We start from the raw sequence: 54686 nt of genomic DNA on the forward strand, positions 1-54686 counted from the left end.
TTCAGCATCGTCGGCGGTTTCGCTGTCGTGCTGGCACTCGCGCTGTGGCTGATGCCGGCCTGGCGCGGAACACTCGCCGCCAAGTTGATGCCGGTCATTTCGGCCGCTGTGCAAGCCGGTCCCGCCCGCCTGCTGCAGGGCAACCCGCTGCCGGCGTTCGGGCCGCCCGGCGGCGCGTCCTCTGAAGACTCGCTGTCCGCGAATTCGACCAGCAACGACGCCGCTAGCGGCTCGAACAACGGCAACAATGGCGTGACCGCCAGCAACACCAGCTTCGACGGCGCTTTCGACGGTAACGGCACGGCCGGTATGGGCGTGGCGGCGCTGAACGGGCTCGACCCGCGTACCATGCACAGCGTCAGCGCGCTGGCGCGGCTGATTCCGCAGCAACGCGTCTCGGCCGACGCACGCGACGATCGCGCGCTGGTTTCGACCCGCGAGCAGGATCTGGTCTCGTCGTACTTGGCGCGGCGCTATCGCGTCGCTCAGGAACCGGTCGGCGAGCTCGTGAAAGCGGCGTTCGACACTGGCCGCGAAGTCGGTCTCGATCCGCTCCTGCTGCTCTCCGTGATGGCGATCGAATCGGGCTTCAACCCGTACGCCGAGAGCGGCGTGGGCGCGCAGGGCCTGATGCAGGTGATGTCCAAGGTGCATTCGGACAAATTCCAGTATTTCGGTGGCCAGCGTGCGGCGCTCGAACCGGTCGCGAACATCAAGGTGGGCGCGCTGGTGCTGAAGGATTGCATCGCACGCGGCGGTTCGCTGCCTGGCGGCTTGCGTCTGTACGTCGGTTCGACCTCGCCGGACGACGGCGGTTACGGCGCCAAGGTCATGGCCGAGCGTGGCCGTCTGCGCGATGTGGCGCGTGGCCGCAAAGTGCCGGTCAACGCTCCGCAGGCGCCGGCTCTGACCGCGTCGACCACGACCACGGCTACCGCAGCGGGTAACGGCAAGCGCGTGCAGGTAACGCTCGATAATAGTCATCCGTTGAGCGCGGCAGCACCGGTGAAGGCGCCAGTTCCGGAGCAGGACGACGCTAGCTCCAACGCTGCCAAGCATGTGGCGTCGGCTTCGGAGTTGGGCGCCTGAGGTTGCCGGCCCCGGTTGGCGTGGCGCGAGAGGCGGCTCCAATAAGAAAAAGGACACCCGAGATGGTGTCCTTTTTTCGTTTGGCGCTGCGCCGCGCGGCAGTCAGTCTCATCAGACCTTGCTGTGCCGTTCCATGCCTTCGATCAATGCCGCCCGAACAGCTTTGCCAATCGCTCGACCGCTTCTTCCAGCTTCGGATAGGCGGTCGCATACGAGAGCCGGATGTACTCCTTCGGCGCATGCGTGCCGAAGTCCATACCCGGGACCAGCACCACGCCCGCATCGTGCAACATTGCCTTGGTCAGCGCTGCGCTGTCGCCGGCTGCCGGATGCGCGACCGTGCCGCAATCGGCGTACACGTAGAACGCGCCGTCAGGCATGACCGGCACCGAGAAGCCCAGCGATTCCAGCGCCGGTGCAATGAAGTCACGGCGGCGTTTGAATTCGAGGCGGCGCGCTTCGTAGATCGCGATCGTTTCCGGTTCAAAGCAGGCCAGCGCCGCGTGCTGCGCGAGCGCCGACGCGCAGATGAACAGATTCTGCGCGAGCTTTTCGAATGCGCCGACCATCGCCGGCGGCACCACCAGCCAGCCCAAACGCCAGCCAGTCATGTTGAAGTACTTCGAGAAGCTGTTGACGGTGATGACGTCGTCGCCGAAGGAGAGCGCCGAGACGGGTTTTGCGTCGTAGCTCAGGCCCTGGTAGATTTCATCGACGATCGTAAAACCGCCGCGTGCGCGTACGGCCTTGACGATGCGCTCGAGTTCGGCCGGTTCGATCGACGTGCCGGTGGGGTTCGACGGCGACGCCAGTAGCACGCCGCGCGTGCGTTCGTTCCACAGACGCTCGACATCGGCGGCGGTCAGTTGGAAACGTTCGGCCGGGCCGCTCGGCACCATGACCGGCTTGCCTTCGGCGGCGATCACGAAATGCCGGTTGCACGGATAGCACGGGTCGGGCATCAGCACTTCGTCGTCGCGGTCGACCAGTGCCGCGCACGCTAACAGCAACGCAGCGGACGCGCCCGCCGTGACGACGATCCGCGCCGGATCGACGCTGACGCCGTAGGCCTCGGCGTAATGCGCCGAAATCGCCTCGCGCAGCGCGTGCAGGCCGAGTGCATTGGTGTATTGCGTGACGCCGCGGCGCAGCGCGCTGGCGGCGGCCTCGATGACCGGCTCAGGGGCGGTGAAATCGGGTTCGCCGATTCCCATGTGAATGATGTCGCGCCCATCGCGCTCCAGCAGCGCGGCTTCCTTGGCCAGTTCCATCACGTAGAAAGGCTGGATGGCGTCGACGCGGGCAGCAAGCCGCACCAAGGGTTCGGTCACGGAGTTCATACGATCCAATCCAATTCAGAAGCTAAGGCGGGACGGCGCCGCGCGCATGCGTTCATGCGCGCAGCGGCGTCCTTGCGAACGGTCGAGCGGTTCAGTTGCCGGCGGTCCGGCGTTTCCAGCGAGGCGCATGGCTCGCGGCATCACGCTCAATGCTTGCGAGCCGCCTGTGTTTCAGCGGCGCGCAGTTGCGCCGACAGCTTGTCCAGTACGCCGTTCACGTATTTGTAGCCGTCCGCGCCGCCAAACGTCTTGGCCAGCTCGACCGCCTCGTTGATGACCACGCGATAGGGGATATCGACGTGATTCTTCAGCTCGAATGCGGCGACCAGCAGCACCGCGCGTTCGACCGGCGAGAGCTGGTCGATCGGACGGTCGAGGCACGGCGCGATAGCGGCGGAGAGCGCTTCCGAGTCACGGATCACGCCGTGCAGGATGGCGTCCAGATGTTCGTGGTCGGCCTTGTCGAAGCCCTGCGCGCCGCGCAGTTGCGCGTCGATTTCACCGCCGGGCGCGCCCGACAGCAGCCACTGGTAAAGCCCCTGCGTGGCCAGTTCGCGGGAGCGTCGGCGTGCGCTCTTCATGCCTCTTCCTCTTCTTCATCTTCTTCTTCGTCATCGCCGCCGAGTTGCTCGAGCGCGACAGCGAGATTTGCCATTTCGACGGCCACGCGCGCCGCGTCACGACCCTTTTCTGTCATGCGTGCGACAGCTTGCTCGTCGGTTTCGGTGGTCAGCACGGCGTTGGCGACCGGAATGCCAAAATCGAGGCCGATGCGCGTGATGCCCGCGCCGCTCTCGTTCGACACCAGTTCGAAGTGGTACGTCTCGCCGCGAATCACGGCGCCCAGCGCGATCAGCGCGTCGAATTGCGCGCTTTCGGCGAGCTTTTGCAGCGCCAGCGGGATTTCCAGCGCGCCCGGCACGGTGACCAGCAGCACGTCTTCGCCGGTGACGCCAAGGCGTTCGAGTTCTTCGATGCAAGAATCGGCGAGGCCGTTGCAGACGGGTTCGTTAAAGCGCGCCTGCACGATGCCGATGCGCAGTCCGTCGCCGTCGAGATTCGGTTGGTATTGTCCGATTTCCATGTGAATTCCGTAGTGTTTTGAGTGAGCGCTAAGCGCGTGAATGGTCGGATCAGCCTTGATGCGGAACCGGCGCGGTGCTGCCCGGCATTGGCACGAAGCCGGTGACTTCGAGGCCGTAGCCCGACATGCTGCCCAGCTTGCGCGGGTTTGACAGCACCTGCATCTTGCCGACCCCGAGTTCGCGCAGAATCTGCGCGCCGATACCGTAAGTCTTGAAGTCGACCGGCCGGCGTTTGAGCGCCTCGGCTTTTTCTTTCGAGTCGAACGCCTTGAAAACGTCGATCAGGTGGTCTTTCGAATCGCCGCAGTTCAGCAGCACGATCACGCCGAGGTCGCGCTGGGCGATCTCTTTCATCGCCGCATCCAGCGTCCACGAGTGGGTCGATTCGCCGACTTCGAGCAGGTCCAGCACCGACAGCGGCTCATGCACCCGCACCGGCGTGTCCTGCTCCGGGGTCGGCGTGCCGCGCACCAGTGCGATATGCGGCTGGCCGCTTGGCTGGTCGAGATACATCACCGCGCGAAACGCGCCGTGCGCGGTCTGCATGGTGCGTTCGCAAATGCGCTCGACGATCGATTCGGTGCGGCTGCGATAGTGAATCAGATCCGCGATCGTGCCGATCTTCAGATCGTGCTCTTTGGCGAATTCCATCAGGTCCGGCAGGCGCGCCATCGTGCCGTCGTCCTTGATGACTTCGCAGATTACCGCGGCCGGTGTGAGGCCTGCCAGCGCGGTGAAGTCGCAGCCGGCCTCGGTGTGGCCGGCGCGCACCAGCACGCCGCCGGGCTGCGCCATGATCGGGAACACGTGACCCGGTTGCACGATGTGCTCGGCTTTCGCGTCCGGCGCGACCGCGGTGGCGATCGTGCGGGCGCGGTCGGCCGCCGAAATGCCGGTGGTCACACCTTCGGCTGCTTCGATGCTGACGGTGAACGCAGTGCCGTACTGCGTGCCGTTGCGGTAGGTCATCAACGGCAGGTTCAGCAGCTTGCAGCGTTCCTGCGTGAGCGTGAGGCAGATCAAGCCGCGGCCGTAACGGGCCATGAAGTTGATCGCTTCCGGTGTGACGAATTCGGCGGCGATCACGAGGTCGCCCTCGTTTTCGCGGTCTTCTTCGTCGACGAGGATCACCATCCGGCCTGCTTTCAGTTCGGCAATGATCTCTGGAGTGGAGGCGAGCGTCATGTTGGCGAGATTTTCGAAGAAAGCGCGTATTTTACGCCACGCGCGCCTCCAAGTCGCCTGTGCCGGATGGCATAGGCCGTTCGGCTGACTAGCGGGCGCTTGATTCTCGATGTACGCCGCCGGCGAGGGCGCTCGCCGCGGTCGATAGGGCGGTTTAATCCAGCGCCGTTACTTACTGCGCAAGTCGACCATTACCCCGCATTCTGCAGCGTCGACAGCATGCGCTCCGCGCAATTACATTGAATCGATCGGAACGACCTTGTCCCGCAAGGCGATGGTATCAAAGAGTCGCCGGTATACCGTCAAAAATACCGTCACGCGGCGGTGTCTGTATCGAGACGTCAGTGGACGGCTGCGAGCGGGAGAAAGTCGCAGCCGCAGTGTCGTACCGACAGGCAGATGTCGACCCTCTAGAGAGGTTCGTCACCCCCTGAATGAGGATTCACACCTGTGCGAGGCCACCGTCGACGAACAGATCGATACCTGTGACGAAGCTGCTGTCCTCGGATGCAAGGAACAATACAGCGGCCGCGATTTCTTCGGGGCGACCGACGCGTCCCAACGGCGTTGCGGCGGCGAACTGGGCGCGCAACTCGTCCGCTTCGGCGGCGGTGGAAACCTGACTTTCGATAATCGGCGTGTCGATGGCGCCCGGGCTGACGGCATTGACGCGGATGCCACGGTCCTTCAATTCGATGGTCCATGTGCGAGCGAGTGAGCGAACGGCTGCTTTTGCCGCGCTGTAGGTGTCGTGGGCTGGTAGGCCTTTGACTCCTGCGATGGAACTGGTCAGGATGATGCTGCTTCCGGCGGACATCAGCGGTAACGCCTTCTGCACGGTGAAAATGAGTCCACGCACGTTGACGTTGAAGGTTGCGTCGTAGTGTTCGGGCGAGATCTCGTCAAGCGTCCGGTGTTCAATCGAACCTGAATTGGCGAAAAGCACGTCGATCTTGCCACGCTCCTGCCTGACGACGGAGAACAGGCGATCAAGGTCGTCAAGCTTGGTCACGTCGGCCTGCACGGCCGTCACATTGCGGCCGATCTGCTGCACCGCCTTGTCGAGTTCCGATTGCCGCCTGCCAACGATGAACACATAAGCGCCCTCGTCGACAAACCGTTGCGCGGTGGCAAGGCCGATGCCGCTGCTACCGCCCGTAATGACGGCCGTCTTGTTCGTGAGTCGATCCATGATGCTCTCCAACGAGTGTTTGGCAAAGAGATGAGCGTGATGTGAAAGGCCAGTCGGCCAAGACGGCGCTTGAGCCCGTTTTGGCCTGCACTTTTCGAAGCGCGGTTACGCAGCAACGACCTCGGAATGAGAGGCGTAGTCCGTATAGCCATGTGCATCGCCGCCGTAGAACGTTGAGCGATCATAGTGAGTGAGTGGCTTGCCGGCGCGCAGACGTTCGGGCAGGTCGGGGTTCGAAATAAACATGCGCCCAAACGCGACGAGGTCCGCATGGCCGTCGACAACGATCTGTTCGGCGCTTTCCCCCGTAAAGCCACCCGCGGCGATAATCGTGCCTTGGTAAATGCGGCGCATGTCCTTGGACGTCACGTCCGATGCGCTCGTCTCCTGCTCGACGATGCCGCGAATGCGTGGCTCAATCACATGCAGATACGCGAGGTCATAGCTGTTCAAATGCTCGGCCACATAACCAAACGTGGCATGCGGATCGCTGTCGGACATCGTGCCGTATGTGCCACTGGGTGACAGGCGAAGGGCGACACGACCGCGGCCCCACACTGAGACGACTGCGTCGAGCGTTTCGAACAGGAATCGCGCACGGTTTTCGATCGGACCGCCGTACGCGTCAGTGCGGTGGTTCGTTCCATCCAGCAGGAACTGTTCGAAGAGATATCCGTTTGCGCCGTGCAGCTCGACACCGTCGAAGCCCGCTTCGTTCGCAAGCACGGCACTGCGGCGGAACTGCTCGACGATGCCCGCAATTTCGTTCAGCTCGAGCGCGCGCGGCACGACCAGTTCAGCTTCGGTGACGTTGCCGTCCCCGTCGCGAATGGCTGCGTGTTCGAGCGAGCGCAACGCGGAAGGGGCAACGGGCGTCATTCCTCCCGTGTTGGCCGGGTGCGCCTGGCGTCCGGCGTGCCACATCTGAAGGAAAATGCGGGCGCCCTTCGCATGGACGGCATCGATCACGCGTTTCCAACCCTTCACCTGAGCGTCCGTGTAAATGCCGGGCGCGTCGACGTATGCAATGCCAAGCGGCGAGACGGCGGTTGCATCGGTAATCAGCAGGCCGCCTTCGGAAGCGCGCTGCGCATAGTAGTCGACCATCAGGTCGCCGGGGACATTGCCTTCCTCGGTACGCATCCGCGTGAGCGGGGCGAGCACGACGCGGTGATTGAGTTCGAATGGTCCGACATGGGTACGGCTGAAGAGCTTGTTCATTCGTTCATCCCTCTGGGGCGCGTTGACGATGAGCGAATCATGGCCGCCATAGCGGCGGTGCAGAAGAGGGCTGCCAGCGATAACTGTCATTCCGTGCGGGCATGTCGCGAACCGCGACCAGACCACCATGCCTGAGCGGAATGTCAGCTATGCCCGATACGCGTCTGTTGCAAAGCGGGATATGCAGACATGATCGGCACGTCGGGTCATCGAACGGAACAGGGGCCGGATGTCCGCAATCGACGCTGAACCTCCATCGCGTCTCGACGGCCAATCAGCAAAGGGGACGGCGACATGAAGATACTGGTGACGAGCGCCAGCGGGGCGAACGGCGATGGATACGGCCAGCTACTGGCGTTCTCGATGGATGGGACGGCGCAAGGCGCTTTCAGCAACGACTTGCGTATCGTCGATCCGCGCGGACTTCGCGTGAGCGCGAACCAGCAGTTGCTCTACGTCAACAGCGGCGACGACCGCATTCTCGCGCTCGACTCGCGGGGCGAAGTTCAATACGACACGTGCCATATCCCGGGCCTGAATGCCGGCGGCGGCAACCTCGGACCGGACGGACGCTACTACGTGGGATTGCGGACGGAAAGGACCATCGCCGCATTCCCGCCCGATCTCGATGGCATCGGCACGCCCATACTGCAGCGCGGCATCGCCCCGTTTCCGCGCGGCTTCGCGTTCGCCGATGATGGCGGGCTGTTTCTCGCGTCAGGCGTCGGACCGGATGGGCGGGGCGAAAATGCGATTCTGCAGTTCACGTTGAGCGGCGTACTCAGGAACAGCACGTTCGCAGCCGACGACACAATGAGTCCGCTGGATCTCGCTATCGCGCCCGGGGGCAATGTGCTGGTGTCGAGCGAGTTTCCGTTCGGTTCACCCGCAGCCGCGACATCGGTTAGAGAATACGACGCAAGCAGCGGGACGCTGGTGCGCGTCTTCTCTCCTCCGGACGGCGTGCCGTTTCGCCGTCCGCGCGGATTGCGGTTTGGACCGGACGGCCATCTGTACTGCACGGCGCAGGATGGCGTGATCGCATTCGACTATGAAAGCGGGCGCTGCCTCGGTGTGGTCGTCGATCATCCTCGGCTGAACGGGCAGGCGATCGAGTTTTTCGGCGACTGAATCGTCGTTGCGCATGCCGGCGACCGCGAAATGACTACCTCGAACAAAGCGGGAGACGCGCAGTATGGATCGAGTGGCTGCAATGGAAATTTTCGTCAGCGTCGCCGAGGCGGGTTCGTTTTCGGCAGCCGCGAAGCGGATGAATGTCGGGCAGCCCGCCATTTCGAAATCCGTTGCGCAGCTCGAAGAGCGCCTTGGTGCGCGGCTCATCTTGCGTTCGACGCGAGGTCTGACGCTGACGGACGCCGGTCAGCGTTTCTACGAACATGCGAAGCTCGCGATCAGGGAGGCCGACGAGGCCGAGCAGGTCGTCCCCTGTCCGGCAAGCTGCGCGTGAGCGCGGCCGAAGGAATGCGGACGGCGGTCCTCAGCGGGATGGGGCTCGCCGTTGCGTCGCGCTGGATGTTTTCTCCCGAACTGGCGTCGGGCAAGATCAAGGCTGTGTTGACCGACTGGACTTTGCCCGCGCTCGATCTGTGGGCCGTCTTTCCATCAGGGCGGTCTGGTAACGGCGAGAGCGCGCGCATTCGTCGAATTCGTCGAAGAGGCACTCGCTCGGGCGTAATAGCGAGTCGTATCGGCCGAACCCATTACTCAATGGAATAACCGGAATTCCGCGCCATCTACTACTGCCAACTCCTGTTAGAGACTAAATTTCGTTCAACCGACTGGGACGTCGGAAGGTCACTCAAATATATCGCGCGATATGCGGCGCGAAAGCTTTGAGCTGGTACAGAAATAATCGAATTGGAGAAATGGAATGGGCAAGAGCAGCAAGGTTCTGGTGGCGGGTGCGAGCGGACTCATTGGCGTAGCCGCTATCGAAGGCTTTCTCTCAGCAGGTTGGGATGTTGTCGGCATTTCCAGGCGCAAGCCGAAGCTGCCGAGCGGCCGCGACTTCGAATTTATCCCGGTGGACTTGCGCAACGAGAACGCCGCCCGTGAAGCGCTGTCTGCGCTTGACGGCATCACGCATGTTGCGTATGCAGCAATCTACGAGAACGCGGATGATCTGGTGAGCGGCTGGTCGAACGCCGATCAGATCGAGATCAACAATGCGATGCTGCGTAACGTCATCGAGCCTCTCGTCTCAGGGAAGTCGACACTTAAGCACGTGTCCATCCTGCAGGGGACGAAGGCATACGGCGTCCACCTTCACCCTATCGCTATCCCTGCACGCGAGAGCGATCCCCGCGACAATCACGCGAACTTCTTCTTCGACCAACAGGATTACGTCCACGACGCGGGTGAAAAGCACGGCTTCACCTACACCGTGCTGCGCCCGCAACTCGTCACCGGGAAGACAGCTGGCGCGCTTAACGTGCTGCCGGCCATTGGCGTCTACGCAGCTATCCGCCGCGAAAAGGGCGAAGCATTCGGCTTTCCAGGCGGCCCATCGTTCGTGTGGGAAATGGCCGACGCCGATCTCGTCGGCCAGGTGATGGTTTGGGCGGCGCAATCTCCACAAGCGGCGAACGAGATCTTCAACGTCACCAACGGCGATGTCTTCGAATGGCGGAGCGTGTGGCCGGCGATGGCGAAGACGCTGGGCGTGAACGTCGGAGCAGATGAGCCTGTCAGTATCGCGCAGTACATTCGCGACAACGCCGACGTGTGGGCGAAGATCGTCGACAAGTACGGCCTTGCGAGTGGCGATCTCCATGCGTTCGTCGGACAGGGCGATCAGCATGCGGACTTTGCGTTTGCATACGGCGCACCGGCGGGCCCGGTTGCTTTCGTCAGCACCATCAAGCTTCGCAAAGCGGGATTCAATGCGGCCGTCGACACCCGGGATGCATTTTGCGACGCGCTCCAGTCTTTCATAGACCGGAAGCTCCTGCCGCCCGCACTGTAAAGTGGAAGCCACCGATTGCCTGGCACGGATGTGCAAGTACGCGACGGCGCGCATCTTTGAGCAGTAGTTCCTCTGCGGGCTTGTCCGAGACCTGGCAACTATCCGAAATGCTCGATCAGCAGTTCAGTGAGGACTCGAACCTTTCGCGCAGGATGCGATCCTGGCGGCCAGACGACAAACATGCCGGCCGTCGGTGGAGGATAGCGTGTCATCAAAGAAACAAGGGCGCCGGACGCCAAATAGGGCTCGACGAGGCTCGCCGGAAGCCAGGCGATGCCTAGTCCCGCGACGGCGGCGGCGGCGAGAGCTATGCCGCTGTCGGCCTTGAAGCGCCCCTGCGGATGAACAGAGATCGTTTTGTCAGGTATACCGTCACCAAAGCGTAGATTCAGCTGGTTTTGGTGAAAATACGGTAGACAGTCGATTCGCCAAAAACTGGATTACTTCAACGGCTTGTAGCCGTCCTGAGACGCGCTGAGCATCCGCTCCACGTACCGCGCAATCAGATCGATCTCCAGATTTACCTGCGAACCTTCGTGCAGATTTTTCAGCGAGGTCACCTGAACCGTGTGAGGAATCAGATTGATCGAAAACTCGCAACCGTCGTCGCGATCTTTAACCGAGTTGACGGTCAGGCTCACGCCGTTGACGGTAATCGAGCCTTTGTACGCCAGATAGCGACCGATCTCACGCGGTGCCAAAACGCGCAGTTCATGCGACTCTCCGACCGGCGCGAAATGCGTGACTGTGCCGAGGCCGTCCACGTGCCCGGACACGATATGGCCACCGAGCCGGTCATGCGCGCGCAGCGCCTTCTCGAGATTCACCTCGCCGGGCTCGCCCAAGCCGACCGTGCAGTTCAGGCTTTCGCGCGAGACGTCGACTTCGAACGAATGCGCGGTTTTTGCAACGACCGTCATGCAGGCGCCCTGGATCGTGATGCTGTCGCCCAGTTGCACGTCGTCGAGATCGAGGCCGCCGGCTTCGACGTTCAGGCGCACGCCCGCGTCGCCGTCCGTCTTGCCGTCGTCAGCGAGGGGTTTGACTGATGCGATGCGGCCGACCGCCGCGACGATTCCTGTAAACATCGTGCTGGTTCCTTGATCAATTCGAAGTAGGTTGAGGTGCGGGTCCGGGCTCGGCTTCGGGGGCGGGACGAGGCACGAAGCGCGCGAGAATCCGCAGATCTTCGCCGATCCGGTCGACCGCATGGAAGTTCAGTTGCACGCGGCCCTCGAGCGTGTCGGGCGCGAGCAGATTGAACATGCTCATCGAGTCCGCGCCGAGCAGACTTGGGGCGAGATAAACCAGCAGTTCGTCGACACAGCCTTCGCGCAACAGCGAGCCGTTCAGCTTGTAGCCCGCCTCGACATGCAGTTCGTTGACGCTGCGTTCGCCGAGTACTTTCAGCATCGCGGGCAGGTCGACCTTGCCGGCCGCATTTGCCAGTTGCACGATCTCCGCGCCGCGATCGCGCAGCGCGTTAGCGCGTTCGGTATGACGCTGATCGAGATTGCCGCAGAAGATCAAGGTCGGCGCGCCCGCCAGAATCTGCGCTTCAGGCGGCACGTCGAGCTGGCTGTCGATCAGGATGCGTTGCGGCTGGCGCGGCGTGTCGACGGCGCGCACGGTCATGCGCGGATCGTCTCCCCTGACGGTGCCGATTCCGGTCAGAATCGCCGACGCACGGGCGCGCCACGCGTGACCGTCGGCGCGCGCCGCTTCGCCGGTAATCCATTGACTGGCGCCCGACGGCAAACCGGTGCGGCCGTCCAGCGACGCCGCCACTTTCATGCGTACCCACGGGCGGCCGCGCGTCATGCGCGACACGAAGCCGATGTTCAGTTCGTGCGCTTCGTTGGCGAGCAGCCCGCAACGCACTTCGATGCCGACGTCACGCAGCATGGCGAGACCGCGCCCGGAGACCTGCGGATTCGGGTCTTCCATCGCCGCGACCACGCGCTCGACCTGCGCGTCGATCAACGCATTCGCGCACGGCGGCGTGCGGCCGAAGTGGCTGCACGGCTCGAGCGTCACGTAGGCCGTCGCGCCGCGCAGGTCATGGCCGCGCGAACGCGCGTCTTTCAACGCGCGAACCTCGGCGTGGTCCTGGCCGGCCGGTTGCGTAAAGCCTTCGCCGATCACTTCGCCGTTCTTGACCAGCACGCAACCGACGCGCGGATTCGGGTCGGTCGTGTACATACCGCGCTTGGCCAACGCGAGCGCGCGTTCCATATGGACGAAATCGGTTTGCGAAAACATCGGAGTCCGGTCGGGTATGGTGGCTAGGCTGCGTCGTTGAGTGTCGGGTTCGCGTTCGTGTTGTCGCCGGTCTCAGGCCGCAAGCGCGGCGAACGCGCCACGCGCTGCGTCGATCGTGGCGTCGACGATCGCGTCGTCGTGCGCGATCGACACGAAGCCGGCTTCATATGCCGACGGCGCGAAGTACACGCCAGCGTCGAGCATCTTGTGGAAGAACGCATTGAAGCGCGGCACGTCGCTCTTCGTGACTTCGGCGAAGCTGGTCGGGATCGACTCGGTGAAGTACAGGCCGAACATGCCGCCGAGCGAATCAGCCGCGAACGGCACCTTCGCCTCGCGCGCGACATTCGCCAGACCTTGCACGAGACGCGTGGTGCGCGCGGCGAGCGTGTCATAGAAGCCCGGCGCCTGAATCAGTTGCAGCGTTTTCAGGCCCGCGGCCACCGCGATCGGATTACCCGATAGCGTGCCCGCCTGGTAGACGCCACCGAGCGGCGCAAGGTGAGCCATGATGTCGCGCCGTCCGCCGAAGGCTGCCGCCGGCATGCCGCCGCCGATTACCTTGCCGAGACACGTGAGATCAGGCGTGATGCCGTAGACCTCTTGCGCGCCACCCAGGGCGACGCGGAAACCGCACATCACTTCGTCGAAAATCAGCACCGAGCCGTACTGGGTGCACAGACGCCGCAATGCTTGCAGGAATTCGGGCGTGGCGCGCACAAGGTTCATGTTGCCCGCGACCGGTTCGACGATCACCGACGCGATCTCGTTGCCGAACGCCTTGAACGCTTCTTCGAGTTCGGCGACGTTGTTGTATTCGAGCACCGTGGTGTGCCTGGCGATATCGGCCGGCACGCCGGCTGACGTCGGATTGCCGAACGTGAGCAGGCCCGAGCCGGCTTTGACGAGCAAACTATCCGCGTGGCCGTGATAGCAGCCTTCGAACTTGACGATGCGGCTGCGGTTCGTGAAGCCGCGCGCGAGACGCAGCGCGCTCATGGTCGCTTCAGTGCCGCTCGATACCATGCGGACCTGCTCGATCGACGGCACCAGTTTGCAGATTTCTTCGGCGATTTCCACTTCCGATTCGGTCGGGGCGCCGAAGGAGAAGCCGTTCACCAGCGCACGCTGGACCGCTTCGAGTACTTCCGGGTGGACGTGGCCGAGGATCATCGGGCCCCACGAGCCGATGTAGTCGATATAGCGGGTTTTGTCGGCGTCCCAGAAGTAGGGGCCTTCGGCGCGTTCGATGAAGCGGGGGGTGCCGCCTACTGAGCGGAATGCTCTTACCGGCGAGTTCACGCCGCCTGGGATGGTGCGCTGCGCGCGGTCGAAGAGGGTCTGGTTTTTGGACATGGGTGGTGGCGATGCCTTTGGACTCGGGATAGCGCAGCGGCGCGGGAGGATGGGGCTTTTCGCTTCGCGCAGGGCTGGGGTTGGTGGGGAAATTGTACCGGAGTCAGCGTGAAGAGGTTTTGTGTTTGCCCCTCCGGGGTGGGGGGCTGTTTCCTGTGCTTTTTCTTGATTTTCTCTGCCTTCGCAGCGCTTTATCTCTGTTTGCCTGCGGCGTTGCCTTTCCTTGCTTTGATATTGGTTTATTAGTGTTGCCCCTGTGCGGGGCGGCACCTACTTTTCTTTGCCTGCCGCAAAGAAAAGTAGGCAAAAGAAAGCGGCTCAAACCGCTAATGCTAAGCGGGTTCCTCGCGCAGTCACGGTAGTGGAACATCTGGAATCCGTGCCCTCGCACACTCCGCGCTGGTGACAAGGCAGTCATACTTCCGGCGGCGCTGCGCGCGCCGCAGCGGTACTTCATAAACCATCGGTCGGCTGGCCTTGCTGCCGCTTGCCGTCGATCAGGTCTTGCGCGTTTGTTTCGTCGCCGGCGCTTTGAGCCTTGGCTCGGTGTGGCTTTTCGCCGCGGTCTTCTCGGCCGCTGCCGCGTGGGCCGTTGCCTTGCTTGAGCGCGTGGGTCCCGTCGGGGCGTCGAGCTTCGGTGGTTTGCGCTTGCCGGTTAGCTCGGCCCAGCGCTTTTCCAGCGCACCTTCAGCGATTGGCTTGATGACCGTGCCTGAGCTCTGTGCGTCCCACGTCTGTACCGAAAACGGATGCGTGCGCAACATCTCGCGCGGGATTACAACCCCCTCGTGTGCGTCGACAAGCCAGTCGTACACGAAGTCGATGCATAAGCGGTAGCCACGTCTGGTCGCCGGGTCGGGGACCTCGTACGGGGCTCGCGTCACATAGCCGGAGCCGAAGACGCCCTTGGGTTCCTGGGCGACGCGGTGCAGGAACACGCGGTCGCCAGGCAGGATGCCGCGCGCAAACCCGCAACCCCACACGTCCGCTACCGCTACGCCCGCGGCGACACGCTTCGCCACGTCAGGTAACTCGGGCCACGGCCATTTCTTGGGGCTCCAGATCAGCAGGAATGCAGTCATGACAAGGTCGGGAGAAAGCGATGAGGAAGGCGCAACGGCGCACGTTTGCATTGCGCAAGAATCGTTCAGGCGGCAGCTTAACCAATCGGCGCCGTGCTTGTCGCAGCGCTCGGACGTCCCGCTCGATGGCGCCGGGACAAGGTGAACGTTGTATCCGTCGCGTACAATTGACGCCGTCAAGCTGCTGTTTTCCCCGTTTCATCGTGTTTCGCTGCCAATGACGGCGGAGCGCTTCATCTGGATTCCCATGTCTCACGTCACCAGACGCCGGCCCGATGGCCGGCTGATTCTGTTGCTCGGCGCGCTTGCCGCGTGCGGGCCGATTTCCATCGACATGTATCTGCCCAGTCTGCCGACCATTGCACAGGCCTTCGCGGTGGGCACCGGTACCGCGCAGACGACGCTCACCAGTTTCATGTTCGGTTTTTCGATCGGCATGCTGCTGTACGGTCCGCTGTCGGATACGTACGGTCGACGCCCCGTGCTGCTCGGCGGCATCGTCATGTATGCATTGGCGAGCGTCGCGTGCGCGCTGTCGTTCTCGATCGGGTCGCTAGTGATGTTCCGTTTCGTGCAGGCGCTGGGCGCGGGCGCGGCCTCGGTGCTGGCGCGTGCGATTGCCCGCGATGCGCACGGGCCGTCCGACGCCGCGCGCGTGCTGTCGATGCTCGCCATCGTGACGTCGATCGGGCCGTTACTCGCGCCGCTGATCGGCGGGCAGTTGCTGCTGCTCGGCGGCTGGCGCGTGGTCTTTGCCGTCCTGACACTGTTCGGTGCGGTGTGCGCCGTCACCGCGTTCCTCAAGGTGCCGGAAACGTGGCCGCGCGAAAAGCGTGCACAGTCGGCGTTGCTGCAATCGTTCGGCGCCTACGGCAAGTTACTGCGCGATCCGGTCGCGTGGGGGCATATGCTGTGCGGCGGAATGGCGTTCGCATCGATGTTCGCCTACATCACGGCGACGCCGTTCGTGTACATCGAGTACTTCCATGTGTCGGCACAGCATTACGGATTTCTGTTCGCGCTGAATATCGTCGGCATCATGTTCGGCAACTTGATGAATACCCGTCTGGTCGGCCGGCTCGGCTCGCTGCCGATCATTTCGTTTGCGGCTACCGTCAGTTGCGTCGGCTCGTTGTTTGTCTGTCTCGTGTCGTTGACCGGCTGGGGCGGCTTGTGGTCGATCGTGTTCGGCCTGTTCTTTGTGGTCGGCGTGGTGGGGCTGCTGTCCGCCAATTGCACCACCGATCTGATGCATCGCTATCCGATGAATGCCGGTGCAGCGGCCGCCGTGTTCGGCGCGGTGCAGTTGGCGCTTGGCGCGCTGTCGAGTCTGGCCGTTGGGCTCTGGCAGGACGGCTCGCCCAAGGGGATGGGCATCGTGATCGGCGTCGCGGGCACGCTGTGTTACGTCGGCCGGATTCTGGTGGTCAAGTGGCACGGAAAGAAAGTGCCCGTGGTTGCTGCTTGATGGCGCCCTACTCGGCGGCGGCGATCTCGTTTGCCTGAATGGAACCGCGCAACGGCTGCTGAACCTGCACGCAGCGAGCTGCTGCCAGCCCGCCCTGCGTGTACTACGGAAAACACCAGGTGTTGCGTGCGCGCGACCGTGCGGTTCAATTTGCGTTGCTATGATGGAGACACTGTTCCTCGGAGCGGCAATCATGGCGATCAGAGATTTGATGAACGGCGAACGGCAACATGCTGCCTTCGCCGAAGCGCAGAAGCTGGCAGACAGCGGCGCATATCACGATTACACGGACATCGAATATGTCTTGCGCTTTGATTACGGTTTGTCTGATGTATCGACACTGCTCGATAGTCAATTGATGCACCGTGACCTGAATCGCCGTTGCGCGGACGCGCGCGAAAAGCTGGATCTGCTTAGCGTTTGACGCGTGCGGCGCGTGGTTTGGACGGGTTTGTTCGGTGACTCGCGCGAGGCGCTGCATTGTCCGCAGCGGTAAAGTCTCGCCTGACGCCTTCATTGCTTTTGCGAAAGATGCGCGGCCGCGTCGGTAAGTCGCGTGGAGCGACATGCGCATAGCCACGCGCTGTCACCTTTGGAGCTGTTTCATGGCTGGTACCCAGCACGGCACGCATCTGCCGCACACGGATAACCCCGCTGGTCTCGCGAAGCCGGGCGGCCACTATAGCCACGTCGCGATCGCAAATGGATTTGTGTTCGTCTCAGGACAGTTGCCGATCGACGCGCAGGGTGAGAAGCTCTCCGGTGCTACGTTCGAGGTCCAGGCCGAACAGGTGCTGGCTAATGTGCAGGCTGCGCTCGAAGGAGCGGGCAGCAGCATCGCGCAACTGGTGCAGGTGCGGGTCTATATCGTCGATGTCGAGCACTGGGCGAGCTTCAATCAGATCTACGCGCGCTGGGCAGGCGAAGCACGGCCGGCGCGTGCGGTCGTGCCGGTCCCCCAATTGCATTACGGCTTGAAGATCGAGGTCGAGGCGACTGCGCTGGCAGGAAGCCGATGAGGCGACTGCTCGCATGGTTTGCTGCCCAACGCTGGCGGCTCTCGCTGTCTCACTGCGTTGAAGGGCTGCTGATTCAAATCCCGCTCGGCCTGCTGTTCGATTTCCGCGTCGGCGCGCTGGCCGTGGTCGTTTGGTACTGGTCACGCAAGAAGTTAGAGATGGAAAGCGCGACCAAGGCGCCAGGCGCATCCGACACTACGGTCTGGGCGGTCGGATGGTTTCCGTGGCAGTGGGATAGGTATAAGGTGCTCGACGTAGTGCTGCCGGCGTTGTCCTCGAGCGCGATTGCGTACGTGGCGGTGACCTATCGTGGCATCGCAGGGCGCTGACCAGGACTGTCAACCGTGATCGTGCAACGGAGGTGCCCGCGGCAGATGCCGATGACTCGGTATTGGCGGGTTCTTTGCCGGGCACAAATGAAAAACGGGCCGAAAGGCCCGTCTTCACTGATTGTCTGGCGGAGGCGGTGAGATTCGAACTCACGGAAGGATCACTCCTTCGCCGGTTTTCAAGACCGGTGCCTTAAACCACTCGGCCACACCTCCAAGCCGGAAATTGTAACCTGAAAAATCCCCGCTGCGTCGTTTGGAAGATCCGCAATCACTGCGGATCTTTCAGAAACAACGCCTGCAGATCGTTCAGAAAGGCCTGACCGAGCGGCGTCGGTGCGATCTTTTCGTGATCGCGCGTAATCAGCTTGCGCCGTTCCGCCTCCTGCAAAGCCGGCTCGATCGACGTCATCGGCAGCCCCGTGCGCTCGATAAACCGATGCACCGGAAACCCTTCCACCAGCCGCAGCGCGTTCAGCATGAACTCGAACGGCAGATCGCGCGGCCCGACCTCGTGTTCTTCCTGCACCGCCGTGCCGGCCTTGGCCTGCTCGATGAAGGTGGTCGGATGCTTGTAGCGCGCCTGACGCAGCACGCGGTTCGGAAACGACAGTTTGGTATGCGCGCCAGCCCCAATGCCGAGATAGTCGCCGAAGCGCCAGTAGTTCAGATTGTGCCTGCTTTGCCGGTGCGGCTGCGCATACGCCGATACCTCGTAGCGGGTGTAACCGGCCGCCGTCGTACGCTCGTGAATCCAGTCCTGCATGTCGGCGGAGGCGTCGTCGTCGGGCAGCGCGGGCGGGAATTTCGCAAACAGCGTGTTCGGCTCGAGCGTCAGGTGATACAGCGACAAGTGCGGCGGCGCGAACGACAACGCCGTTTCAACGTCGGCCTGACATTCGGCAAGCGTCTGCTGCGGCAGCGCGAACATCAGGTCGAGATTGAAGTTGTCGAAAGTGGTCGCTGCCACTTCGACTGCATGGCTTGCTTGCGTCGCGTCGTGAATCCGGCCGAGCGCTTTCAGGTGCGCCTCGTTGAAACTCTGGATGCCCACCGACAATCGATTCACACCGCTCGCGCGAAACTGCGCGAACTTCGCCGCTTCGAAGGTGCCGGGATTGGCCTCGAGCGTGATTTCCGCGTCGGCATCGAGCGGCAACAGCGCGCGCACGTCGGACAGCATCCGGTCGAGCCCGGCCGCCGACAGCAAGCTGGGCGTGCCGCCGCCGATGAACACCGTATGCACCTGACGGCCCCACACGAGCGGCAAGGCCATCTCGAGATCGGCGCGCAACGCATCGAGGTATTCGGTCTCGGGAAACGTGTCGCCTTTCCACTCGTGCGAATTGAAATCGCAATACGGGCACTTGCGCACACACCACGGAAAATGCACGTACAGCGCCAATGGAGGCAGCGACGTCAGACGAATGCTGCCCGGCGACGTAAATGCCTTGATGACGCCATTGCCGATATCGGCAGGGGCCGGTTTGATCGGAATCACGCTTCCTCCGTCAAACGCGCGAGCAGATGCCGCAAAGCAATCGCGCGATGGCTGCTGGCGTTTTTCACTGAGGGTTCGAGCTCAGCGGCGCTCGCGTTCAGCGACGGCAAGAAAAAGTGCGGGTCGTAGCCGAAGCCGTTGGCGCCACGCGGCGTATCGAGAATCTCGCCTTGCCAGCGGCCTTCGGCGATCAACGGTTCGGGATCGTCCGCATGACGCACCAGCGCCAGCACGCAGTAGTAGTAGGCGCGGCGATCGGCCTCGCCTTGCAGCGCCGAGACGAGGCGCGCGTTATTCGCCGCGTCGCTTTTCTCGCCGCCGGCAAGCTGTGCGTAACGCGCCGAATAAACGCCCGGCGCGCCGCGCAGCGCGTGCACGCACAGGCCGGAATCGTCGGCAAGTGCGGGCAGGCCGGTGAGCTTCGCCGCATGACGCGCCTTGGCCAGCGCGTTTTCGACGAAGGTTGGATGCGGCTCGTCCGCCTCGGGCACGTTCAACACGCCTTGCGGAATCAGCTCGATGCTGGCCGCGCCGAGCAGCGCCGCGAACTCGCGCAGCTTGCCCGCGTTGTTCGACGCCAGCACGACTTTCCGCAACGGTGAGCCTGAAGCAACGCCGCCGTTGGTTTGATGAACCTCACTCACCCTTGTGCTCCAACGCTGCCTTCTGCTTCGCGATCAGCGTGTTGATGCCGTCGCTCGCGAGATCGAGCAGCGAATTCATTTCGTCGCGCGAGAACGGCACGCCTTCGGCGGTGCCCTGAATTTCGACAAAACCGCCGGCGCCTGTCATCACGACGTTCATGTCGGTGTCGCATTGCGAGTCTTCGTCGTAGTCGAGATCGAGCACCGGCAGACCGTCGTACACGCCGACCGAAATCGCCGCGACGTAATCGCTGATCGGCGAACTCTCGATGCGGCCGGCCGCCAGCAGTTTCGACACGGCGTCATGCGCGGCGACGAACGCGCCGGTGATGGCGGCGGTGCGTGTGCCGCCATCGGCCTGGATTACGTCGCAGTCGATATGCAGCGTGCGCGCACCGAGCTTCTCGAGATCGAACACCGAGCGCAACGCGCGGCCGATCAAGCGCTGGATTTCCTGCGTGCGACCGGTCTGTTTGCCGCGCGCCGCTTCGCGGTCGCTGCGCGTGTGAGTGGCGCGCGGCAGCATGCCGTATTCGGCGGTCAGCCAGCCCTGACCGCGATCGCGCAGGAACGACGGCACCGTTTCAGCGATGCTGGCCGTGCAGATGACCTTGGTGTCGCCGAATTCGACCAGCACCGAGCCCTCCGCATGCTTCGTGTAGTGGCGCGTGATGCGCACGTCGCGCAGCTGATCGGCCTGGCGGCCGCTGGGGCGTTGAGTGTCGTTGGTCATGTTGGGAATGGTCTGGAACAAAAGCGGGAGGGAAAACACAATTTTACCGCCGATCGCGGGGGCGGCCATCCGCCGGGCAACTGCCCGCATGTGCCGGGGCTCCCCAAGGGGTCTTACCGTCAAAAATGGGATAATGCCGATTCTCCGCCCCGCGTCTCGTACACGCCGGGCGATTCAACTCTACGGCCATCGTCAAACGCGTGGCCACAATCGCGAGAAATACGATGATATACAGCATGACTGGCTATGCGAGCGCCACGCGCGAACTCGTTGCGGCCTCAGGCACAGGTGGCGTGAGCGTATCGGTCGAACTGCGCACGGTGAACTCGCGCTTTCTCGATCTGAACTTCCGCATGCCGGAAGACGTGCGCGTCTGCGAACCGACGCTGCGCGAAATGCTGATGAACAAGCTTTCGCGCGGCAAGGTCGATATCCGTATCAACCTGCAACGCAGCGAGCAGTCGGCCAACGCCGGCTCGGTCAATCGCGATGCGCTGACGCAACTCGCGTTGCTTGAGCGCACCGTACTGTCGATGTTCCCGGAAGCAGGGCGTCTGCGCACAGGCGAAATTCTGCGCTGGCCGGGCGTGCTGGCCGAAACCGGCGTTGCGCCGGAAGTGCTGCGCGATGCGGTGCTGGCGTGCGGCAAGCAGGCGATTACCGATCTGATCGACGTGCGTGCCCGCGAAGGTGCGCAACTCGCGACGATGCTGCTCGCCAACGTCACCGAAATGGAAGCGATCGTCACGAAGATCACGCCGCTCGTGCCGGAGTTGATCGCGAGGCATCAGCAGAAGATCGTCGAACGCTTGCAGGAAGCGCTCGGTATCGCCGCGCCTGATACGGCCGCGACAACGGTCTCGCGCGAAGAAATCAACGAACGGATTCGCCAAGAAGTCACGATGTACGGCATCCGCATCGACATCGCCGAGGAACTGTCGCGCCTTACGGCTCACCTGAACGAAACGCGTCACGTGATCGAGAAGGGCGGCAAGGTCGGCAAGCGCCTGGACTTCATGATGCAGGAGCTGAATCGCGAAGCGAACACGCTCGGCTCGAAGGCGGCCGCGAAGGAACTGGCGGATTCGTCGATGACCTTGAAGCTGCTCATCGAACAGATGCGCGAGCAGGTACAAAATCTGGAGTAAGGCTGGAGCACCGACAATATGACCGACCACACACGCGAAACCAGCGCACCGCGCAATCCTTACGCCGGTGCCTATCCCGGCAACCTGTTCATGGTGGTCGCGCCTTCGGGCGCGGGCAAGTCGACGCTCGTGAACGCGCTGCTCGCCGGCGACCAGGCGATCCGTCTGTCGATCTCGTACACGACGCGCCCGCCGCGTCCGAAGGAGCAGGATGGCGAGCACTATCACTTCACGACCGTCGACGATTTTCTGACGCGTCATGCCGCCGGCGAGTTTCTGGAAAGCGCGGAAGTGCACGGCAACTACTACGCGACCTCGCGCGTGTGGATCGAAGAGCAGATGAAAAGCGGCCACGACGTGCTGCTCGAAATCGACTGGCAGGGCGCGCAGCAGGTGAAGAAGCAGTTTCACAACGCGGTCGAAATCTTCATCTTGCCGCCGTCGCTCGACGCGCTCGAAGAGCGTTTGAAAAAGCGCGGCCAGGACGAGCCGAATGTGATTACGCGGCGTCTGCTTGCCGCCGGTAGCGAGATGGCGCACGCGGCCGAAGCGGAGTATGTCGTGATCAACGACACCTTCGATCGCGCGCTCGCTGAACTGCGGTGCCTCGTGGCCGCGACGCGTTCGCGCTTCGCCTCGCAATACGCGCGCCACACGCAGCTTTTCGTGCAGCTCGGCATTCACTTGCCGCACGCGTGAGCGCGGCGGTGTACCGAGCACATAAGGTAGAATAAGCAACATACTGAGAAGGAACCCAACATGGCCCGCATTACCGTCGAAGACTGTCTCAAACAGATCCCGAATCGTTTCGAACTCGCGCTTGCCGCAACCTATCGCGCGCGTCAGCTCGCTCAAGGCCACACGCCGAAGATCGAAAGCCGCGACAAGCCCACGGTCGTCGCATTGCGTGAAATCGCAGCTGGCCAGGTCGGCGTCGAAATGCTGAAGAAGGTGCCTGTTTAAGGCGCACTGTTCCGTTTTCGATTGCCATGTAATTGCATCAACGTGCAGACCGGCGTCTAACCCTAACCGCTACGGAGGCGAAAATGAGTGCTACCCCGCCCGCCGCCACGGAAGTGGAACACGACGCCGACTCGCCCTCGTCTGCACGGAAGTACATCGAGGCGGTCCTCGAACAGTCGTTTCGCCATCTGTTCGGTCCGACCGCCACGCCGGAGCAACCGCGCCGGCATGATGTCGTTTCGATCGCCAAGCTGACCTCCGTCCTGTCCGGCTACCTCCAGCCGGAAGAGATCAAAGAGATCAAGGCGGCGTTCCATTTCAGCGACGAAGCCCACCTCGGCCAGTATCGCCAGAGCGGCGAACCCTACATCACGCATCCTGTCGCCGTCGCGGAAATTTGCGCCGGCTGGAATCTCGACGCCCAGGCGATCATGGCGGCGCTGCTGCATGACGTGATGGAAGACCAGGGCGTGACCAAAGCCGAACTCGCCGAGCGATTCGGCGCGAAGGTCGCGGAGCTGGTCGACGGGTTGTCGAAGCTGGACAAGATGGAGTTTCGTAATCGCGAAGAGGCACAGGCGGAAAATTTCCGCAAGATGCTGCTCGCGATGGCGCGCGACGTCCGCGTCATTCTGGTGAAGCTCGCCGACCGGCTGCACAACATGCGCACGCTGGGAGCGGTGCCGCATGAAAAGCGCCGCCGCGTGGCGCGCGAAACGCTGGATATCTACGCGCCGATCGCGCACCGGCTCGGCCTGAACAATACGTATCGCGAGTTGCAGGACCTGAGCTTCGCGAACTTCAACCCGCATCGCTACGCCACGCTTGAAAAAGCGGTGAAGGCGGCGCGCGGCAACCGTCGTGAAGTGGTCGGCAAGATTCTCGAGTCGGTGCAGCGCGCGATTGCCGACGCGAAGCTCGACGCCGAAGTCACCGGCCGTGAGAAAACCATCTTCAGTATCTACAAGAAGATGCGCGACAAGCAGTTGTCGTTCTCGCAGGTGCTCGACGTGTATGGCTTCCGCGTGGTGGTCGAAAGCGCGCTGGAGTGCTACACCTGCATCGGCGCGCTGCATGCGCTCTACAAGCCGGTGCCGGGCAAGTTCAAGGATTACATCGCGATCCCGAAGGTCAACGGCTATCAGTCGCTGCACACCACGCTGGTCGGCCCGTTCGGCGCGCCGATCGAGTTCCAGGTGCGTACGCGCAAGATGCACGAGATTGCCGAAGCGGGTGTGGCCGCGCACTGGCTGTACAAGAATGGCGGCGCGGATCTGAACGATGTGCAGAAGCGCGCGCATCAGTGGCTGAAGTCGCTGCTCGACATTCAGAGCGAAGCGGGCGATTCGAGCGAATTCCTCGAACACGTGAAGATCGATCTGTTCCCGGATGCGGTCTACGTGTTTACGCCTAAGTCGAAGATCATGGCGCTGCCGCGCGGCGCCACCGCACTCGACTTCGCATATTCGATCCACAGCGACCTGGGTAACCAGTGTGTCGCGGTGAAGATCAACAACGAACTGCTGCCGCTGCGCACCGAGCTGAAGAGCGGCGATATCGTCGAAGTGATCACGGCGCCGTATTCGAAGCCGAATCCGGCGTGGCTGGGTTTCGTGCGTACCGGCAAGGCGCGTTCGGCGATCCGCCATTACCTCAAGACGATGCGACTGAACGAGTCCGTGCAGCTCGGCGAGCGCCTGGTCGATCAGGCGCTGAAGGGCTACGGGCTGGCGCTGTCGGACGTGACGCCGGAAGCGTGGGAAAAGCTGGTGCAGTGGACGGGTAACAAGAACCGTCAGGAAATCTTCGCGGATATCGGTCTCGGCCGGCGTGTCGCCGCGGTCATGGCCAAGCGTATCGAAGTGCTGATGAGCGGCCGCGACGCCGACGACGACGGCTCGCGCGACGGCACAGCATCACATGCGCCGCCGGTCGTCATCACCGGCACCGAAGGGATGTCCGTACAGTTGTCCGCTTGCTGCCGTCCTATTCCGGGCGACGACATCATGGGCTACATCGGCATCGGCCTCGGCATGGCGATCCACACCACCGACTGCCGCGTCGCGCAACGGATTCACCGGCGCGATCCGGGCCGCTGGATCGACGTCGCCTGGGCGCCGCAGCCTGGGCGTCTCTTCGACGTCGCCGTCAAGGTGCTCGTCAAGAATACCAAGGGCGTGTTTGCCCGCGTTGCAGCCGACATCACGTCGGCGGATGCGAACATCGTCCACATCGCGATGGACGAAGACCTGTCGCAGGAATCGACGGTGCTGCGCTTCGTGATTCAGGTCAGCGATCGCGTCCATCTCGCGAACGTGATGCGCCGTGTGCGGACCAATCCGGACGTGATGCGCATCGCCCGCGAACGGCCGAGCGAGGAAGGGCATCACCGTCACGACGGCGGCATGCGGATCGATCGCGAGCGGGCGGACTACTAATCTGACGGCTGCGCCAGGCTGCCTCGAGGTGCTTCAGGTTGTTTCAGGCGGCCCGGTTCGAATCTGAACGCCCGGGGCACTCGCGAGTCTCACCTGAACTTCAGGGAGAACGCATATGCACGTAGCCGACCTCACCGGCGTGGCGCTCGACTATTGGGTCGCCCGCAGCCTGCACGACTTCGTGCGCGAAATCCACTTTACCGACAGCGGCGAAACCGTCTCGATCCGCGGCAACGACCGCGGCCGGCCATGGGACGGCCGCTTTACGCCCTCGACGTCATGGGAAGCGGCAGCAGCGGTGCTGGAGCGCGCGCAGCGGCTGGAGGTGCGCGAGCGGCCCGATCACGGCCCGGCGCATTGCGTCGCTGAATTCGAAGGCGGAGATCGGACGGTGGAGGGGCGAGGGGAATCGCTGCGGGTCGCGCTGCTGCGGGCGTTTGTCGAAAGCCGGTTCGGCGACCGCGTCGACGACGTGATGCATCAGGCGCAGGCGCTGTTTGGCACGAGGGCGGAGCCGATCGATGAGCAAAGTGCCGGGGCGTCATTCGAGGACATACCGAGGCCCGATGCGCAGATAGGCGATATCAAATCGGCGCCGCGATAGGCATGGCTGCGGCGTTGACGTGGCATTCGGGCGGATGCGGTCTGACAAAAACCGGCCTGAAAAAACAAAGGGCCTTCCGATCGGAAGGCCCTTCATAGGTGGTGCGGCTGGCAGGATTCGAACCCACGACCCCTTGGTTCGTAGCCAAGTACTCTATCCAACTGAGCTACAGCCGCACGCTAAAAACGGTAAATCGCGCTTTACTACGATGAAACTGGGGTGAAACGAAAGGGCCTCCCCAGAGGGAGGCCCTCAAATAAGTGGTGCGGCTGGCAGGATTCGAACCCACGACCCCTTGGTTCGTAGCCAAGTACTCTATCCAACTGAGCTACAGCCGCACGCAGAAACGAGATTATAGCAAAGCTTTTAAAAAAGGGAAGCGTGTAACTGCGATTTGTCTCATTGCCCTGATCGTGTACCCTTGATATGCAGTCGTTTGCTGCAGTTAACGGACCATCATGAACAAGGCCTTTGTCAAAGAGTCGAGTGAAGAGAATGACGACGACCTCGACGTCACGCAACCCGAGATTCCCGCGGGTGCAAAAAACTACGTCACGCCCGCCGGTTACCGGCGCATGCGCGATGAACTACTGCATCTGATCGACAATGAGCGGCCGGAGGTGGTCAAACTGGTGTCGTGGGCGGCGTCGAACGGCGACCGCTCCGAAAACGGCGACTATATCTACGGCAAGCGCCGTCTGCGCGAAATAGACCGGCGGATTCGCTTTCTGACCAAGCGCCTCGACCTTGCGGAAGTGGTCGATAGCAGCAAACAGGAAAACGTCGATCAGGTTTTCTTCGGCGCAACCGTCGAATACGCAACGGAAGACGGCGAGGTGCATGCCGTTACGATCGTCGGCGTCGACGAGGTCGATCTGGATATCGGTCACGTGAGCTGGATCTCGCCGATCGCGCGTGCGTTGCTCAAGGCGAAGATCGGCGATACGGTCACGCTGCACACGCCGGCTGGCCCGCAGCCCATCGACGTCCTGGATGTCAAGTATCCGCAACCTGATACCGGCGGCTAGGCCGGCCACCAGGGCGTCAAGTGGGCGTCAAATTGGCGGGCGAGGGCGTGCGGTTCAGTTCGTTTCGATGCAATTACCGGCGCCCGGCTCGGCGCAGTTGCGTATGCCGCTTCCGAGCAGTGCGCGAACCTTATCCAGTGTGCCGCTGCGTTTCCATTGCAGATATCTGGCGTAGCAGGTCTGCTGCGGCGGAAAATGCGCGGGCAGATACATCCAGCGCTCGCCCGTGCGTTCGATCCACAGGATCGCCTCGAGCACGGCGCGCGAATCGGCAGTCGGTCGGCCAATGATTTTTTTGGCGCCTGCCGTTGGAAACAGATGACTGACGCGTTCCCATTCGGCGTCTGACAGCCGGTCCATTGTCTTTCTCCTCTTCAAAAGCCAGTGTTCTTCAGCATAAAAAAAGGCGCCGCGAACGGCGCCTTTCCATGCTGCGGGTATTGCCAGCCGCTTTAGAAGCGGTGACGCAGACCTGCGGTAACAGCGACCTGGCTGTTCGTCGACGACGCAGCGCCCAAGCCGTTGATGTTCGCAACCAGGCCCGAACCTTCGTTCACGCGCTGGTACACACCTTGCAGGTACACGTCCGTACGCTTCGACAGCGCGTAGTCCGTTTGCAGGTTGAACTGGTTGTAGTTCGGACGCACGCCATTGAGGCTTGCGCGCGTGTAGGTGTACGAACCTGCGAGGCTCAGTGCCGGCGTGAGGGCGTAGCGGCCGTTCACTTCGAAGTTCTGGAAGTGGGCGCTGTTGCTCGGCAGCGCGACGCCATTGGAGAAGCCTGATGCAGCTGCGCTGAGGCCTGTCAGGCCCGTCAGGTTGGTTTGGGTGTAGAGGAGGCCAGCCGTTGCGGGGCCGAACGTGTAGTTCGCGCCTACCCCCCAGGTTTGCTGACGCTTTGCTCCGAACGTGAAGTCGTCCGACACTGCGCCGCCGGAATTCGCCGTGCCGCTGCCGTTCAACTGCATGAACGCAGCTGCGACGTTCAGGCCGCCCCAGTTATACGTTCCACCAACGCTGTATGCGCGGTTGTTCGCAAATCCGCCGGCCTGGTTCGAGAAGCCGTACATGGCGCCGCCCTTGAAGCCGCCGTAGTTCGCGCTGGTGTACTTGATCGAGTTGTTGACGCGGAACGAGTTGTTCAGGTTGTCGTTATCGAACGGATGGGCGAACTGCGTGCCGCCGTATTGCGTGCCCGTCAAGGAGAGCGGGCCGACGAAGTCCACCATGCTGTCGTATTGACGGCCGAGGGTCACGGCGCCGAACTGGTCGCTCGACAGGCCGACGAACGCTTGACGGCCGAATTCACGGCCACCTTGCTTCAGCGTGCCGTTGTTGATGCCGAAGCCGTTTTCCAATGTGAAGATGGCCTTCAGACCGCCGCCCAGATCTTCTGCGCCGCGCAGGCCCCAACGGCTGCCGTTCACCGAGCCGCTCGTTTCTTGCCAGTTGCTGTGGCCGTGCTGGTTATTCGTATAGGTGATGCCGGCATCGATCAAGCCGTACAGCGTGACGCTGCTTTGCGCGTGCGCCGCCGTTGCAAAAACGCCCGTGAGGGCCGCGACCATGAGTGTCTTTTTCATCTTTGTAACTCCGAGAGAGCAAGAGTGGGTTTTACAACCCAGGCTTTAAGGAGACCTTTCACGCGGGCGCTGCGAGAGGCGAAATCCGCGTGAGAAGCGCGCTGTGATCCAAGCGCACCGGTTTCCGGTTAGGCAGAGTGTAGAGAGGCGCTTGGAAAGTGGGCGTTCCGAATTGCGCAATAAAGTATTACGCGATCAGAAACGATGGGCGGGTGACGTTCAAGCCTTGCTGCTAAAGGCTTGCGGCGTTTTTGAGGGGATATGAAAGACGTGTCAACCGAATGGCGTTGCTCATTTGCGACAGTAATCGACGTAAAAAACAACGCGATAAATCTTAAAAACAGATTGTTGTCGCTATCGCAATAGATGATTGTTGATTGTGCGAATAATCGATAGTGACGGAGCGGCTATACTGAAACCTCTGCTTTCCGAAGCAGACTTTTTCGTTGACGAAAAAGATCTCCAAACCTTTGTCGGCGCGACCTTCCAGTCGCGCTTTTTTTTTGCCTGTCGTTCCGGGACCCTAGCGGGCCGGCGCCGCCGCGTTCGCTGTTGCCCACTCAGGCTCAATCGAGACGCTCCAATCTTCCATTACATAGTGACGCGCGTCCATTGGGGAAGACAGCAGGTTCTGCCAGTGATCGCCGTGCCACATGGGATCGGGATCGAACTCGAAGGTGGCGGCCGATTCGGCGACCGGCTGGTGATCGGTAACAGTCTGTGTGTGCGATTGGGTGAGCCAGGCGATGAAACGGCGGAATTCGTTGAACAGCATGGCAATCTCCTGATACGCGCTACTACTCACTACCGCTTTTCATCTTGCTGTGAACTATCTGACTTAACAACTCGGACAAACACTTACGAAAAACATGTTTTGTTACATATTTTAGACTTCAATGCTGAAATTTTTCCCGATATTGGTCGTGCCGCGAATTCAATGAGTAATAATGACGCGTAACCCATTCAGTAGTTACTGAAAATATCCTTCGTATTTTTCCGATTCATTTGGCATTGATTTATCGCGCGACGTGCTAAGCGCATATGAAAAATTCGCTTGACGGCCACTCTTCGTTCCCCGTATAACGGCAATTCTGAATTTCAATTGCCAGGTCTGATGGCCAGGAAGCCGTCAGCGATATCCAGTAATGGATTGAATGGCAAAAGGTTCGGTTTGAGGGCTATGCCCGCTTTTATAAAATATCGAGGGAAACTGGAACATGGAAACTGGTATCGTCAAATGGTTCAACGATGCTAAGGGTTTTGGCTTCATCACGTCGGATTCGGGCGGCGAAGATCTGTTCGCACACTTTTCGGAAATTCGCAGCGAAGGTTTCAAGTCGCTGAAGGAAAATCAGCGCGTGTCCTTCGACGTGAAGACGGGCCCGAAAGGCAAGCAAGCGGCTAACATTCAGCCGCTGTAAGTCGCGCCGCGCTGACCGGCGTCTGCCGCCGCGCAGCCAGTTCGTCGAAGAGCCCTCGCATTGGCGAGGGCTTTTTAATTGATGACACGCTATTTTTTGTAGCGCGACTTACGCCATTAACTATCCGGTTCGAACGGGCCGCGCAAAAGATAGGGAAAGCATGAAAACACGCCGAGTGTTTTAAATAACCGCCATAAAGCCATAATAATTCGACGGTTGGTTTGCGGATCGAGGCCCAGCAGCAAAGCCGTCTTTGCACGGCATGGCCGCTATGAGAATGCGATGCTGTCCGGGTGCGGAGCGGCCAACTGGTGCATACTTGCCGCAAAGCCACGCATCCAAAGTATCCCTTTCCATGTCTGAACAGTTTTTGCCGGAACCGGCTCTCGATGTGCCGATCGTCTTCGTCGACCTTGAAACCACGGGCGGCACGACCAGCGAGCATCGCATCACCGAAGTCGGCGTAGTCGAAGTAGGGTCGGCCGGCGTGTCGCGCTGGAGCAGTCTGGTCGATCCTCAGCAACCGATTCCGTCCTTCATTCAGCAGCTCACCGGCATCACCAATGCGATGGTGCACGGCGCGCCGACGTTCGACGCTATCGCGCCGGCCCTTTTTGAGCGCCTGAGCGGCAAATTGTTCGTGGCGCACAACGCAAGTTTCGATCGCGGTTTTCTGCGCAGCGAGTTTCGCCGGGTTGGGCTTGCATTCGATCCGGACGTGCTGTGTACCGTGCGTTTGTCGCGCGCGTTGTTTCCTGCGGAAAAGCGCCATGGGCTCGACGCGCTGGTCGAACGTCACGCGCTGGTGCCGTCCGATCGCCACCGCGCGCTCGCTGATGCCGATCTGATCTGGCAGTTCTGGCAGCGTCTGCATGGCCTCGTGCCACTCGACGTATTGCGGGCGCAGATCGAGCGCACCACGCGGCGCTACCGGCTCGCCGGCGACATCACTGAAGATTTGCTCGATACCGCGCCGGCCGGATGCGGTGTTTATGCATTCTATGGAGAAGAGGACCTGCCACTGTATGTCGGGCGCAGCGTGCGTGTCCGTCAGAGGTTGCGCTCGCATTTGACCGGCGAGCGGCGTTCGTCGAAGGATGTGCGGCTCGCGCAGCAGGTGCGGCGGGTTGAGTGGCGCGCAACGGGCGGCGAATTGGGCGCCTTGCTCACGGAGGCTCAATGGATCGCGGCGCTCCGTCCAGGGCACAACCGCGTGCCGCGTATCGCGAAGAGCGATCCGGCGGACGCGCCTTGGCCTTTCGACGGCCCGATTGTTTTCGAGGAGCGTGAAGAGGCTTCGCACGCCCGAACCTTTCACGTTGTCGATAGATGGCGCTACATCGGCCATGCGCCGTCGCTCGCACAGGCGGCGACGCTGCATGCGTCCAGTGGCGCCGGGCCGTTCGAACTGTCGACCTATCGCATTCTGCAAACTCATCTTGCGCGCGGCTTGCGTGTGATGCCGTTGAGTATCCCGGCCGGCGCAGCAGCGCCGCTGGGCGCGCCGAGCCTCGCTTAACCGGTAGCTTGACGCGGGTTCTGCCGCACGTTTGACCGTGCGGCAAACCGATTAGCCGGTCGCGCCGACCCCTCCGGTTTCGCAAACATGGCCAAGTGCGCGCGTCAGTGCGCTCGAGCGGGTCGAGTCGTAACGGGTCAACGATTTCCAGTTAGCAAGCGATTGCGCCACGCGTGACGGACAATCCGGCGCCGCGCGCAGCGGTTGTACGCGCGCGAGCCCAGCCACCAGCGACTGCGTCAGCCGGTCCAGTTGCGGCCTCGTGCTGCTCGCGAGGTCGGGCGCCGGCCCTTCCGGCGGCCGCGTGCTGCGCCAGCTGTCAAACAGCGCGTTCTGCACGTCCTTGCTCGCGTCGATCTGATCCTGGAAGAAGGCATGAGCAAACGCCGGATCGACGTTCGCCGCAACGGCGCGCTTCTCGACGTCGGCGAGCAACGCGTTTTCGCGCGGCGTATCGGTGATCGCCTGATGGTTCGCCCACTTCCAGCGCGCAACGGGTTCTGCCAGCGCCAGACGTTGCGAAGCCAGCGCGATCAGATTGGTGAGCGCGGTGTCGTCGCCGTCCGCGACGGCGGGGGCAGGCGCGAGCGCAAGCGCGGTGAATAACGCGAGCGCGCATGACGTGCCAAAGCGATGCGAACGATTCATGGAAAGCAGGATTGGCCGAACAGCCGCGGAAGAAAAAACAGAAGAATAGACGATGCGTCAATCAAGCGGCGTGTTGACCGCTCAAAAACAAGTGCCTGAAATATTCAAGCGGACATCTGTTTAGAAGATGTGCATGAACTGACACTGGGCCGCACGGCCCAGCGCCGCGATCAAACAGCCGTAGTCACCGCCCCGAAGCGGATGCAAAACGATTGTCCAGACGCGCGCAAACCCTCGCCGCGCGCCGGCCGCGCGGACGCCGATGCTGCATCGCGCCACCGCATGATTACTTCGAGTCGCACGACTTGCGTTGTTCGTCGAAAAAGGCGCGAACGTGCTCAGGCAGTTCTGCACCCAGGAACTCGACGCCAGCGGGTTCCGGATCCGGGCTAAAAACTTTATCCGGGGTCGGAATCTTCGGTGGTTTGGCATCCATGATCTCTCTCCTTTACAAACCGATTATCTGCCTCGGTCCCCGTTTTGCACCAGTATCTGATGCGGCTCGCATGACGTTTGTTGCTTTAACGGCACACGCCAACCTGGGCGCGGAATGTTTGAATAGAATTTATCGGTTGGCTGCGCATCTTCCAGCTCTTGATGCTGCCAATCCAACAAGTTCGTTATTCCTTGCTACACCCTTCCCAGCCTTGCCCCGCGTGCCTTCAACGGATTAACTTTCGTACGTCCGTGCGTCAATCGTTCATATGTGCTGACATGAACAAAACAACTCATTTTTTGTGCGCTGCCGCATCGGCAGGATTTTCTTGCGGTGAGTCCGAGCGGTCGTTAATTACCGATCCGTTCAATCAGCCCCTAATCTTTTTGTTAACGAACGATTCAGCTCGTTCGTTGACGAGCGAGAATACTTTTTAAGTCATTCTCCGCAAATAAATACGCGCCACGTCCCCGGCGGAACGCAACGCGGTGAGTGGCGCTCGCAATGGGCGAACTCTTATGCGCGAGGGGCGGGAATCTTCACCGGCGCGGAGTAGGCCGCCGATTTGTCGCTGACTTCGACTTGGCCGTGAATTCGCGCCTGGTGGCCGTCGGCGAACATGTAATACGGGAAGGGGCGGGCCGGTTCCGATACCGCGTCGAGCCGGGCGATCAGTTCCGGCGCGAGCGTGAAGTCGAGCGAGCCGAGCGACTCCTGCAATTGCTCCGGCTTGGTCGCGCCGACGATGATGCTCGACACGCCGCGCTTCTGATGCAGCCAGTTGAGCGCGACCTGTGCCATCGGCCTGCCTGCCAGGTTCGCGACGGCCTCCAGTTCCGCGACGATCTGAAAGTTGCGCTCGGTCAGTTTGTCGAAGCCCGGCGGCGGCGCGCTTGCCACGCTCGCCAGCCGTCCACTGCCTGAGACGCTGGCAGAAGCGCCGCTTTGTGAAGGCCGATATTTCCCTGACAGCACACCCATGCCGAGCGGACTCCACGGCACGAGCCCCATACCCAGATTGGCGGCGAGATCGGCGAACTCGTTTTCCGCGTTACGCTCGATCATCGAGTATTCGAGCTGCATCGCCGCGACCGGCTCGAAGCCGCGCCAGTCGGCGAGGGTCTGCGCGCGCCCGGCGAACCACGCTGGCGTATCCGACAGACCGACATAGCGGATCTTGCCGGCGCGCACTGCGTCGTCCATGGCGCGCATCACTTCGTCTACCGGCGTCACGCGGTCCCACGTGTGCAGATAGTACAAGTCGATGTAGTCGGTACCGAGACGCTTGAGCGAGCCGTCGAGCGCGCGCAGCAGATTCTTGCGGTGGTTGCCGCCCGCGTTCGGATTGCCGGTCTCGGCGTTGTAGCCGTATTTGGTCGCGATCACCAAACGGTCGCGCAGGCCGCGCGCCGCAACGAATTTGCCTAGCCATTTTTCGCTGGTGCCTTCGGTGTACAGGTCGGCGGTATCGACAAAGTTGCCGCCGGCATCCAGGTACAGATCGAAGAGACGTTGAGCCGATTTTTCCTCGGCACCCCAGCCCCATTCGGTGCCGAAGGTCATCGTGCCGAGTGCGATCGGGCTCACGCGCAGACCCGAGCGGCCGAGCAGGTTATAGCGGTTCATCGTCATGTCAGTCTCCTTGAACAGTGACGCGAAACGAATCGCGTCGATGTGGCTATCGTGCGCCGATTCGTTTCGTGAAAAAATGCCGCTTGTCTGCAAAAATTATGAAGCTGGACTTAATAATAGGAGGTGCGATGGATCCTGCTCAGTTGCCGGCGCTGATGGCGTTCGCCTCTGTGGCGCGTCACGGCAGCTTTACGCATGCGGCCGGCGAAACCGGTGTGACGGCGTCCGCGCTGTCGCAAACCATCCGCGCGCTCGAGACGCAGCTGAACGTGCGTCTGTTCAACCGGACCACCCGGCGTGTGGCGCTGACCGAGGCCGGCGCGCAGTTCCTCGCGGACGTGGAACCTGCGCTGGCCGCGCTTGAGGCCGCTTTCGAAGCGCTCGACGAAACCCGTGACCAGCCCGCCGGAACGCTGCGCATCAATCTGCCGAGGGTCGCGAGCGAGTTGCTGGTGCTGCCGCATCTGGCTGAATTCACACGCCGCTATCCGCAGATCCGCCTGGACATGACGCTCGACGACGGGTTTGCCGACGTGGTCGGCGAAGGCTTCGACGCGGGCATCCGGCTCGGCGAGCGGGTGGCGCAAGACATGGTGGCGGTGTCGCTGGGCGGCGAGATTCGCATTGTCGTGGCAGGCTCGCCGGCTTATTTCGAACGCTACACGCCGCCCGCAACGCCCGCCGATCTCGCCGCTCACGATTGCCTGCGCTATCGCTTCTCGACCAGTGGCGGTATCTATCGATGGGAGTTTGCGCCGCCTGACGACCCGGCGCGCGTGTTCGAAGTCGAGACGCACGGCAGTTTCGTGACGAACGATCTGCGCACGATGGTGCAAGCGGCGGAGCAGGGCGTCGGTCTGCTGCACGTGATCGACGATTACATACGCGAGCAACTCGAAGACGGCCGGCTCGTGCGCGTGCTGGGTGGGTGGTGTCCGAGCTTTCCGGGGTTCTATCTGTACACGGCGAGCCGCGCGCAGATGCCGCTCAAGCTGCGCGCGCTAATCGATTTCCTGAAGGAAAAACGCGGCGCCGGCTGAGCACGCACTTCCTTCAGGCCAGTAACCGCTGCTGCAGATACGCGGCAGCGCGGCTGCCGACGCACGATGATCTCATTTTGCAACATAGGTAGATGACCGCCTGGTAAGCGCAGACGACCCGGTCCATTATTGGGACATCTATCCGTGGCCTAGAGTGCGGTGGATAACGGACGCCCAGGAACCAGCACGGAAGATGGCTATCTTTGCCCTTCGGAGGGTTCATCATGGAAAACGCGGTCTACTGGAATGGACGCCAGGTCGGAATCGAGTGCGCCGGCCGGATCTTATGGTTTTCGTCGGCGCCGAAGGAGGCGATCGCTGCGTACGGCACTCAGCAGACCACGAAAGACAAAGCCATCACCGAAGATGTCGTCGTGGCTCGCAACCTAGTCGTGATCGCCCGATGCGACAGGCTGGGTTTTTGAATCCATGATTGACTGGTGCGTTGCCTTTCTTTGAGAAAGTCTGCGCCAGGCACTGAAGCAACGCTGATTGATTGAACCTGATTGCGAAGCGGTCTCGCGTTCTGCAGAAAGCAAAAAGCCCAGTCGCGATGACTGGGCTTTTTGCTTGAATCTTGATGGTGCCGGAAAGAGGAATCGAACCCCCGACCTTCGCATTACGAATGCGCTGCTCTACCGTCTGAGCTATTCCGGCATCAGGAGAACCGAGATTATAGGGACTTCTTTACGAGCTTGGCAAGCCCCTATGCTCACTTTTTTGCTTCGAGGTGGTAGCGCGTGACGCGGTCGACTTCGTTCTTCGAGCCGAGGAACACGGCCACACGTTCGTGCAGGCTTTTCGGGATAATGTCCAGAATGCGCTTCTCGCCATTGGTAGCCGCACCGCCCGCCTGCTCGACGATGAACGCCATCGGGTTTGCCTCGTACATCAGGCGCAGCTTGCCCGGCTTGTCCGGCGTGCGCTTGTCGGCCGGGTACATGAAGACGCCGCCGCGATTCAGGATACGGTGCACGTCGGCCACCATCGACGCGACCCAGCGCATGTTGAAGTCGCTTTGGCGCGGACCGTCCTTGCCGGCGTTCAGTTCGCCGACGTATTGCTGGACCGGTTCGTACCAGTGGCGCGCGTTCGACGCGTTGATCGCATATTCACGCGTTTCCACCGGAATACGCATGTCGCTTTGCGTAAGCACCCACGAGCCGAGCTCGCGGTCGAGCGTGAAGCAGTTCACGCCGTTGCCGGTGGTCAGCACCAGCACGGTTTGCGGACCGTACACCGCATAACCGGCCGCCACTTGCTGCGTGCCCGGTTGCAGGAACGACTGTTCGGTGGGCTGCTGGCCGTCCGGGCAGCGCAGCACCGAGAAGATCGTGCCGATCGATACATTGACGTCGATGTTCGACGAGCCGTCGAGCGGATCGAACACAAGCAGGTATTCGCCCTTCGGGTAGTTGGCTGGGATCGGGAAGAACTGTTCCATTTCCTCCGATGCCATGCCGGCCAGGTTGCCGCCCCATTCATTCGCTTCGAGCAGGATTTCGTTCGACAGGATGTCGAGCTTCTTCTGCACTTCGCCCTGGACATTCTCGCTGCCCGCCGTGCCGAGCGCATCGCCCAGCGCGCCCTTGCTGACGTGGTAGCTGATCGCCTTGCACGCGCGCGCAACGACTTCGATCAAAAGGCGCAGGTCGGCCGGCAGGTTGTTGGTCTCGCGCTGCTGCTCGATCAGGTACTTCGTGAGAGTGGTACGACGTTGCAAAGCCATTGCTGTACTCCGGGGAGGCTTGAGGAATATCTCGATTTTAACCGCTGGTTGTGTCTACTCCGTGCTTTTGAGATGTAAGGGTGTGCGGTGACGTCGCCGAGCGCTGTATTGCGCGGCGAAATTCAGGCTTTGCGGCGTGCCTTGATGGCCGTGACATGGCCGGTGAGGCTGGCGGCGAGCGCTGCTGCACGGGCATGCTCGGGCGTGATTTTCGGCATTTTCGGCCGGTTCGCCTTCGGCATCGGCTCGATCTCGCGTTCGATCTGCTCGCCGGCCGCCGCGGTGGCGACGCGCAGGTCGTAGCCGATCTGCAGGTTCAGCCAGAACTGCGCGCTCGCGCCGAAGTAACGCTCGAGTCGCAGCGCGGTATCGGCCGAGATGGCACGCTTGCCGCGCACGATGTCGTTGATGCGCGGCGCCGGTACGCGCAGCGCAAGCGCGAGCGCATTGACGGACATGCCGAGCGGTTCAAGGAACTCGCAGCGCAGAATCTCGCCCGGATGGATTTCCGGGATGCGTTCGCCGGTGTCGATGTCGGAGAAATCGATGCTCTCCAGATCGGAGCGTTTGATGACCATGCCGGTCTCCCAATAATCAGTGATAGTCGACAATCTCGACATTCAGCGCCTCGCCGTCGACAAAATGAAAACAGATGCGCCACTGTGCGTTGATGCGAATGCTCCATTGCCCGCTGCGCTGACCCTGTAAGGCTTCGAGCCTGTTACCGGGCGGCGTGTGCAAGCTGTGGATCGAATTGGCTGCGTCGATCATCAGCAGCTTGCGCCGTGCGAGTGCCTGCATGTGAAGCGGCAGTGAATGCACGAACCTGCCCTGAAAGATTCTCGCCGTAGCTTTGTCGCCGAATGTCGTGATCATGGGATGATATAACGCATAGCGTTAAACGTAAACCGTTAAATGAATGCGTTTACTTTCGCCCTGCCGATACGATACGAACAGTCGTCCAGATGGCTAACGTTGCCGTCAAGCCGCCGCGTCAGGACGAAAAAAAGCCGGCAACACGTGCCGGCTCTTTGCATGCCAAAAGTGCTTTCAGATAGTCATCACGCCAACGCCTTCTCCACAATCTCCCGCACGTCGCGCGACTTCACCTGCGAAGCGACTTTTTCCAACGCCGCGCGCATGCCGTCGCGCAGCGTCGGCGTAAAGCGGCGCCACAATTCCAGCGAGCGGGCGAGGCGGGCGGCCACTTGTGGATTGAGTGCGTCGAGCGCGATCACCTGGTCTGCCCAGAACGCGTAGCCCGAGCCATCTTCAGCATGGAACTGCGCCGGATTCGCCGCGCAGAAGCTGAAAATCAGCGAGCGCGCGCGATTCGGGTTCTTCAGGTTGAACGCCGGATGCGCCATCAGCTTGCGCACGACGTCGATCACCGGCCGCTGCGGGCTGCCGCGTTGTGTTGCTTGCAAAGCGAACCACTTGTCGATGACGAGCGGCTCCTTTTCGAAGCGCCGGTAGAAGTCGTCCAGCGCCTGCTGCGCCTCCACGCTGCCGCCGTTGGCCGCCGACGCATTGAGCAGTGACGACAACGCCGCCGAGCGGTCGGTCATGTTGTTGGCCACGGCGTACTGCGCGGACGCGAGGCGCACGGCTTCTGCCGGATCGTCCAGTTCCGCGAGATACGACAGCGCGAGATTCTTCAACACGCGGTGACCTGAAGCGGTAGGCGTCGCCTCGTATTCGCCCGGCGTGCCATGTTGCTCGTACACCGTCAGCCAGTCTTTCTTCAGCGCGTTCGCGAGACGCTTGCGCACGAACTGGCGTGCCGCGTGAACCGCCGCCGGATTCGATTCGGCCATCTGTTCGGCCAGATACGCTTCCGACGGCAGCATCAGCGCCAATTCGCGGAACGCCGGCGAGAGCGTCTCGTCGGTCAGTACGCGGGCGAACGCGGCGACCACCGAATCGTCGAGTTGCAGCGGCGCGCCGGCCGCCGCGCGCCCGGCCAGCGCCAGCAATTCGCGCGTGGCGAGCCGTTGACCGGCTTCCCAACGGTTGAATGGATCACTGTCATGCGCGAGCAGGAACGCCAACTGGTCGACCGAATAGTCGTACTCGACGATCACCGGCGCCGAGAAATTGCGCAGCAACGAGGGTAGCGGTTCTTGCGCGACGTTGACGAACGTGAAGGTCTGTTCGGTCTGCGTGAATTCGAGCACCCGCGTGGTGGAGGGGCCGGCTTGGGCTTCACCTTCCATTTGCAGCGGCAGATCCGCGCCATCCTTGCCGATCAGGCCAATCGCGAACGGGATCAGCAGCGGTCCTTTTTGCGTTTCGCGCGCGGCCGGCGCGGCCTCGCCATAACCTTGCGTGAGCGTCACGCTGTAGCGTTGCTGCGCGGCGTCGTACCTGGTCCGAACGGACACGCGTGGCGTGCCGGCCTGGCTGTACCAGCGCTCGAATTGCGCGAGATCGCGGCCATTCGCATCGGCAAGCGCGTGACGGAAATCGTCGCAGGTCACGGCCTGCCCGTCGTGGCGCTTGAAGTACAGGTCCATGCCCTTGCGAAAACCGTCGCGGCCGAACAGCGTCTGATACATCCGCACGACTTCCGAGCCTTTCTCGTAGACCGTCATCGTGTAGAAGTTGTTGATCTCGACGTAGCTTTCCGGGCGTACCGGATGCGCCATCGGACCGGCATCTTCGGCGAACTGCATCTGGCGCAGCACGCGCACGTCCTCGATGCGTTTGGTGGCGCGCGCGGCTTCATCCGTCGCACCGCCGGCCATGTCGGCCGAGAATTCCTGATCGCGGAACACCGTCAGGCCTTCTTTCAGGCTCAACTGGAACCAGTCGCGGCAGGTCACGCGGTTGCCGGTCCAGTTGTGGAAGTATTCATGGCCGACCACTGCCTCGATGTTCGCGAAGTCGGTGTCCGTTGCCGTTTCAGGATTCGCCAGCACGTACTTCGTGTTGAAGATGTTGAGCCCTTTGTTTTCCATCGCGCCCATGTTGAAGTCGCTCACCGCGACGATCATGAAGCGGTCCAGATCGAGTTCGAGCCCGAAGCGCTCCTCGTCCCAGCGGATCGAGTGGGTCAACGAATCCATCGCGTGACGGGTCTTGTCCAGGTCGTGCGGTTCGACCCATACTTGTAACAGCTTGTCCTTGCCCGAGCCGCTCTTCACGCGTTCTTCGAGCGCGACCAGCTTGCCCGCGACCAAGGCGAACAGGTAGCTCGGCTTCCTGAACGGATCTTCCCAGCGGGCGAAATGGCGGCCGTCCGGCAGATCGCCTTCTTCGAGCAGATTGCCGTTCGACAGCAGCACCGGATAGTCGGTCTTGTTGGCGCGCAGCGTGACCGTGAAGGTCGCCATGACGTCCGGGCGGTCGAGGAAATAGGTAATGCGGCGAAAGCCCTCGGCCTCGCACTGCGTGAAGAAGTTGCCGCCCGACACATACAGGCCCGACAGCGTGGTGTTCTCCGCCGGATTGCAAATGCTAGTGAGCGTCAGTTCGAAAGCGTCGGGCACGTTGTCGAGGATCAAACCGTGCTCGTGCGCATGCGTACTGGTAAAGGGCGTACCGTCGATCGCGGCGCTGACGAACTCGAGTTGTTCGCCCATCAATTCGAAATGCGCGGCGCGGGGGGCGTCCGGATTGCGGCGCACGCGCATCGTGTTCTTGACGACGGTGCGTTCGGGGACCAGATCGAACTCCAGTGCGACGGTGTCGATCAGGAAGGCGGGCGGCGCGTAATCGGCGCGGCGGATCACATTGGGCGTTGCGGTATCGGCCATGGCGTTCTGTAGTGATGGGACTCGAGCCGTCACGCGCGAGAAGGGCACGCGAGCCGGGCTTGTCGAGCCATTGTACAAAGCCTCGGCGGATCGTGCGGGGCGAACTTTTTACCGAATCGCCAGGTCAGCGTATTATCGGTCGCGCCTTCGCGGGGCGCGCGCTTTAGCGCGCGAAAGCATGCGAACGCACGAACCCGGTCAAGACTGGCGATAACAGGCAACACGAGGTAGACCATGAACATCGATCGATGGACCCGCCGCGCCACGCTGCTGCTAGCGACGCTGACGGTGCTGCTGTCCGGCTGCACGACCTACGTGACCACCCAGGTCACGGCCTTCTCCGACTGGAGCGGCAACGACGCCACGCGGACCTATGCGTTCACCCGGGCGGCGGATCAAAAGAACAACCTCGAACTCTCCACCTACGAGCGCATTGTCGCCAATGAACTCGCGCCGTATGCGTTCCGTCTGGTCGACGCATCGCAGGCGCGTTATCTGGTTGGGCTGTCGTATGGCATTCGCTCGGACATGGTGACGGTGGCCGAGCCGGTCTACTACAACCCTTGGCCGGCGCCTTATTGGGGCCGGCCGTTCGACCCGTGGGGACCGTGGGGGCCGTACCCGGCCGGGTACGTGAATCAGAGCTACCCGATCTATACGCATCTGCTCGGCGTGCGGATCACCGAGCGTACAACCGGCAAGGAGGTCTATAACGTGACCGCGCGCAACTCCGGCGGCGAATCGTCGTTGGTGCGGGCCATGCCTTATCTGGCGCGCAGTGCGCTGGCCGACTTCCCGCTCGGCAACGGCGTCGTGCACACGGTGAAGATTCCGCTGGACAAGGACGGCGGGGCATCGAACGAGGTTGCCGGAACGGGCGCCGCGCCTGCCGCAGCGCCGGCGTCAGGCGCGAAGGTCGTGCAGTAAGCGAGCGCCTCGCTTACCTACGCGCGCTGCGGCGCAACAAAAAAAGCGGCCCGGCAGGTCATCCTTGCCGGGCCGCTTTGTTTTGCAGCTTGCCTGTGAGGCTAGCGGCCACCGCCACAGTCACTCACGGCCGCCCCGCTTAAACGCCGACACCGAACAACGCCATCGTCCCCAGAATCACGAACATCACGGCGGCGATGCCATGCACGAGCTTGGTCGGCAGCTTATGGGCGAAGCGGTCGCCGAGCAGGATTGCCGGCACGTTGGCGATCATCATGCCGAGCGTCGTGCCCGCCACCACGCCGAAGAAATCGTGAAAGCGCGCCGCGAGCGCGACGGTCGCGATCTGCGTCTTGTCGCCCATTTCCGCGAGAAAGAAAGTCACCACGGTCGCGCCGAACACGCCGAAGTGCGTGCGGCTGGTGTTGGCTTCTTCGTCGTCGAGTTTGTCGGGCACCAGAATCCACAGGCCCATCGCGATGAATGACGCAGCCAGCGCCCAGCGCATGATGGTTGGCGTGAGAAGCGAGCCGAGCCACGCGCCGAGGGCGCCGGCGCAGGCATGATTGACGAGGGTGGCGGCCAGCACGCCGAGAATGATCGGCAGCGGCTTGCGATAACGGGCGGCAAGGACGAGCGAGAGCAATTGCGTCTTGTCGCCGATTTCGGCGAGCGCGACCGCTCCGGTCGAAATGAGAAAAGCGTGATCCACGTTTTGATTGTCCCCGGGCCGAGATATGAACGAGCGACGACCCACGACACGCCGGGCCCTCTTACGGCGCGTGTGGATCATCGGTCTCGCCAGGCCAGAGGCTGCGGCTGCCATGGCCGTACAGGCCAAGTCTGTTGACAGGCGCCCCCGCGAATCGCACGCTCGACGCACCCAGATCACAGCGGCGCAGACGTGTCGCGGGGCGGCTACTCCCCAATGAGGGACGGAGTATAACAGGCCAGAATGCGCGACGCCCGAATCCGGCACTGCCGCCACCAATAAAACGCCGTAACAGTCCGTTTGCGCGAGCCGAAGCACCTGTGAAGCATTGCCATCGCGGCGAGCGGAATCGTCGAAGTGTGCCGAACTGAAACAGATGTATAGAAAGATAAATGAAAGCATGTGCGGCCACGTTTGCCGGGCGCTCTCAGCAGGACAGCCCGGCGCAAGCGGCTTTACAGCGCAATCGCGCGCGCAGAAGTGCCGCGGGAGTAGCGGATGGCTGACGTCAAGCCGCCCGTCGCACCCGCAATACGGATACAGATGGATACGTCTTTTGTGGCTGATTTAATCCAGAATATTCAGTATGATTCCGGCGACCACAGGGAGCCTTGAACAATCCACCGTAAAAGCGGCAATGGCGACTCAATAATTGGGGTCGTGTTCCGTTAACTCGCTGAACCTTATAAGAAGATTGGATTGAGCCCCGTTTGGAGATTGCCGATCCGCGCGGCGCGCACATGCTGTGACGGCTGTGTTTCCCGTCAGGCGTCCTCAGCCTCTCCTCGCTTCTACGCGCGAACACCGATATGCCCGATCTGCACTGGACCATTCCGGTCGCTCGCTGGTCTAGCTGGCCTGCTGCCGCATCTGCCGCACCCGATATCGGCTTCATCGAGCCGATCGTGCGGCGTCGCCTGAGCACTTTGTCCAGGATCGCCCTGAAGGTGGCGCATGATTGCGTGGCGCAAGATGACGTGCGGGTCGTGTTCGCCTCGCGCCACGGCGAATTGCGGCGCACCACCGACATATTGCGCTCCATCAGCGCGGGCGAGCCGGTGTCGCCGACCGCTTTCAGTCTGTCCGTGCTGAACGCGATGACCGGCGTGTTCGGCATTGCGCGCGGCGATCGCTCCGCCGCAAGTGCAATCTCCGCTGGCGCCGAAACGCTCGGCTATGCGCTGCTCGAAGCGTACGCACAATATGCGACGCAGCCTGCATCGCCGGTGCTGCTGGTGTACGCCGACGAACCGGCCGATCCCAGGTACGGCACCATTGAAGATGAAGTGCAGGGTGGTGCGATCGCGATCCTGCTGAACAAGGAAACGGCGGTGGGGCAACTCGTCTGCACGCTGTCCGGCGCGGATGCGGCGGCATCTGGCTCTGGATCTGCGCAAGCAAACCCGGCGGAAGCAGGTGCAGAAACAGACGCGGACGAGCGGTTTGCGACCCAGAGCCAGGCGCTGCAACACTGTCTCGACACTCGCAAATCCGCTGCGTGGCAAGGCACAGGCGTCACATGGCATTGGAGCTGGCATGACTGCGCGGCTTGATTATGGCTGGCGGTTCTGCGCGACAGGCATGGCGTTCGTGGTGTTTGGCATCTGCGGCGTGCTGTTCTCGGTGCTGGTGTTCCCGTTCGCGTGGCTATGGCCGCATCGGGTGTCGCGTCAGCGTGCGGTGACGAGCGTGATCCATTGGTTTTTCCGCGCGCTGGTCGCGGTGTTGCAGCGTATCGGCGTGATGGAGTTCGAGGTGTCGGGTGCACAGGTGTTGCGCGCGGCCGGGCCGGCGATCGTCGTCGCCAATCATCCGACTTATCTCGACGTGATGGTGCTGCTGTCGTTGACGCCGCGTGCCTGTTGCGTGGTGAAAAACGCGCATTGGAGCAACCCGTGTTTCTGGGGGATCGTGCGCTCGGCTGAATATGTGAGCAACGCCGATCCGTCGGCGCTCGTCGAAGCCGGCGCGCGGCAGCTTGAGGCAGGCTATACGATGATCATTTTTCCCGAAGGCACGCGCAGCCCCGCGCCGAACCGGCTGCACGCGTTTTCACGCGGTTTCGCGCATATGGCGCTGAAAGCCGGCGCGCCGATCGTGCCGGTGCTGATGGATTGCGATCCGCCGGCGTTCACCAAGCAGATGCGCTGGTACGACGTGCCGGCGCGTGCTTTCCGGATGCGCGTGAACGTGCTCGAGCCGCTTGGCGTCGAGCAGCTTGCGGCCCACGACACTTCACCGTCTCTCGCGGCGCGCAGCGTGACGAGCGCCATCGAAGCACACATTACTCAGCACCTGTTCGATTATGGATTCTTTAAAACTGGAAATTAAACAGCTTCTGATCGAAGCGCTCGATCTGGAAGACCTGAGCCCCGCCGATATCGACGACGACGCCCCGTTGTTCGATACGGACGGCATCGGTCTCGACTCGATCGACGCGCTCGAAATCGGCATCGTGCTGCGCAAACAATACCAACTGACCATCGCAGCGAACGATGAACGCACGCGCGAATACTTCCGTTCGATCAGTACACTGGCCGCGCTGGTCGCCAGTCAGCGCGCAGCGGCGCACGCTGTGAGCGAAACCACAAAGAAGGGGGAATAAATCGTGTCCGAGGCAGATATTCTTGAGCGCATCCGCGCCATCTTCAAAGAGAACTTCGCGATCGAGCCGGAACGCGTGACGCCCGAGGCGAACCTGTTCGAAGACCTCGATCTCGACAGCATCGATGCAGTCGATCTCGCGATCAAATTGCAGGAAATGACCGGCCGCCGCATCAAGCCGGAAGAGTTCAAGTCGGTGCGCACGGTCGGTGATGTGATCGGTGCGGTCGAATCGCTGCTGGCGGCGCAGGGCTGATGCCGTCCGTGCGCTCGCGCATGCAAGCGGCAGCCGGCCCTCGCGGCGAGGCTGCCCCCGGCGCCGAGCGCCGCTGGGCCGGGACCGTTGTGCAGGTCGCGTTGAAACTCGCGTATCCCGCGCTGATTCTGTGCGCGTGGCGTTGGGACACGCCGCGCTATGTCGGCTGCATGCTGTTCGCTATTTTGTGGCTGCAACGCTGGGCGGGCAGCGGCGCGGTCGCGACGTCGCTGCGGCGGCTCTCCGCGATCGATTGGGCCGTGGCCTTGCTGCTGAGCTGTGCATCCGCGGCGATCGTGCTGACCAATAGCGAGCTGCTGTTGCGCCTCTATCCGTCGCTCGTCAATCTGGGCCTGTTGATCGCGTTCGGCGCGACGCTCGTGCGCGGCCCGTCGATAATCGAAAAATTCGCCCGGCTGGGCAATCCGGATCTGCCGCCGGCCGCCGTGCGCCATACGCGCCGCGTGACGCAGGTGTGGTGTGTGTTCTTCGTGCTGAACGGCGCATTTTCCGTTTACACCGCTTTGTACTGGAGCCGCGCGAGCTGGTCGCTCTATAACGGTGCGATCGCGTACGGGCTGATCGGCGTGCTGCTGGTGGCCGAAGTGCTCTGGCGTTATCTGGTCGTGCTGCCGCGAGCCGCGCGTTCGGAGGCATGATGAACTACCCCCACGCTCACATTCGTTCGCTGCCCCCCAAGGGGGCCGCGGCCTCCCTTGGGGCGGCCCGGCGGGAGGCCGCATGATCGCGTTGCACGATCTGCTGTCGGCAACGCATGACGCCGTGGCCGGCAATGCGCCGGTATGCCGCGATGGCGGCGCGGTGTTCGACCGCGCGGCGTTTCGCGCGCGCGTGTCGAGCCTCGTTGCGAGGTTGCGCGAGCAGGACGCGAAACGCTACGCGCTATGCATCGACGATCCGTTCGACTTCGCCTGCGCGCTGTTCGCGTTGCTCGCTTGCGGCAAGGAGCCGGTGATCCCGGCGAATGCGACCCCCGGTTATCTTGCCGATCTTGCCGAAGCCTACGATGCCGTGTTGACCGACGCGGACCTGGCGGCGTTCGCGCTGACGCCGACCGATGCGCAAACAACCACCGATCACACCATCGATCCGCACGCCCCGTTGACGCTCTACACCTCGGGCAGCAGCGGCACCCCTAAGCCGATCCGCAAGACGCTCGCGCAGTTCAATGCCGAAGTGCATACGCTCGAAAAGCAGTGGGGCGCTTTGATCGGCGACGCGACGATGCTGGCCAGCGTGCCGCATCACCATATCTACGGCTTGCTGTTTCGCGTGTTGTGGCCGCTCGCCGCGGGCCGCGCGTTCGACCGTGCGATCAGCGTCGAGCCGCTGCATTTGCAAACGCAAATCGAGCAATGCGGCGCGACGGTGATCGTTTCGACGCCCGCGCAATTGTCCCGTTGGCCTGCGTTGCCCGGCTTCGCAGCGTTGACGCCCGCGCCGCGTGCCTTCTTCTCATCCGGCGGCCCGCTCGCACTGGAAGCCGCACAGGAATACGCCGCCGCCTACGGCGCCGCGCCGCTCGAAATCTACGGCAGCACGGAAACCGGTGGCATCGCGTGGCGGCGCCAGGATCAGAGCGATGCGTGGCAACCGGTGGCGGGCATCGAAGTGCGCCGCGACGAAGACGGTGCGTTGAACGTTCGCTCGCCCCATCTCGATCACCGCGGCTGGCATCGTACCGACGACAGAATCGCCTTCGATGCCGATGGCCGCTTCCGCCTGCAAGGCCGTCTCGATCGCGTGCTCAAGCTCGACGGCAAGCGCGTGTCGCTGCCGGAACTCGAAGCGCGTCTCGCGCAGCATCCGTATGTCGCGCAAGCGGCGGTCGTGCCGTTGGAAGGCGCCTCGCGCGAGCGCGTCGGCGCTGTGGTCGCGCTGACCGGAGCGGGCAGCGAAGCATTGCGCGGCGAGGGCCGCGTGCTGCTCGCGCAAACCTTGCGCCGTCATCTGGCCGCGTATTTCGACGTAGTGGTGCTGCCGCGACATTGGCGCTTTCGCATCACGTTGCCGTTCGATGCACGCGGCAAGCTGCCCGTTGCCGCCGTCGCTGGCGCTTTCGACGCACGCGCGGACGGCGTCGAAGTGCTCGCCGAAGCGCGCTGCGCCGGGACGCTGCACTACGAACTGCGCGTGCCGCCGACGCTCGTGCATTTCGCGGGCCATTTTCCCGGTTTGCCGATTCTGCCGGGCGTCGTGCAGGTCGACTGGGCGATGCGTCTGGCCGCCGAGCACGTGCCGGCTGTGCGCAAGCTTGCGTCGATCGACCGGCTCAAGTTCATGGCGCCGGTGCTGCCGGGCGCGCTGTTGAATCTCACGCTCGCACACGATGCCGCACGGCAGCGCGTGCAGTTCGCATACCGGCTCGACGGGCGCGAATGCGCATCCGGCGTGATCGTGTATCGGGAGTCTGCGTGATGAGCCTTGTCCCGTGCATTGTTATTCCGATCTATAACCACAAGGACGCGATCGGCGCGACCGTCGCCAATCTGGCGGTGCATGGGTTGCCGCTCTTCGTCGTCGATGACGGCAGCGATGAGGCGACGCAGCAGGTGCTCGCCGCGCTCGCTCAACGATACGCTGGCCAACTCACGCTGTTACGGCTGCCGGTCAACGGCGGCAAAGGCGCGGCGGTGATGGCGGGGTTGCGAGCCGCGCGCGAGGCGGGCTACACGCACGCGCTGCAAATCGACGCCGACGGCCAGCACGACGCTACGGACGTGCCGCGCTTCATCGAAGCCGCGCAAGCCGAGCCAGGCGCGGTGATTCTGGGCCGCCCCGTCTACGACGACAGCGTGCCGAAGTCGCGCCTCTACGGCCGTTATCTGACGCACGTGTGGGTATGGATCGAAACGCTCTCGCTGACGATTCGCGATTCGATGTGCGGCTTCCGCCTGTATCCGCTTGCGTTGGTCTGCGAGTTGATCGACAGCGTGCAATTGCCGACGCGGATGGACTTCGACATCGAGATTCTCGTGCGTCTCCATTGGCGGCGCGCGGCGTTCCGCTCGATCCCCACGCGTGTCACCTACGCCACCGATGGCGTGTCGCATTTCGACGTGCTGTGGGACAACGTGCGTATCAGCCGCAGTCATACCCGGCTCGTGTTCGGCATGCTGTGGCGTCTGCCGATGCTGCTCGCGCACAAAGTGATGCCGCGGCGCTCCGCCATGACAAGCGATCAGGAAGAGCAGGACTGGTGGCGTATCGCAGAACGCGGCAGTCATTTGGGCATGTCCTTGCTCGCGCTCAGCTGCAAGCTCTTCGGCCGCCGTTTCACCGCGCTGTGGCTGCATCCGATCGTCGCGTATTTTCTGCTGACGGGACGCGCCGCGCGCGAAGCGTCGAGCAACTACTTCACGCACCTCAGCCAGGCCGCGCCGCAGGAGCGCACGCCGCGTCCAGGTTGGCTGTCCGCCTATCGGCACATGCTGGCGTTCGCGCAATCCGGCTTCGACAAGCTCGCCGCATGGTCCGGCCGCGTCAGCAATGCGGACGTCGAATTCGAAGATCCGTCTGCCTTCGAGGCGTTGGTCGCGAGCGGCAAGGGCGCGCTCGTGATCGGCGCGCATCTCGGCAATCTGGAGATGACCCGCGCGCTCGCCGCGCAAGGCGCGCACGCGAAGGTCACGGCGGTTGTCTACACCGAACACGCGCGGCGCTTCAATAGCGTGCTGGCGTCGGCGAACAGCGAGTTCGCGCGGCATCTGCTCGAAGTCAGCGACTTCGGGCCACAGACCGCGATGATGATGCAGGAGCGCGTCGACGCGGGCGAGTTGCTGGTGATCGTCGGCGACCGTGTGCCCGCGCACGAATTGGGTCGCACGACCGAAGCGCAATTTCTCGGCTCGACCGCGCCGTTCGCGCAGGGCCCGTATGTGCTCGCGCATGCGCTAGGCTGTCCGGTCTATCTGTTTTTCTGCCTGAAAGAGCGCGACGGTTACCGTCTTTACTTCGAGCCGTTCGCCGAGCGCATCGAGTTGCCGCGCCGCGAACGCGCCCAGCATCTGGCGGCGTGGGCGCAGCGTTACGCGGCGCGTCTCGAACACTATTGCCGCAAGGCGCCATATCAATGGTTCAATTTTTTCGATTTCTGGGCCAGCCCCAAGCGAGGCGCAAATGGCCGAACATGATTTGATCGACGGTGCAAATGCGGCCGCTCAGGTGGCGCCGGTGGCGCAGGTGGTTGTGGGCGGTCGCAAGCTGACGATCGAAGAGGTCGTCGCGATCGCACGGCATCGTGCGCCGGTTGCGTTGAGCGCCGATCCGGCGTGGCGCGAGCGCATCGAACGCGGCGCGGATTTCCTGCGGCGGCATCTCGCGGCGGGCGCCACCGTGTATGGCGTCAACACCGGTTATGGCGACGCGTGCGTGGTCGACGTGCCGATGGAACTCGTCGAAGCGTTGCCGTTGCTACTGACGCGCTATCACGGCTGCGGCATGGGCGCCTATCTCGACGACGCGCAGACACTCGCGGTGATCGCCGCGCGACTCAACTCGCTGGCCTATGGTTTTTCCGGCGTGCGCACCGTGTTGCTCGAACGCCTTGCCGATCTGATCAATCATCGCGTGTTGCCGCGCATTCCGTCCGAAGGTTCGGTCGGCGCGAGCGGCGATCTGACGCCGCTCTCGTATGTGGCCGCGGCCTTGGCCGGCGAGCGCGACGTGCTGTTCGAAGGCCGATTGCGCGACGCGCGCGAAGTGTGGGCCGAACTCGGCCACGCCCCGTTGACGCTTGCGCCGAAGGAGGGCCTCGCGCTGATGAACGGCACCGCGGTGATGACGGGTCTCGCCTGTCTTGCCTTCGCGCGAGCCGATCATCTGACGCGGCTGAGCGCGCGCCTCACGGCGCTCTCGACCGTCGCGCTCGACGGCCGCGCCGCGCATTTCGACGCGATGCTGTTCGAAGTGAAGCCGCACGCGGGCCAGGCCGAAGCCGCCGCGTGGATTCGCGCCGATCTGGCAGGACGCGAAGATACGCCGGGGCATCGTCTGCAAGACCGTTACTCGATTCGCTGCGCGCCGCATGTGATCGGTGTCGCACGCGATGCCTTGTCGTGGGTGCGCCGCGATGTCGAGAACGAACTGAACAGCGCCAACGACAACCCGCTGATCGATCCGGACAACGAACGCGTGCTGCACGGCGGCAACTTCTACGGCGGCCATATCGCGTTCGCGATGGACTCGCTGAAAGTGGCGGTCGCCAATCTAGCCGATCTGATGGACCGGCAACTCGCGCTGCTGGTCGATGTGAATTTCAACAACGGCCTGCCGCGCAATCTGTCGGGTGCCGTGCCCGCGCGCGCCGCGATCAATCACGGTTTCAAGGCGGTGCAGATTTCATCGTCAGCATGGACCGCCGAAGCGTTGAAGAACACGATGCCCGCAAGCGTGTTTTCGCGTTCGACGGAAGCGCACAATCAGGACAAAGTGAGCATGGGCACGATCGCCGCGCGCGACTGTTTGCGCGTACTGGAATTGACCGAGCAGGTCGCCGCCGCCCATACACTGGCGACGGTGCAGGCGGCGCGGCTGCGTTTGCGCATCGACGGCACGACGCCGGTCCCCGCGCCGCTGCAAGCGTTCATCGATAGCGTGACGGCGCAATCGCCATTCGTCGACGAAGACCGCGCTTTGGAAAGCGAGCTGCGCGCGCTGACCGCGCGGATTGCCGATTGCGATCTGGTCGAAGATTATCGCGGAGGCGCCGGCGCATGACTGAATCCCGCAAGGTGCTGGCGGCGAGCGCGACGGTCGAAGTGCCGTTTCACGATGTCGATGCGATGAACGTGTGCTGGCACGGCCACTATCTGAAGTACTTCGAGATCGGCCGCGCCGCGCTGCTGCGCACGTTCGACTACGACTATCGCGAGATGCAGGCATCAGGCTATCTGTGGCCGATCGTCGAGGCGCATCTGAAGTATGTGCGGCCGGCCACCTACGGTCAGAAGATCGAAGTGCGCGCGCAACTGCTCGAACACGAAAACCGCCTGAAAATAGGCTATGAAATCGTCGATTGCGCATCCGGCACGCGGCTGACGCAGGGCTATACGATCCAGGTCGCCGTCGACGCCGCGACGCAGGAATTGCAGTTCGTGTCGCCGCCGGTTGTGTTCGACAAACTGGAGCGCGCATGGGCCCGATGAACTTCCGCGGCATGGTTGCGGGCGCGTTGCTCGCGTTAAACATGGCGGCAGCATTACCCGCGTTAGCGGCGGCAACCACGCCTGACGCGGGCAACCCCGCACTCGTCTCGCAGATCGCCTCGCACCTCGCCCAGGCGAAGGGCGTTCGCGCGCAATTCACGCAGACGCAAACGCTCGCCGCGATGAAGCAGCCGCTCGTGAGCACCGGTTCGCTGTTGTTCTTCCGCGAGCGCGGCGTGATCTGGCAGATCGACACGCCGTACAAAGCCACCTACGTGATCACCGATGCGGGTGTCGCCGAGGTCAACGCCAACGGCCAGCGCGTGACGGCACGCGGCGCGCAAGGCACCCGCGGCGTCGCGCAAGTTTCGAAGATGATGCGCGCGATGCTCGGCGGAGATCTGTCGGCGCTGTACTCGCAATTCGACGTGCAAGCCGAAGGCAGCGCCGCGCAATGGCGCATGCAACTGACGCCGAATCAGCCGCAAATCGCGCAGTCGATCAAAGGCTTGCAGATGAATGGCGGCGACTATCTGCAAAGCCTGCGCATCACGCTGGCGAACGGTGACATCACGAAGCTCGACTTCGCAAAGAGCGCGGCCGTTACCGAGCCGACGCCTGCTGAGCGCACTTTGCTCGGGGTGCCGTAATGCAGGTGCTGCAACGGCGGTCCGCGAAACAGGCGTGGGGCATGCGCGCCGCGTGGCTGCTGCTCGCGCTCGTCGCGGCGCTGTACTGCGGCTGGCGTTTCGCCGGGCCGTCGCCGTTGCAGACCAATCTGCTCGCGTTGTTGCCTGCTACCGAAGCGGATCCGGTCGCCGAAAAAGCGGTCGATGCGCTGGCGAGCGCGCTTGGCGACCGCACGGTTTTTCTCGTCACCAGCAACGACGATGCGCACGCGAAAGCGGCGGCGAAACAACTTGGCGCTTCACTGCGGAAGAGCGGTGCGTTCGGATCGGTGACGGCGGAATTGCCGCCGTTCAATCTGTCGCAGATCGCCGCGTTGTACATGCCGTATCGCTTCGGCTTGCTGGCGCCGGCTGACCGCACTGCGCTAGCAAGCGGTTCGGCCACGTCATTGCACGACGCCCCGAAGGAAGTCCCCCGCCCCGAAGGAAGTCCGCTTGGGGGATTGGAGGACGCGCTCGCTCAACGCATCTACAGCCCGTTACGCGGCGGCCTGACAACGCCGCTCGCCGACGATCCCTTCGGCTGGCTCGAACATTGGCTCGGGGGCCTGCCGCTGGCAACATCGAATCTCGAACTCGAAGACAACCTGCTGGTTGCGCATCGCGGCGCCGCCACCAGCGTGCTGATCGTCGCGACGCTGCCGGGCTCCGCATACGAATCGAAGACGCAGCACGCGGTGCTCGATGCGCTTGCACGCGGCGAAAGCGCGTTGAAACAGTCGTTCCCCGACGTGTCGGTCGCGAGAACCGGCGCGGTGTTCTATGCGGAATCGGCGCGCAGCGCGTCCGAACATGAAGTGCATCTGATCGGCGTTGCATCGTTGTGTGGGATTGCATTGCTGATGCTGTGGGTATTCCGCTCGCCGCGCTTGCTGTTGTTCGGCTTTGTTTCGACGGCGCTCGGCATCGTCTGCGCGCTGGCCGTGACGATGCTGGTGTTCGGCAAGCTGCATCTGTTGACGCTGGTGTTCGGCGCCAGCCTGATCGGCGAGGCGGTCGATTATTCGATTCAGTACTTCGTGATCTATCTCGGCGGCGGACGCGATTGGGATGCGCGCCGCGGCGCGCGCGCGGTGCGTCCGGCGTTGACCGTTGCGCTCGTCACCAGCCTGCTCGGTTACGCGATCCTGACGTGGGTGCCGTTTCCCGCGCTCAAGCAGATCGCCTGCTTCGCGATTGTAGGCATCGTGACGGCGTTCGCGTCGGTGCTGTGGTTGTTGCCCGCACTGCTGGTGCGTGCGGCGAAGCGCAGCCCGCAGCGCCTATTCGCCGGGGCTGCGCGCATGTTGACGGTGTGGCATCGCGTGATCGGCGGCAAGCGCGCGTGGTTCGTCGCCGCGTTGTTGTTGATCGTTGCGGTTCCGGGCTGGTTGCGGCTGACAAGCGATGACGATATCCATCTGCTGATCCAGCGCGATCCGTCGCTGGTCGCGCAGGAAAATAAGGTGCGCGACGCGGTCGGCGTCGATAACAGCGCGCAGTTTTTTGTCGTGCGCGGCGAGACACCGGAAATCGTGCTGCAACGTGCCGAAGCGTTGGGCGCGAAACTGGACGCGCTGAACGGCACAGCGAACAAGGTCGGCAGCTATCAATCGGTGACGGCGTTCGTGCCGTCCGCGAAACAGCAGAACGAAGATCGCGCGCTGCTCGCGCAGCACGTGTTCAACGATCCGGCGGCGTTGCGCGCAACGTTGTTGCAGGCCGGCTTTAAAGACGAAGTCGCCGACGCGTGGCTCGCCGCGTACGCCAAACCGCAGCCGGTGCTCACGGTTGACCAGTGGCTCGCCGCGCCGTGGTCGCAGCCGTACAAACATCTGTGGCTGGGTGTTGTCGATTCGGGCACCAGAGCCTATGCCGCGGTTGTGATTCCACAAGGCGTGACGCCGCAGAACGAGCCGACGCTGATCGCCACTGCACAGGCGCTGCCAGGCGTTGCTTTTGTCGATAAGGCAGCGAGCGTGTCGAAGCTGTTCGGCGCGTATCGTGAGGATAGCGGCTGGTGGCTCGCGGGTGCATTGGCGTTGGTGCTGGTGTTGTTGATGCTGCGTTACGCCCCGAAGGAAGTCCCCCGCCCCGGAGGAAGTCCCCTTGGGGGATTGGGGGGCGCTCCGAAGGAGGTCCTCCGCCCCGAAGGAAGTCCCCTTGGGGGATTGGGGGATTGGGGGATTGAGGGATTGGGGGACAGCGTGCGCGGCGGCATCGCCGTGACGCTGCCGGTACTGCTCGCGGTCGGCGTCACACTTGCTGTATTCGGCTACGTCCACGTGCCGCTCAATCTCTTCAACTGGCTCGCGCTGATGCTGGTGCTCGGCGTCGGCGCAAACTATGCCGTGTTTCTGCGCGAAGGCTGTCTGCGCGCGGACGCCGATCTCGGCGCGGTCTGGACGGGCGTGCTGCTGTCGGCGGCGACGACCTTGCTGTCGTTCGGCATGCTCGGCATGAGCGCGATGCCTGCGCTGAAGAGCTTCGGCGCCACGCTCGCGCTCGGCATTGCGGTGTCGGTGCTGCTCGCGCCGATCGGCATGCCATCGGAATCAAGGAGGGCCGCATGAACGCGCCATCAGTTTATTTGCACGCGCTCGGCATGATCAACGCGCTCGGCGACGACCTCGAGGCGATCGTTCCCGCGCTGGTCGCGGCGCATGCGCCGGGCATGGCGAATGTGCATACCGGCATCGGCGAGGCGTTTGTCGGCAGCGTCTTCGCGCCGCTCGACCTCGCACCGCCTGCCTCACTCGCACGTTACGACTGCCGCAATAACCGGCTGCTCCTCGCCGCGCTCGCACAGATCGCACCCGAAATCGAAGCGGCCCGCGAGCGTTACGGCGCGCATCGAATCGGCGTGGTGCTCGGCACCAGCACGTCCGGTATCGAAGCGGCCGAGGCCGCGTT

55 protein-coding genes, 4 tRNA genes, 1 pseudogene and 1 riboswitch (2 of these 61 running past the window's edge) are annotated in these 54686 nt (G+C 62.6%); of the genes and pseudogenes, 31 read left to right on the forward strand and 29 right to left on the reverse strand.

The genetic code is table 11. The annotated features are described in order from the left end of the window. Positions 1-1089, forward strand: partial view of a transglycosylase SLT domain-containing protein gene (locus WN982_RS04385; protein ID WP_341314561.1) — the 3' portion only. Its footprint begins 93 nt before the window's first position; 1089 of the gene's 1182 nt are visible here — the last part of the coding sequence; the start codon falls outside the window, past its left edge; the stop codon is at positions 1087-1089. Between the two features lie 143 nt (positions 1090-1232). Here WN982_RS04385 and WN982_RS04390 read toward each other — a convergent pair whose 3' ends face one another. The 6 genes from WN982_RS04390 to WN982_RS04415 form a co-directional block, all read right to left on the reverse strand. After that, complete coding sequence (locus WN982_RS04390; protein WP_341314562.1) at positions 1233-2429, reverse strand: pyridoxal phosphate-dependent aminotransferase; 1197 nt, start codon at positions 2427-2429, stop codon at positions 1233-1235. Positions 2430-2575: 146 nt separating this feature from the next. Next, positions 2576-3010, reverse strand: a complete 435-nt coding sequence (gene nusB / locus WN982_RS04395; protein WP_341314563.1) for a transcription antitermination factor NusB — start codon at positions 3008-3010, stop codon at positions 2576-2578. Beyond that, positions 3007-3513, reverse strand: coding sequence for a 6,7-dimethyl-8-ribityllumazine synthase (gene ribH, locus WN982_RS04400; RefSeq protein WP_115098789.1), 507 nt, complete (start codon positions 3511-3513; stop codon positions 3007-3009). The genes nusB and ribH overlap by 4 nt, the downstream gene beginning before the upstream one ends. 49 nt (positions 3514-3562) lie before the next feature. Further along, a complete protein-coding gene (ribBA, locus tag WN982_RS04405; RefSeq protein WP_341314564.1) occupies positions 3563-4699 on the reverse strand; it encodes a bifunctional 3,4-dihydroxy-2-butanone-4-phosphate synthase/GTP cyclohydrolase II in 1137 nt (378 codons plus the stop codon). A gap of 442 nt (positions 4700-5141) precedes the next feature. Next, entirely contained in the window at positions 5142-5891 is a 750-nt protein-coding gene (locus tag WN982_RS04410) for a glucose 1-dehydrogenase (protein WP_341314565.1), read from the reverse strand. Between the two features lie 105 nt (positions 5892-5996). After that, positions 5997-7112, reverse strand: a complete 1116-nt coding sequence (locus tag WN982_RS04415; RefSeq protein WP_341314566.1) for an alkene reductase — start codon at positions 7110-7112, stop codon at positions 5997-5999. A 294-nt stretch (positions 7113-7406) separates the two neighbouring features. On the opposite strand from WN982_RS04415, the gene WN982_RS04420 reads away from it, so the two are divergent. The 3 genes and pseudogenes from WN982_RS04420 (at position 7407) to WN982_RS04430 (ending at position 10098) form a co-directional block, all read left to right on the forward strand. Next, complete coding sequence (locus WN982_RS04420; protein WP_341314567.1) at positions 7407-8243, forward strand: hypothetical protein; 837 nt, start codon at positions 7407-7409, stop codon at positions 8241-8243. A 64-nt stretch (positions 8244-8307) separates the two neighbouring features. Next, positions 8308-8808, forward strand: a pseudogene (locus tag WN982_RS04425) (LysR family transcriptional regulator). A gap of 195 nt (positions 8809-9003) precedes the next feature. Further along, the gene (locus WN982_RS04430; RefSeq protein WP_341314568.1) at positions 9004-10098 is read left to right on the forward strand and encodes an SDR family oxidoreductase; all 1095 of its coding nucleotides are present in this window, start codon (positions 9004-9006) and stop codon (positions 10096-10098) included. Positions 10099-10196: 98 nt separating this feature from the next. On the opposite strand, the gene WN982_RS04435 is transcribed toward WN982_RS04430, so the two are convergent. The 5 genes from WN982_RS04435 to WN982_RS04455 form a co-directional block, all read right to left on the reverse strand. Continuing rightward, positions 10197-10523: a LysR substrate-binding domain-containing protein gene (locus tag WN982_RS04435; protein ID WP_341315715.1), complete on the reverse strand. Its 327-nt coding sequence runs from the start codon at positions 10521-10523 to the stop codon at positions 10197-10199. A gap of 15 nt (positions 10524-10538) precedes the next feature. After that, a complete protein-coding gene (locus WN982_RS04440; RefSeq protein WP_341314569.1) occupies positions 10539-11186 on the reverse strand; it encodes a riboflavin synthase in 648 nt (215 codons plus the stop codon). Positions 11187-11202: 16 nt separating this feature from the next. Continuing rightward, complete coding sequence (ribD, locus tag WN982_RS04445; RefSeq protein WP_341314570.1) at positions 11203-12360, reverse strand: bifunctional diaminohydroxyphosphoribosylaminopyrimidine deaminase/5-amino-6-(5-phosphoribosylamino)uracil reductase RibD; 1158 nt, start codon at positions 12358-12360, stop codon at positions 11203-11205. A gap of 72 nt (positions 12361-12432) precedes the next feature. Then, positions 12433-13716, reverse strand: a complete 1284-nt coding sequence (gene hemL / locus WN982_RS04450; protein ID WP_341314571.1) for a glutamate-1-semialdehyde 2,1-aminomutase — start codon at positions 13714-13716, stop codon at positions 12433-12435. Between the two features lie 497 nt (positions 13717-14213). Continuing rightward, positions 14214-14798, reverse strand: a complete 585-nt coding sequence (locus WN982_RS04455) for a hypothetical protein (protein WP_341314572.1) — start codon at positions 14796-14798, stop codon at positions 14214-14216. Between the two features lie 247 nt (positions 14799-15045). On the opposite strand from WN982_RS04455, the gene WN982_RS04460 reads away from it, so the two are divergent. The 4 genes from WN982_RS04460 to WN982_RS04475 all read left to right on the forward strand — a co-directional run bounded on the left by WN982_RS04460 (position 15046) and on the right by WN982_RS04475 (position 17614). Further along, on the forward strand, positions 15046-16266 hold the full coding sequence (locus tag WN982_RS04460; RefSeq protein ID WP_341314573.1) for a Bcr/CflA family multidrug efflux MFS transporter: 1221 nt from the start codon (positions 15046-15048) through the stop codon (positions 16264-16266). A gap of 193 nt (positions 16267-16459) precedes the next feature. Beyond that, on the forward strand, positions 16460-16690 hold the full coding sequence (locus tag WN982_RS04465) for a hypothetical protein (protein ID WP_341315716.1): 231 nt from the start codon (positions 16460-16462) through the stop codon (positions 16688-16690). Between the two features lie 181 nt (positions 16691-16871). Next, entirely contained in the window at positions 16872-17285 is a 414-nt protein-coding gene (locus tag WN982_RS04470) for a RidA family protein (RefSeq protein WP_341314574.1), read from the forward strand. Continuing rightward, complete coding sequence (locus WN982_RS04475) at positions 17282-17614, forward strand: hypothetical protein (protein ID WP_341314575.1); 333 nt, start codon at positions 17282-17284, stop codon at positions 17612-17614. Before WN982_RS04470 ends, WN982_RS04475 begins: the two co-directional genes overlap by 4 nt. A 126-nt stretch (positions 17615-17740) precedes the next feature. Here WN982_RS04475 and WN982_RS04480 read toward each other — a convergent pair. The 4 genes from WN982_RS04480 to rph all read right to left on the reverse strand — a co-directional run bounded on the left by WN982_RS04480 (position 17741) and on the right by rph (position 20492). Continuing rightward, positions 17741-17830, reverse strand: a tRNA-Ser gene (locus WN982_RS04480). A 55-nt stretch (positions 17831-17885) separates the two neighbouring features. Continuing rightward, positions 17886-19115, reverse strand: coding sequence for a radical SAM family heme chaperone HemW (gene hemW / locus WN982_RS04485; protein ID WP_341314576.1), 1230 nt, complete (start codon positions 19113-19115; stop codon positions 17886-17888). Then, positions 19112-19759 (reverse strand): RdgB/HAM1 family non-canonical purine NTP pyrophosphatase, encoded by a 648-nt coding sequence (rdgB, locus tag WN982_RS04490; RefSeq protein WP_341314577.1) that lies wholly within the window; start codon positions 19757-19759, stop codon positions 19112-19114. The genes hemW and rdgB overlap by 4 nt, the downstream gene beginning before the upstream one ends. Then, positions 19752-20492, reverse strand: a complete 741-nt coding sequence (gene rph / locus WN982_RS04495) for a ribonuclease PH (protein WP_341314578.1) — start codon at positions 20490-20492, stop codon at positions 19752-19754. The genes rdgB and rph overlap by 8 nt, the downstream gene beginning before the upstream one ends. A 224-nt stretch (positions 20493-20716) precedes the next feature. Between rph and WN982_RS04500 the strand changes: the two genes are divergently transcribed. From WN982_RS04500 to WN982_RS04520, 5 genes are all read left to right on the forward strand, one after another. Continuing rightward, complete coding sequence (locus tag WN982_RS04500; protein WP_341314579.1) at positions 20717-21640, forward strand: YicC/YloC family endoribonuclease; 924 nt, start codon at positions 20717-20719, stop codon at positions 21638-21640. A gap of 18 nt (positions 21641-21658) precedes the next feature. Beyond that, complete coding sequence (gmk, locus tag WN982_RS04505) at positions 21659-22339, forward strand: guanylate kinase (protein WP_341314580.1); 681 nt, start codon at positions 21659-21661, stop codon at positions 22337-22339. Between the two features lie 60 nt (positions 22340-22399). Continuing rightward, a complete protein-coding gene (gene rpoZ / locus WN982_RS04510; protein WP_006025620.1) occupies positions 22400-22603 on the forward strand; it encodes a DNA-directed RNA polymerase subunit omega in 204 nt (67 codons plus the stop codon). 83 nt (positions 22604-22686) lie between these two features. Next, positions 22687-25041, forward strand: coding sequence for a bifunctional (p)ppGpp synthetase/guanosine-3',5'-bis(diphosphate) 3'-pyrophosphohydrolase (locus WN982_RS04515; RefSeq protein ID WP_341314581.1), 2355 nt, complete (start codon positions 22687-22689; stop codon positions 25039-25041). A gap of 115 nt (positions 25042-25156) precedes the next feature. Further along, positions 25157-25645: a phage protein NinX family protein gene (locus WN982_RS04520; RefSeq protein WP_341314582.1), complete on the forward strand. Its 489-nt coding sequence runs from the start codon at positions 25157-25159 to the stop codon at positions 25643-25645. Positions 25646-25744: 99 nt separating this feature from the next. Here WN982_RS04520 and WN982_RS04525 read toward each other — a convergent pair. Next, positions 25745-25821: transfer RNA gene (locus tag WN982_RS04525), tRNA-Arg, on the reverse strand. Positions 25822-25906: 85 nt separating this feature from the next. Further along, positions 25907-25983 (reverse strand) — tRNA-Arg (locus WN982_RS04530). Between the two features lie 120 nt (positions 25984-26103). Between WN982_RS04530 and greB the strand changes: the two genes are divergently transcribed. Further along, the gene (gene greB, locus WN982_RS04535) at positions 26104-26673 is read left to right on the forward strand and encodes a transcription elongation factor GreB (RefSeq protein ID WP_341314583.1); all 570 of its coding nucleotides are present in this window, start codon (positions 26104-26106) and stop codon (positions 26671-26673) included. 54 nt (positions 26674-26727) lie between these two features. On the opposite strand, the gene WN982_RS04540 is transcribed toward greB, so the two are convergent. The 3 genes from WN982_RS04540 to WN982_RS04550 all read right to left on the reverse strand — a co-directional run bounded on the left by WN982_RS04540 (position 26728) and on the right by WN982_RS04550 (position 29031). Continuing rightward, positions 26728-27033 carry a transposase gene (locus tag WN982_RS04540; protein ID WP_341314584.1) on the reverse strand — a complete coding sequence of 102 codons (306 nt, stop codon included), beginning with the start codon at positions 27031-27033 and terminating at the stop codon, positions 26728-26730. 92 nt (positions 27034-27125) lie between these two features. Beyond that, entirely contained in the window at positions 27126-28256 is a 1131-nt protein-coding gene (locus WN982_RS04545; protein WP_341314585.1) for a porin, read from the reverse strand. Positions 28257-28779: 523 nt separating this feature from the next. After that, a complete protein-coding gene (locus tag WN982_RS04550; RefSeq protein ID WP_341314586.1) occupies positions 28780-29031 on the reverse strand; it encodes a hypothetical protein in 252 nt (83 codons plus the stop codon). Between the two features lie 442 nt (positions 29032-29473). Between WN982_RS04550 and WN982_RS04555 the strand changes: the two genes are divergently transcribed. After that, the gene (locus WN982_RS04555; protein WP_280996009.1) at positions 29474-29677 is read left to right on the forward strand and encodes a cold-shock protein; all 204 of its coding nucleotides are present in this window, start codon (positions 29474-29476) and stop codon (positions 29675-29677) included. A 355-nt stretch (positions 29678-30032) separates the two neighbouring features. Continuing rightward, on the forward strand, positions 30033-31196 hold the full coding sequence (locus WN982_RS04560) for an exonuclease domain-containing protein (RefSeq protein WP_341314587.1): 1164 nt from the start codon (positions 30033-30035) through the stop codon (positions 31194-31196). A gap of 51 nt (positions 31197-31247) precedes the next feature. On the opposite strand, the gene WN982_RS04565 is transcribed toward WN982_RS04560, so the two are convergent. The 3 genes from WN982_RS04565 to WN982_RS04575 form a co-directional block, all read right to left on the reverse strand. Beyond that, entirely contained in the window at positions 31248-31844 is a 597-nt protein-coding gene (locus WN982_RS04565) for a chorismate mutase (RefSeq protein ID WP_341314588.1), read from the reverse strand. 286 nt (positions 31845-32130) lie between these two features. Further along, entirely contained in the window at positions 32131-32280 is a 150-nt protein-coding gene (locus WN982_RS04570; RefSeq protein ID WP_028200145.1) for a hypothetical protein, read from the reverse strand. 516 nt (positions 32281-32796) lie between these two features. Further along, entirely contained in the window at positions 32797-33912 is a 1116-nt protein-coding gene (locus WN982_RS04575) for an aldo/keto reductase (protein ID WP_341314589.1), read from the reverse strand. Positions 33913-34040: 128 nt separating this feature from the next. Here WN982_RS04575 and WN982_RS04580 point away from each other — a divergent pair, with 128 nt between their 5' ends. Then, positions 34041-34952, forward strand: coding sequence for a LysR family transcriptional regulator (locus tag WN982_RS04580; protein ID WP_341314590.1), 912 nt, complete (start codon positions 34041-34043; stop codon positions 34950-34952). A 224-nt stretch (positions 34953-35176) separates the two neighbouring features. Next, positions 35177-35377, forward strand: a complete 201-nt coding sequence (locus tag WN982_RS04585) for a hypothetical protein (RefSeq protein WP_341314591.1) — start codon at positions 35177-35179, stop codon at positions 35375-35377. A gap of 156 nt (positions 35378-35533) precedes the next feature. On the opposite strand, the gene WN982_RS04590 is transcribed toward WN982_RS04585, so the two are convergent. The 5 genes from WN982_RS04590 to pepN all read right to left on the reverse strand — a co-directional run bounded on the left by WN982_RS04590 (position 35534) and on the right by pepN (position 40439). After that, positions 35534-35609, reverse strand: a tRNA-Thr gene (locus WN982_RS04590). A gap of 55 nt (positions 35610-35664) precedes the next feature. Further along, entirely contained in the window at positions 35665-36681 is a 1017-nt protein-coding gene (locus WN982_RS04595) for a class 1 fructose-bisphosphatase (protein ID WP_341314592.1), read from the reverse strand. A 122-nt stretch (positions 36682-36803) separates the two neighbouring features. Further along, positions 36804-37259 carry a HigA family addiction module antitoxin gene (locus WN982_RS04600; protein WP_341314593.1) on the reverse strand — a complete coding sequence of 152 codons (456 nt, stop codon included), beginning with the start codon at positions 37257-37259 and terminating at the stop codon, positions 36804-36806. Positions 37260-37275: 16 nt separating this feature from the next. Next, a complete protein-coding gene (locus WN982_RS04605; protein WP_341314594.1) occupies positions 37276-37557 on the reverse strand; it encodes a type II toxin-antitoxin system RelE/ParE family toxin in 282 nt (93 codons plus the stop codon). Between the two features lie 185 nt (positions 37558-37742). Next, a complete protein-coding gene (pepN, locus tag WN982_RS04610; RefSeq protein WP_341314595.1) occupies positions 37743-40439 on the reverse strand; it encodes an aminopeptidase N in 2697 nt (898 codons plus the stop codon). A gap of 234 nt (positions 40440-40673) precedes the next feature. Here pepN and WN982_RS04615 point away from each other — a divergent pair, with 234 nt between their 5' ends. After that, positions 40674-41366 (forward strand): DUF4136 domain-containing protein, encoded by a 693-nt coding sequence (locus WN982_RS04615; RefSeq protein WP_341314596.1) that lies wholly within the window; start codon positions 40674-40676, stop codon positions 41364-41366. A gap of 139 nt (positions 41367-41505) precedes the next feature. On the opposite strand, the gene WN982_RS04620 is transcribed toward WN982_RS04615, so the two are convergent. Next, on the reverse strand, positions 41506-42078 hold the full coding sequence (locus WN982_RS04620; RefSeq protein WP_341314597.1) for a TMEM165/GDT1 family protein: 573 nt from the start codon (positions 42076-42078) through the stop codon (positions 41506-41508). A gap of 57 nt (positions 42079-42135) precedes the next feature. Then, a riboswitch (yybP-ykoY riboswitch) is annotated at positions 42136-42305 on the reverse strand. A gap of 582 nt (positions 42306-42887) precedes the next feature. On the opposite strand from WN982_RS04620, the gene WN982_RS04625 reads away from it, so the two are divergent. The 12 genes from WN982_RS04625 to WN982_RS04680 all read left to right on the forward strand — a co-directional run. After that, entirely contained in the window at positions 42888-43631 is a 744-nt protein-coding gene (locus tag WN982_RS04625) for a beta-ketoacyl synthase chain length factor (protein ID WP_341314598.1), read from the forward strand. Next, positions 43615-44409: a 1-acyl-sn-glycerol-3-phosphate acyltransferase gene (locus WN982_RS04630; RefSeq protein ID WP_341314599.1), complete on the forward strand. Its 795-nt coding sequence runs from the start codon at positions 43615-43617 to the stop codon at positions 44407-44409. Before WN982_RS04625 ends, WN982_RS04630 begins: the two co-directional genes overlap by 17 nt. Then, positions 44384-44683, forward strand: a complete 300-nt coding sequence (locus WN982_RS04635) for a phosphopantetheine-binding protein (protein WP_341314600.1) — start codon at positions 44384-44386, stop codon at positions 44681-44683. The genes WN982_RS04630 and WN982_RS04635 overlap by 26 nt, the downstream gene beginning before the upstream one ends. Before the next feature lie 3 nt (positions 44684-44686). Beyond that, entirely contained in the window at positions 44687-44938 is a 252-nt protein-coding gene (locus WN982_RS04640; RefSeq protein WP_115098760.1) for an acyl carrier protein, read from the forward strand. Then, on the forward strand, positions 44938-45597 hold the full coding sequence (locus WN982_RS04645; protein ID WP_341314601.1) for a hypothetical protein: 660 nt from the start codon (positions 44938-44940) through the stop codon (positions 45595-45597). Before WN982_RS04640 ends, WN982_RS04645 begins: the two co-directional genes overlap by 1 nt. Positions 45598-45679: 82 nt before the next feature. Next, complete coding sequence (locus WN982_RS04650; protein WP_341314602.1) at positions 45680-47377, forward strand: AMP-binding protein; 1698 nt, start codon at positions 45680-45682, stop codon at positions 47375-47377. Then, entirely contained in the window at positions 47377-49092 is a 1716-nt protein-coding gene (locus tag WN982_RS04655; RefSeq protein ID WP_341314603.1) for a glycosyltransferase, read from the forward strand. Before WN982_RS04650 ends, WN982_RS04655 begins: the two co-directional genes overlap by 1 nt. Next, positions 49079-50677, forward strand: coding sequence for an aromatic amino acid ammonia-lyase (locus tag WN982_RS04660; RefSeq protein ID WP_341314604.1), 1599 nt, complete (start codon positions 49079-49081; stop codon positions 50675-50677). Before WN982_RS04655 ends, WN982_RS04660 begins: the two co-directional genes overlap by 14 nt. Next, positions 50674-51105 (forward strand): thioesterase family protein, encoded by a 432-nt coding sequence (locus WN982_RS04665; RefSeq protein ID WP_341314605.1) that lies wholly within the window; start codon positions 50674-50676, stop codon positions 51103-51105. The genes WN982_RS04660 and WN982_RS04665 overlap by 4 nt, the downstream gene beginning before the upstream one ends. Further along, the gene (locus WN982_RS04670; RefSeq protein ID WP_341314606.1) at positions 51093-51755 is read left to right on the forward strand and encodes an outer membrane lipoprotein carrier protein LolA; all 663 of its coding nucleotides are present in this window, start codon (positions 51093-51095) and stop codon (positions 51753-51755) included. The genes WN982_RS04665 and WN982_RS04670 overlap by 13 nt, the downstream gene beginning before the upstream one ends. Continuing rightward, complete coding sequence (locus WN982_RS04675) at positions 51755-54346, forward strand: MMPL family transporter (protein ID WP_341314607.1); 2592 nt, start codon at positions 51755-51757, stop codon at positions 54344-54346. The genes WN982_RS04670 and WN982_RS04675 overlap by 1 nt, the downstream gene beginning before the upstream one ends. After that, positions 54343-54686 carry the 5' portion of a beta-ketoacyl-[acyl-carrier-protein] synthase family protein gene (locus WN982_RS04680; RefSeq protein ID WP_341314608.1) on the forward strand. It continues 841 nt past the right edge of the window, so only the first 344 of its 1185 coding nucleotides appear in the window; it begins with the start codon at positions 54343-54345; its stop codon lies beyond the right edge, outside the window. The genes WN982_RS04675 and WN982_RS04680 overlap by 4 nt, the downstream gene beginning before the upstream one ends.

The sequence above is a fragment of the Paraburkholderia sp. IMGN_8 genome (genome assembly GCF_038050405.1).
Lineage (GTDB): Bacteria > Pseudomonadota > Gammaproteobacteria > Burkholderiales > Burkholderiaceae > Paraburkholderia.

Excerpts from the sequence above, each read along its gene's own strand:
- nusB (WP_341314563.1), bottom strand. The coding sequence starts at position 3,010 with ATGAAGAGCGCACGCCGACGCTCCCGCGAACTGGCCACGCAGGGGCTT.
- WN982_RS04585 (WP_341314591.1), top strand. The coding sequence starts at position 35,177 with ATGGAAAACGCGGTCTACTGGAATGGACGCCAGGTCGGAATCGAGTGC.
- WN982_RS04560 (WP_341314587.1), top strand. The coding sequence starts at position 30,033 with ATGTCTGAACAGTTTTTGCCGGAACCGGCTCTCGATGTGCCGATCGTC.
- WN982_RS04465 (WP_341315716.1), top strand. The coding sequence starts at position 16,460 with ATGGCGATCAGAGATTTGATGAACGGCGAACGGCAACATGCTGCCTTC.
- WN982_RS04500 (WP_341314579.1), top strand. The coding sequence starts at position 20,717 with ATGATATACAGCATGACTGGCTATGCGAGCGCCACGCGCGAACTCGTT.
- WN982_RS04655 (WP_341314603.1), top strand. The coding sequence starts at position 47,377 with ATGAGCCTTGTCCCGTGCATTGTTATTCCGATCTATAACCACAAGGAC.
- greB (WP_341314583.1), top strand. The coding sequence starts at position 26,104 with ATGAACAAGGCCTTTGTCAAAGAGTCGAGTGAAGAGAATGACGACGAC.
- WN982_RS04475 (WP_341314575.1), top strand. The coding sequence starts at position 17,282 with ATGAGGCGACTGCTCGCATGGTTTGCTGCCCAACGCTGGCGGCTCTCG.
- WN982_RS04670 (WP_341314606.1), top strand. The coding sequence starts at position 51,093 with ATGGGCCCGATGAACTTCCGCGGCATGGTTGCGGGCGCGTTGCTCGCG.
- WN982_RS04615 (WP_341314596.1), top strand. The coding sequence starts at position 40,674 with ATGAACATCGATCGATGGACCCGCCGCGCCACGCTGCTGCTAGCGACG.
- hemL (WP_341314571.1), bottom strand. The coding sequence starts at position 13,716 with ATGTCCAAAAACCAGACCCTCTTCGACCGCGCGCAGCGCACCATCCCA.
- WN982_RS04635 (WP_341314600.1), top strand. The coding sequence starts at position 44,384 with ATGGATTCTTTAAAACTGGAAATTAAACAGCTTCTGATCGAAGCGCTC.
- ribBA (WP_341314564.1), bottom strand. The coding sequence starts at position 4,699 with ATGACGCTCGCCTCCACTCCAGAGATCATTGCCGAACTGAAAGCAGGC.
- WN982_RS04455 (WP_341314572.1), bottom strand. The coding sequence starts at position 14,798 with ATGACTGCATTCCTGCTGATCTGGAGCCCCAAGAAATGGCCGTGGCCC.
- ribD (WP_341314570.1), bottom strand. The coding sequence starts at position 12,360 with ATGTTTTCGCAAACCGATTTCGTCCATATGGAACGCGCGCTCGCGTTG.
- WN982_RS04555 (WP_280996009.1), top strand. The coding sequence starts at position 29,474 with ATGGAAACTGGTATCGTCAAATGGTTCAACGATGCTAAGGGTTTTGGC.
- WN982_RS04675 (WP_341314607.1), top strand. The coding sequence starts at position 51,755 with ATGCAGGTGCTGCAACGGCGGTCCGCGAAACAGGCGTGGGGCATGCGC.
- WN982_RS04580 (WP_341314590.1), top strand. The coding sequence starts at position 34,041 with ATGGATCCTGCTCAGTTGCCGGCGCTGATGGCGTTCGCCTCTGTGGCG.
- WN982_RS04645 (WP_341314601.1), top strand. The coding sequence starts at position 44,938 with ATGCCGTCCGTGCGCTCGCGCATGCAAGCGGCAGCCGGCCCTCGCGGC.
- WN982_RS04605 (WP_341314594.1), bottom strand. The coding sequence starts at position 37,557 with ATGATCACGACATTCGGCGACAAAGCTACGGCGAGAATCTTTCAGGGC.
- WN982_RS04390 (WP_341314562.1), bottom strand. The coding sequence starts at position 2,429 with ATGAACTCCGTGACCGAACCCTTGGTGCGGCTTGCTGCCCGCGTCGAC.
- WN982_RS04420 (WP_341314567.1), top strand. The coding sequence starts at position 7,407 with ATGAAGATACTGGTGACGAGCGCCAGCGGGGCGAACGGCGATGGATAC.
- WN982_RS04520 (WP_341314582.1), top strand. The coding sequence starts at position 25,157 with ATGCACGTAGCCGACCTCACCGGCGTGGCGCTCGACTATTGGGTCGCC.
- WN982_RS04650 (WP_341314602.1), top strand. The coding sequence starts at position 45,680 with ATGATCGCGTTGCACGATCTGCTGTCGGCAACGCATGACGCCGTGGCC.
- WN982_RS04570 (WP_028200145.1), bottom strand. The coding sequence starts at position 32,280 with ATGGATGCCAAACCACCGAAGATTCCGACCCCGGATAAAGTTTTTAGC.
- WN982_RS04430 (WP_341314568.1), top strand. The coding sequence starts at position 9,004 with ATGGGCAAGAGCAGCAAGGTTCTGGTGGCGGGTGCGAGCGGACTCATT.
- WN982_RS04410 (WP_341314565.1), bottom strand. The coding sequence starts at position 5,891 with ATGGATCGACTCACGAACAAGACGGCCGTCATTACGGGCGGTAGCAGC.
- rph (WP_341314578.1), bottom strand. The coding sequence starts at position 20,492 with ATGACCAACGACACTCAACGCCCCAGCGGCCGCCAGGCCGATCAGCTG.
- WN982_RS04575 (WP_341314589.1), bottom strand. The coding sequence starts at position 33,912 with ATGACGATGAACCGCTATAACCTGCTCGGCCGCTCGGGTCTGCGCGTG.
- WN982_RS04565 (WP_341314588.1), bottom strand. The coding sequence starts at position 31,844 with ATGAATCGTTCGCATCGCTTTGGCACGTCATGCGCGCTCGCGTTATTC.
- WN982_RS04665 (WP_341314605.1), top strand. The coding sequence starts at position 50,674 with ATGACTGAATCCCGCAAGGTGCTGGCGGCGAGCGCGACGGTCGAAGTG.
- WN982_RS04545 (WP_341314585.1), bottom strand. The coding sequence starts at position 28,256 with ATGAAAAAGACACTCATGGTCGCGGCCCTCACGGGCGTTTTTGCAACG.
- WN982_RS04540 (WP_341314584.1), bottom strand. The coding sequence starts at position 27,033 with ATGGACCGGCTGTCAGACGCCGAATGGGAACGCGTCAGTCATCTGTTT.
- rpoZ (WP_006025620.1), top strand. The coding sequence starts at position 22,400 with ATGGCCCGCATTACCGTCGAAGACTGTCTCAAACAGATCCCGAATCGT.
- WN982_RS04415 (WP_341314566.1), bottom strand. The coding sequence starts at position 7,112 with ATGAACAAGCTCTTCAGCCGTACCCATGTCGGACCATTCGAACTCAAT.
- WN982_RS04600 (WP_341314593.1), bottom strand. The coding sequence starts at position 37,259 with ATGGTCATCAAACGCTCCGATCTGGAGAGCATCGATTTCTCCGACATC.
- WN982_RS04660 (WP_341314604.1), top strand. The coding sequence starts at position 49,079 with ATGGCCGAACATGATTTGATCGACGGTGCAAATGCGGCCGCTCAGGTG.
- WN982_RS04550 (WP_341314586.1), bottom strand. The coding sequence starts at position 29,031 with ATGCTGTTCAACGAATTCCGCCGTTTCATCGCCTGGCTCACCCAATCG.
- ribH (WP_115098789.1), bottom strand. The coding sequence starts at position 3,513 with ATGGAAATCGGACAATACCAACCGAATCTCGACGGCGACGGACTGCGC.
- WN982_RS04630 (WP_341314599.1), top strand. The coding sequence starts at position 43,615 with ATGACTGCGCGGCTTGATTATGGCTGGCGGTTCTGCGCGACAGGCATG.
- WN982_RS04460 (WP_341314573.1), top strand. The coding sequence starts at position 15,046 with ATGTCTCACGTCACCAGACGCCGGCCCGATGGCCGGCTGATTCTGTTG.
- WN982_RS04625 (WP_341314598.1), top strand. The coding sequence starts at position 42,888 with ATGCCCGATCTGCACTGGACCATTCCGGTCGCTCGCTGGTCTAGCTGG.
- WN982_RS04515 (WP_341314581.1), top strand. The coding sequence starts at position 22,687 with ATGAGTGCTACCCCGCCCGCCGCCACGGAAGTGGAACACGACGCCGAC.
- WN982_RS04440 (WP_341314569.1), bottom strand. The coding sequence starts at position 11,186 with ATGTTTACAGGAATCGTCGCGGCGGTCGGCCGCATCGCATCAGTCAAA.
- WN982_RS04595 (WP_341314592.1), bottom strand. The coding sequence starts at position 36,681 with ATGGCTTTGCAACGTCGTACCACTCTCACGAAGTACCTGATCGAGCAG.
- WN982_RS04470 (WP_341314574.1), top strand. The coding sequence starts at position 16,872 with ATGGCTGGTACCCAGCACGGCACGCATCTGCCGCACACGGATAACCCC.
- pepN (WP_341314595.1), bottom strand. The coding sequence starts at position 40,439 with ATGGCCGATACCGCAACGCCCAATGTGATCCGCCGCGCCGATTACGCG.
- gmk (WP_341314580.1), top strand. The coding sequence starts at position 21,659 with ATGACCGACCACACACGCGAAACCAGCGCACCGCGCAATCCTTACGCC.